Source organism: Opitutia bacterium ISCC 52 (assembly GCA_014529675.2).
GTDB lineage: Bacteria > Verrucomicrobiota > Verrucomicrobiia > Opitutales > UBA2995 > UBA2995.
This window is the reverse complement of sequence record CP076040.1, coordinates 2,133,844-2,191,514: the sequence shown is the minus strand read 5'-3', so window position 1 is coordinate 2,191,514 and position 57,671 is coordinate 2,133,844. Positions and strand designations below refer to the sequence as shown.

General features: G+C 47.3%; 39 protein-coding genes (1 of these 39 running past the window's edge). 34 read left to right on the top strand and 5 right to left on the bottom strand.

What is annotated here, in order from left to right; translation table 11 throughout:
- From GA003_09305 to GA003_09195, 23 genes are all read left to right on the top strand, one after another.
- A protein-coding gene (locus GA003_09305) for an arylsulfatase (protein ID QXD30126.1) crosses the window boundary here: on the top strand, positions 1-479 show its end. The gene continues 919 nt to the left of window position 1, outside the view; only the last 479 of its 1,398 coding nucleotides appear in the window; its start codon lies beyond the left edge, outside the window; it ends in the stop codon at positions 477-479.
- Positions 479-1,921, top strand: a complete 1,443-nt coding sequence (locus GA003_09300) for a sulfatase-like hydrolase/transferase (protein ID QXD30125.1) — start codon at positions 479-481, stop codon at positions 1,919-1,921. The genes GA003_09305 and GA003_09300 overlap by 1 nt, the downstream gene beginning before the upstream one ends.
- A gap of 254 nt (positions 1,922-2,175) precedes the next feature.
- Positions 2,176-3,351: a DUF1552 domain-containing protein gene (locus GA003_09295; protein ID QXD30394.1), complete on the top strand. Its 1,176-nt coding sequence runs from the start codon at positions 2,176-2,178 to the stop codon at positions 3,349-3,351.
- A 4-nt stretch (positions 3,352-3,355) separates the two neighbouring features.
- Positions 3,356-5,908 (top strand): DUF1592 domain-containing protein, encoded by a 2,553-nt coding sequence (locus tag GA003_09290; protein ID QXD30124.1) that lies wholly within the window; start codon positions 3,356-3,358, stop codon positions 5,906-5,908.
- Between the two features lie 71 nt (positions 5,909-5,979).
- Positions 5,980-7,434, top strand: coding sequence for a sulfatase (locus GA003_09285; GenBank protein ID QXD30123.1), 1,455 nt, complete (start codon positions 5,980-5,982; stop codon positions 7,432-7,434).
- 46 nt (positions 7,435-7,480) lie between these two features.
- Complete coding sequence (locus GA003_09280; protein ID QXD30393.1) at positions 7,481-8,890, top strand: sulfatase-like hydrolase/transferase; 1,410 nt, start codon at positions 7,481-7,483, stop codon at positions 8,888-8,890.
- A gap of 29 nt (positions 8,891-8,919) precedes the next feature.
- On the top strand, positions 8,920-10,431 hold the full coding sequence (locus tag GA003_09275; GenBank protein ID QXD30122.1) for an arylsulfatase: 1,512 nt from the start codon (positions 8,920-8,922) through the stop codon (positions 10,429-10,431).
- A gap of 66 nt (positions 10,432-10,497) precedes the next feature.
- Entirely contained in the window at positions 10,498-10,668 is a 171-nt protein-coding gene (locus GA003_09270; GenBank protein ID QXD30121.1) for a hypothetical protein, read from the top strand.
- 243 nt (positions 10,669-10,911) lie between these two features.
- The gene (locus tag GA003_09265) at positions 10,912-11,196 is read left to right on the top strand and encodes a hypothetical protein (GenBank protein ID QXD30120.1); all 285 of its coding nucleotides are present in this window, start codon (positions 10,912-10,914) and stop codon (positions 11,194-11,196) included.
- Positions 11,197-11,476: 280 nt separating this feature from the next.
- Positions 11,477-14,497: a hypothetical protein gene (locus GA003_09260; protein ID QXD30119.1), complete on the top strand. Its 3,021-nt coding sequence runs from the start codon at positions 11,477-11,479 to the stop codon at positions 14,495-14,497.
- Positions 14,490-16,019 (top strand): arylsulfatase, encoded by a 1,530-nt coding sequence (locus GA003_09255; protein ID QXD30118.1) that lies wholly within the window; start codon positions 14,490-14,492, stop codon positions 16,017-16,019. Before GA003_09260 ends, GA003_09255 begins: the two co-directional genes overlap by 8 nt.
- A 20-nt stretch (positions 16,020-16,039) precedes the next feature.
- Complete coding sequence (locus GA003_09250; protein QXD30117.1) at positions 16,040-16,342, top strand: GNAT family N-acetyltransferase; 303 nt, start codon at positions 16,040-16,042, stop codon at positions 16,340-16,342.
- 168 nt (positions 16,343-16,510) lie between these two features.
- A complete protein-coding gene (locus GA003_09245; GenBank protein ID QXD30116.1) occupies positions 16,511-17,047 on the top strand; it encodes a sigma-70 family RNA polymerase sigma factor in 537 nt (178 codons plus the stop codon).
- Entirely contained in the window at positions 17,044-18,618 is a 1,575-nt protein-coding gene (locus tag GA003_09240; GenBank protein QXD30115.1) for a FecR domain-containing protein, read from the top strand. Before GA003_09245 ends, GA003_09240 begins: the two co-directional genes overlap by 4 nt.
- A 30-nt stretch (positions 18,619-18,648) precedes the next feature.
- Positions 18,649-21,507 (top strand): PSD1 and planctomycete cytochrome C domain-containing protein, encoded by a 2,859-nt coding sequence (locus tag GA003_09235; GenBank protein QXD30114.1) that lies wholly within the window; start codon positions 18,649-18,651, stop codon positions 21,505-21,507.
- A 21-nt stretch (positions 21,508-21,528) separates the two neighbouring features.
- Complete coding sequence (locus GA003_09230) at positions 21,529-22,950, top strand: DUF1501 domain-containing protein (protein QXD30113.1); 1,422 nt, start codon at positions 21,529-21,531, stop codon at positions 22,948-22,950.
- A gap of 152 nt (positions 22,951-23,102) precedes the next feature.
- Positions 23,103-24,041, top strand: a complete 939-nt coding sequence (locus GA003_09225; GenBank protein ID QXD30112.1) for a hypothetical protein — start codon at positions 23,103-23,105, stop codon at positions 24,039-24,041.
- Between the two features lie 20 nt (positions 24,042-24,061).
- Complete coding sequence (gene dgoD, locus GA003_09220; GenBank protein QXD30111.1) at positions 24,062-25,321, top strand: galactonate dehydratase; 1,260 nt, start codon at positions 24,062-24,064, stop codon at positions 25,319-25,321.
- 73 nt (positions 25,322-25,394) lie between these two features.
- On the top strand, positions 25,395-26,363 hold the full coding sequence (locus GA003_09215; protein QXD30110.1) for a ThuA domain-containing protein: 969 nt from the start codon (positions 25,395-25,397) through the stop codon (positions 26,361-26,363).
- Between the two features lie 128 nt (positions 26,364-26,491).
- A complete protein-coding gene (locus GA003_09210) occupies positions 26,492-28,255 on the top strand; it encodes an arylsulfatase (GenBank protein QXD30109.1) in 1,764 nt (587 codons plus the stop codon).
- A gap of 417 nt (positions 28,256-28,672) precedes the next feature.
- The gene (locus GA003_09205) at positions 28,673-30,439 is read left to right on the top strand and encodes an arylsulfatase (GenBank protein ID QXD30108.1); all 1,767 of its coding nucleotides are present in this window, start codon (positions 28,673-28,675) and stop codon (positions 30,437-30,439) included.
- 106 nt (positions 30,440-30,545) lie between these two features.
- Complete coding sequence (locus tag GA003_09200) at positions 30,546-31,328, top strand: hypothetical protein (GenBank protein ID QXD30107.1); 783 nt, start codon at positions 30,546-30,548, stop codon at positions 31,326-31,328.
- A 57-nt stretch (positions 31,329-31,385) separates the two neighbouring features.
- On the top strand, positions 31,386-33,572 hold the full coding sequence (locus GA003_09195; protein QXD30106.1) for a sulfatase-like hydrolase/transferase: 2,187 nt from the start codon (positions 31,386-31,388) through the stop codon (positions 33,570-33,572).
- Positions 33,573-33,588: 16 nt separating this feature from the next.
- On the opposite strand, the gene GA003_09190 is transcribed toward GA003_09195, so the two are convergent.
- Positions 33,589-33,813 carry a hypothetical protein gene (locus tag GA003_09190; GenBank protein QXD30105.1) on the bottom strand — a complete coding sequence of 75 codons (225 nt, stop codon included), beginning with the start codon at positions 33,811-33,813 and terminating at the stop codon, positions 33,589-33,591.
- Positions 33,814-33,837: 24 nt separating this feature from the next.
- Positions 33,838-34,134: a hypothetical protein gene (locus GA003_09185; GenBank protein ID QXD30104.1), complete on the bottom strand. Its 297-nt coding sequence runs from the start codon at positions 34,132-34,134 to the stop codon at positions 33,838-33,840.
- A gap of 264 nt (positions 34,135-34,398) precedes the next feature.
- Here GA003_09185 and GA003_09180 point away from each other — a divergent pair, with 264 nt between their 5' ends.
- From GA003_09180 to GA003_09170, 3 genes are read left to right on the top strand one after another with little or no spacing between them, the layout of a single operon-like run.
- A complete protein-coding gene (locus GA003_09180; GenBank protein QXD30103.1) occupies positions 34,399-35,274 on the top strand; it encodes a ThuA domain-containing protein in 876 nt (291 codons plus the stop codon).
- Positions 35,271-36,527, top strand: coding sequence for an SGNH/GDSL hydrolase family protein (locus GA003_09175; protein ID QXD30102.1), 1,257 nt, complete (start codon positions 35,271-35,273; stop codon positions 36,525-36,527). The genes GA003_09180 and GA003_09175 overlap by 4 nt, the downstream gene beginning before the upstream one ends.
- 11 nt (positions 36,528-36,538) lie before the next feature.
- Entirely contained in the window at positions 36,539-39,928 is a 3,390-nt protein-coding gene (locus GA003_09170) for a HEAT repeat domain-containing protein (GenBank protein ID QXD30101.1), read from the top strand.
- 74 nt (positions 39,929-40,002) lie between these two features.
- Here GA003_09170 and GA003_09165 read toward each other — a convergent pair whose 3' ends face one another.
- The gene (locus tag GA003_09165) at positions 40,003-40,635 is read right to left on the bottom strand and encodes a sulfatase-like hydrolase/transferase (protein QXD30392.1); all 633 of its coding nucleotides are present in this window, start codon (positions 40,633-40,635) and stop codon (positions 40,003-40,005) included.
- Between the two features lie 48 nt (positions 40,636-40,683).
- The gene (locus GA003_09160) at positions 40,684-41,430 is read right to left on the bottom strand and encodes a sulfatase-like hydrolase/transferase (protein QXD30100.1); all 747 of its coding nucleotides are present in this window, start codon (positions 41,428-41,430) and stop codon (positions 40,684-40,686) included.
- An 84-nt stretch (positions 41,431-41,514) separates the two neighbouring features.
- On the opposite strand from GA003_09160, the gene GA003_09155 reads away from it, so the two are divergent.
- The gene (locus tag GA003_09155) at positions 41,515-42,933 is read left to right on the top strand and encodes a sulfatase-like hydrolase/transferase (protein QXD30099.1); all 1,419 of its coding nucleotides are present in this window, start codon (positions 41,515-41,517) and stop codon (positions 42,931-42,933) included.
- Between the two features lie 36 nt (positions 42,934-42,969).
- On the opposite strand, the gene GA003_09150 is transcribed toward GA003_09155, so the two are convergent.
- Positions 42,970-43,689, bottom strand: a complete 720-nt coding sequence (locus GA003_09150) for an AraC family transcriptional regulator (protein QXD30391.1) — start codon at positions 43,687-43,689, stop codon at positions 42,970-42,972.
- A gap of 108 nt (positions 43,690-43,797) precedes the next feature.
- Here GA003_09150 and GA003_09145 point away from each other — a divergent pair, with 108 nt between their 5' ends.
- The 7 genes from GA003_09145 to GA003_09115 all read left to right on the top strand — a co-directional run bounded on the left by GA003_09145 (position 43,798) and on the right by GA003_09115 (position 57,559).
- The gene (locus GA003_09145) at positions 43,798-47,124 is read left to right on the top strand and encodes a ThuA domain-containing protein (protein ID QXD30098.1); all 3,327 of its coding nucleotides are present in this window, start codon (positions 43,798-43,800) and stop codon (positions 47,122-47,124) included.
- A gap of 153 nt (positions 47,125-47,277) precedes the next feature.
- A complete protein-coding gene (locus GA003_09140; GenBank protein ID QXD30097.1) occupies positions 47,278-48,414 on the top strand; it encodes a Gfo/Idh/MocA family oxidoreductase in 1,137 nt (378 codons plus the stop codon).
- Between the two features lie 82 nt (positions 48,415-48,496).
- A complete protein-coding gene (locus tag GA003_09135; protein ID QXD30096.1) occupies positions 48,497-50,041 on the top strand; it encodes a sulfatase in 1,545 nt (514 codons plus the stop codon).
- 102 nt (positions 50,042-50,143) lie between these two features.
- Positions 50,144-51,817, top strand: coding sequence for an arylsulfatase (locus GA003_09130; protein QXD30095.1), 1,674 nt, complete (start codon positions 50,144-50,146; stop codon positions 51,815-51,817).
- 189 nt (positions 51,818-52,006) lie between these two features.
- Positions 52,007-53,536, top strand: coding sequence for a PQQ-like beta-propeller repeat protein (locus tag GA003_09125; protein QXD30094.1), 1,530 nt, complete (start codon positions 52,007-52,009; stop codon positions 53,534-53,536).
- Between the two features lie 2 nt (positions 53,537-53,538).
- Entirely contained in the window at positions 53,539-55,581 is a 2,043-nt protein-coding gene (locus GA003_09120; protein ID QXD30093.1) for an arylsulfatase, read from the top strand.
- A gap of 490 nt (positions 55,582-56,071) precedes the next feature.
- Entirely contained in the window at positions 56,072-57,559 is a 1,488-nt protein-coding gene (locus GA003_09115; protein QXD30092.1) for a sulfatase-like hydrolase/transferase, read from the top strand.
- The last annotated feature ends 112 nt before the right edge of the window (positions 57,560-57,671 follow it).

The window sequence follows — 57,671 nt, the reverse complement described above, 5'->3', positions numbered from 1 at the left end:
TTTACGAAGGAGGAATCCGCATCCCCTTTATTGCGCGCTGGAAAGGCACCATTTCTGAAAATACTAAAAGTGATCAAATCATTACGTTTTGGGATATGTTACCGACTTTGGCAGAGGTAGCAGGGTATCCTGTTTTCGCTGGTGTGGATGGGCATTCAGTCTGGCCTGCTTTTCTAGGGAATCCTCCTTCTGAAACTCATGAGTATCTGTATTGGGATTACGGGCACAGCAGGAAGCAGTACGATCAGGCTGTTCGGCTGGGAGATTGGAAGGCTGTCAGGCATGGCGAAACTGGCTCCGTTCAGCTTTTTAATTTAAAGGACGACCTTGGAGAAAAAAACGATGTAGCTGCTGAGCATCCTGAGGTCGTTTCTGAGATTACAACCATAATGGATACGGCTGCTAATCCTAGTGATCGTTATGAAATCGGTGAGCTTTACACCGGCAAGCCGATTTGGAAACCTACATGGGCCGAATAATGCATTTAAAGTACGTCATACTCTTTTGTTCTTTGTTGGGCTCCTTGGCTGCAGCCGACAAACCAAACGTTATATTCCTGATGGCCGATGATCTCGGCTACGGTGATGTAGGGTTTAATGGCAATTCATTGGTCAAGACACCTAATCTGGATCGTATGGCCGGAGATGGTCTTCGCTTCACGCGCTTCTATTCTGTGGGTCCGGTTTGTTCGCCTACACGGGCCTGTGTGCAAACGGGTCGTCATAGCATGCGTTTTGGAATGATCGGCGTAAATATAGGAAAGCTTCCCACTGGAGAAATTAACATGGCTCAAATCGCCAAGTCCCAGGCTTACAGAACAGGTCATTTCGGAAAGTGGCATCTGGGAACCCTGACGAAAGATCCTGAACTGTCAGGACCTGTTCCAGCGACAACCGCGGAACGATACGGCCCTCCTTGGGAGCGACATTACGATGTCACCTTTGCAACCGAAACGAACATTGCTACCTGGGATCCATTGGATGAAACGGGATTGCGAATGCCAAAACATCGGGTTCATTTCTGGTCGAATGGTACGGAGGTTAAAGAAGATTGGAAAGGCTCCTCCGAAAAGATGATCATGGATCGCGCGTTGGAGTTTGTAGAAGACTCGGCTCAAGATGAGAACGCGTTTCTTGCCACTATCTGGTTTTATGGTCCCCATTCTCCCACGAGAGCGGGTGAAGAGTTGAGGGCGCTTTACCCGAATGAGAAACTAGGTCGCCAGCATTACTTGGGGTCGATCACCTCGATTGATAACGAAGTAGGACGGCTTCGCCAGACCTTGGAAGAGCTGGGAATCGAACAGAATACGCTGATCTTTTTCTGCTCTGACAATGGTCCTGAGGGAACGGGAACCCCAGAACCTGAATACAACACTTACGGTGGCGTGTACTACGGAGAAGCAGGCGAGTTCAAAGGAAGAAAGCGTTACCTTTACAATGGAGGTGTCTGTGTTCCCGCATTTGCTTACTGGCCAGGAGTGATAGATGTCGGACAAAGCTCAGATGAACCCGTGTGTAGTTTGGATTACCTCCCGACCCTATGTGCCGTATTAGGAATAGAACCTCCAAACGATAGGCCTATGGATGGCACCAATGTGTTGGATCTATTGAAAGGAGAAGATTGGAGACGTAACAAGTTTATTCCCTTTGCTTCGAATATGCAGAAGAAATCCCCCACCGCTTCAATTATTAGCCAGGGCCACAAACTCTTGCTTTGGTTTGATGAGAGCAAAAAAGACGAACTCTATAACCTGAAAGAGGATCCAAAAGAGGAAACCAATCTCTACCAGAAAAATCCCATTTTAGCAGGTGAGTTACGCTTGGAACTAATGACTTGGCTCAAATCTGCCCGGCACAGTTACGATCATGGAGATTACCCAGGCTATCAGGTACAGGGGCAATTTATTAAGGTGGAGTAGACAGGCTTCAAGTCACTCAAAACCATTGATTGGTAGCGTATGAGTATTCATGCTCTGGAGTTCTACTGGTAGTCTTTCCTGATAATAACAAAGATTGCTTTGTCTAAAACGATTTCCCAGCATTATTTTACCCTATGAATTTTCAATCTACCCGGATGGATCGACGTGCATTTCTGCGTGGTATGGGCGGAGCTATGATGGCCCTGCCTCACCTCGATATTATGGCTGGAGCGACCATGTCTGCAGAAGTGCCTATGCGTATGGTCTGTGTCGGCACCAATTTTGGCTTCGTTCCCAAACTGTTTTTTCCTACCGAAACAGGTGTGAATTACTCATTGCCTGAACTGCTGCAACCCTTAGCTCATCATCGCGATCATTTTTCGATCTTTTCTCAGCTTGATCATGGATCAGAAGCCGTGGGAGGTCATGGGGGAGTGCATGCCTATCTGTCCGGTATTTTAGGGAAGAACTCCGAGGGCTATGAGGAAAGTAACATAACGGTTGATCAGAAAGCTGCCGAATATGTAGAGACCGATACACGGTATTCGTCCATGCAGTTTACTTCTGGAAGTTCTGCGGGCAATTTACTGTCCTGGACCAATTCCGGGGTCCCAATACCTCCGGTCCAAGATCTTCGCGTGCTCTATTCCTTGTTGTTTCAGAAAACGGATCCTAATGAATTGAATCTCCTCAAGCGTGTGCACGCCGAGGAGAAAAGTATCCTGGATCTTGTCCGCTTGGATGCTGACCGTTTAACGAATCGCGTTGGCAAGAATGATCAGGAGAAACTCGATCAGTATTTTACATCGGTCAGAGAACTTGAAAAGCGACTTACTCAGTCAGAAGCCTGGCTGGATAAGCCGAAACCCAAGGTGAGCTACGAGATGCCCAATGGAGCGGACGATATGGACTTTGTAAAACGGGTCCCTCTTTACTATGATTTAATTGCCTTGGCGCTTCAGACTGATTCAACCCGAGTGATTACTTTCGAGCTTTCAGACATTGGAGCCAATTCCGGAGGATTCCCTATTACCAAAGGCTATCATCAACTGACGCACCACGGTAAGGTGGAGAGTTACATCGAAGAACTTTCGATTATCGAAAATTTTCACACCGGCCAGTTTGCCCGATTCCTCGATAAGTTGTCGGCTGTTCAAGAGCCCAACGGAAAAACGTTATTAGATAACACCATGGCTTTACTAGGTAGTGGTATGGGCAACGCCAGCTCTCACAGCAATAAAGACTTACCCTTACTGTTAGCCGGTGGTGGATTCAATCACGGTCAGCATCTTCGATACGAAAAAGACAAGAGTCGTGGCACCTATACCCCAGCCTGTAATCTTTTTGTATCCATGCTTCAGCGATTTGGAGCCGAAGTGGATCAGTTCAATTTATCTTCCGGTACACTGACGGGATTGGATGTCGTTTAAGCAAATGAAGATTAAATATCTGAGCATTCTCAGTTGCTTCATCGGTTTATCCACAAGCGCTGCCGACAACCCAAACCTAGGCCCTGATGTTGTTCCTTTCGTGAAACAATACTGCCTCGATTGTCACAATGATGATAAGGAAAAGGGTGACCGGTCTTTCGAAGCATTTCTACAGAATCCAGAAGACCCAAATGAATTGTTCACCTTGGAGGAAATCGTAGATCTACTGAATTTGGGCGATATGCCACCTGATGAAGATGATGTTTTGCAACCGCCTTCGGAGGAGCGTCGCAAGGCTGTAGATTCAATCACGGAATACTTGCTTGCAGTTGAAGAGAACCGAGCTCCTTCAGAAACTGTTCTTCGGCGACTTACTCGCTACGAATACAATAACAGCATGCGCGATTTGTTGGGAGTGAATCCTGACATCGCAGATGCGACCACTCAGTTTCCTATTGATCAGGAAAAACACGGATTTACCAATATTGGTGAAGCTCAGGTGTTATCTCAACATCAGTTGGCTTTGTATCTCAAGGCAGCACGCATTTACTTAGATCAGGCATTGGTATTTGGGAAAGAAAGACCGGAAAAGAAAACCTGGATATTTAAGCCTGAAGATTTCACTAAACAGACCAGAGGAAATGCTCAGGTTAAATACAGCGTGTTGGATGAATCAGGAAACTTTTTTGACATTGCGCACGGTGAACCAGCAGATCGAAGAACCAATCCTCCGTTGGATTTTGTGAAGACTGGAGTGCCTGCAGATGGAACATATCAAATCAGTGTAACAGCAGAGGCTGTTGGACGTATAAATCCCTATGATCCAAATGTGCTCCAACTGGACCTAACCGATCCCATAAAGCTTGGCATCTGGCATGCGACTGAAAAACGTTTCTTGGATAAAGGGAATTTGTCGGGGCGTAAGCTGGAAGGGGTTTTTGATCTACTCGATAATAAGCCAGCTACCTTTGAGGTTTCTTCATGGATGTCGGAAGGATCGATTCCATTCATTAACTACATCAACGGTCCAGGTGCGGCTAAGGGTATCTTGAATCGAGTCATCAATGCCTATCATCCCTATGCAAAGATCCCTGGGAATGCCGATATTGATAGAATGACGGAACAGGGCATTCCATTGCCTGAAAGTCAGATCAATCCTGAGACTCGCTTATACATATCGCAGTTTTACGTGGGCCCGCGAGTCCGAGTCTACGAAATGAAATTGGAAGGACCTATAGAGCGTGAATGGCCAACTCGAGGACACCGCAACATTATCGGCAAAGAAACGAATCCCAGCAAGGTGAACATTCCACAGATGATGACTGCGTTTGCGAAAAAGGCGTTTCGCCGTCCGGTCAAGCGTTCAGAGATACAGCATTACATCGACTATGCTCTGGGACGTATCAAAGCGGGAATTGATCATGAAGAAGCGATCAAGCTGGGGCTTTCGGCTATACTTACTTCTCCAAGGTTTCTCTTTCTGGATGAGGGCAACTCAGAAAATGGAACTACGCTCGATGCTTACGAATTGGCATCTCGGCTGTCTTATACCTTATGGTCATCCATGCCAGATGAGGAATTACTTAAACTGGCAGCGTCCAAAAAACTGACTCAGAAGAAAACACTCATTCAGCAGGTTAAACGCCTCCTCAATGATCCACGATCCAAGGCCTTCATCGAACAGTTTCCAAGAGCTTGGCTCCGACTGGACAAGATAGGCACCATGCCGCCGAGTAATGCTCAGTATCCTAATTACTATAAAAAGCGGATGGAGGTGGCCATGAAAACGGAGACCCAACTCTTCTTTGATTACGTGCTGCGGGAAAATCGTCCTATCACTGACTTTATAAATGGATCTTACACCTTTGTGAACGGTGCTTTGGCTAAGCACTATGGCTTGGAAGGTGATTTTGGCGAAACCTTCCGGAAGACATCCTTGCCTGCCTCGGCTCGACGACAAGGATTGCTGGGTCACGCAAGTGTGCTGACCGCTTCGGCCAATGGAGTAGAAACTTCACCCGTAGTAAGGGGCGTGTGGGTTCTTGAGAATATTCTTGGTACGCCACCGTCTCCACCGCCACCTGACGTTCCACCTATTGAGCCGGATACCCGAGGCGCAACGACTATTCGTGAACAGCTGGCTAAACACCGTGAGGTTGAGTCTTGTAGAGACTGTCATGCGCGCATCGATCCCTGGGGGTTCGGTCTGGAGCACTACGATCCTATTGGCGGTTTTCGTGAGCATTACACCATTTTTTCTGGTAGCGGTAAGATTGCCAGACAGGCGCAAGGTAGAAAAGTCGACGGATCCAGCGAGTTGCCATCCGGTGAATATTTAATCAATGAACTAGACTTGATTGGAGCATTAGCAGAGCGAAAAGAACTATTTGCGAAAAACCTGATAACCAAGCTGCTTACTTACTCCACGGGGCGAGAGCTTACATTTAAAGATAAAGTTGAAGTGGATGAGATCGTTAGCCGCGTATCACAATCCGGATACGGCATGGAAGATCTGCTGGTTGAAGTATTACTTAGCTCAATCTTCCGAAGCAGGTAGCTTCTCTCGGAAAACAGACTGGTGCCTGTATGCATCTATGAAATATCTTAAGAGCCTTTTAAAAATACCCTATGAAACAAGCACTTGTTTTTCTATCTCTATTATTGGGATTCAATCTCTTCTGCATTGCCCGTCCTAACATCGTTGTTGTCTTCGTCGATGACCACGCCTTTGAAGCCATTTCGGCTTACGGCACCTACTTGAAGGGCTACGCCAAAACTCCTACCATCGATCGCTTGGCGGATGAAGGGATGCGCTTCGATAATTTCGTATGCGCCAACTCGATTTGTTCTCCGAGTCGTGCGTCCATTTTGACGGGGCAGTATAGTCATAGAAATGGAGTGTTGGGCCTGAATGGATACATCAACGACAATTCTCCCCAATACCCGGAACAGCTCAAAGAAGTGGGTTATGAAACCTTCCTGGTTGGGAAGTGGCACCTCAAAAGCCTGCCCAAGGGCTATGATAAATACATGGTCGTAAAGGGGCAGGGGAGGTATTTCGATCCTACCTTTACCGGCTCGGAAGGTACCTGGAAGCGCAAAGGCTATTCCACGGATGTCTATACAGATATCGCGATGGATTGGCTCAAGGAAAGGGACAAGGAAAAACCATTTTTATTGAGCCTTCAGTTCAAGGCACCTCACCATGAGTATGGACATGCTGCTAGGTATGACGATCTTCTGGCCGATGTGGAGATTTCGGAACCACCCAACCTTTACGTAGATCCTCGCGAAAGTAATTCTAATTTGAAGAAGGAGTTTATGAAGCGGACAAAGTTTCATATGGCTCATACCATATTTAAGCCAAGGAGCGGTGCGAATTACTATGAACGCCACCTTGAGGACGAAGCCCCCAACGAGATGTGGCCGCATGATCCCAACGATGAAAACGACAAGATCCGGGTCGCCTACCAGCACATGATCCATAAATACATTCGCTGCATCAGCGGAAACGATGACAATTTGAAACGTGTGCTAGATTATCTCGATGAGGAAGGGTTGGCGGAAGACACGATTGTTATCTACACCTCGGATCAGGGGTACTGGTTGGGGCAAAATGGTTTCTATGATAAACGTCTCATTCTGGAAACCTCCATTCGTATGCCTTTCTTGATTCGCTACCCAAAGCTAATAAAGCCTGGTTCAATAAACGATGACCTGTGCATCAATGTAGATCTTGCACCGACCTTGCTGGAATTGGCTGGAGCAAAGACACCATCGACAATGCAAGGTCGTAGCATGGTCCCATTTCTGAAAGGCAACAGAGTCGACGATTGGCGAACCTCTCAATTTTACACCTACTGGGGAGCCACCAAACACTATGGTGTTCGAACAGATCGCTATACCTATGTCAAAGTGGCCGGTCACGATCCTGAGCTTTTTGATCGGCAGTTGGATCCCTATCAAATGAACAATGTAATAGGCCAGCCACACAACCGCGAAGTCATTAGGAGTCTTGAGGCAGAATTACAGAAACAGATTCGCGAAACCGAAATCACCATTGATGAACTACCAGGCGCTTAATTTTCACTGTCGTCTTCAATACAAATTAAATAATGCTACTCACATGATAAGGTCTCTTCTTCTGTTTCTGTCTCTTGTTGTTTTGACCGGATTAAGTGCTTCCGCTCCCAACATCGTCCTCATGCTTGCCGATGACCTGGGCTGGGGCGATGTGAGCTATCATTCGCCGCATAGAATTGAGACACCCCATATCGATAGCCTGGCTCGTGAAGGAATCGAATTGGATCGTTTTTATGTAGCCCCCATGTGTTCACCCACACGTGCTGGATTGATGACGGGCCGTTATCCGATTCGTTTTGGGTTGGCGCGCGCGGTGGTTCCTCCGCAAAGGAATTATGGATTATCCACAGAAGAACGCACGCTTCCGGAAGCGTTAGCCGAAGCTGGTTACAAGCATCGTGGCATTTTTGGTAAATGGCACCTTGGGCATCATCAGGCAAAGTGGCATCCATTAGCCCGTGGCTTTACTCAATTTGAAGGCCACTATAACGGAGCTATTGATTACTTCACGCATGAACGGGAGGGGGAACTCGATTGGCACGTGAATTATGAGCCAACCAAAAGGGAAGGCTATGCCACCGATTTAATAGCTGAGTCGGCTTCAAGATTTATACTCGAGAAATCCAAGGAAGACGCTCCTTACTTTTGCTACGTGCCATTCAATGCCCCTCATTCGCCTTTTCAGGCAAAGCAGGAAGATCTGGATCTTTTCGGCGTCACTTCAAAAAATCCCTCGAAGGAAGAATGGCTCAAGGCCATGGTCTGGAGCTTGGACGAAGGTGTAGGGCAAGTCTTACAAGCCATTGAAAAGAGTGGCGAGGCCGAGAACACCCAGGTTTGGTTTATGAGCGACAACGGTGGTGTAAGCGGTGTTCCCGAGCACAATGCGCCATTGAACGGTAGTAAGTTAACCACCTTTGAGGGTGGAGTGCGCGTGGTGGCTTGCGTTCGTTGGCCTGCAGACTGGGCAGGGAAGCGCAAAATCGAAAATACGATGGGTTACATTGATATTTTCCCAACTTTGCTGGAGACCGCCGGATTGGATCCAGAAGAAGGCGTTGTTCCGGGTCGTGAACTGGATGGCGTCAGCCTGCATTCGCTTCTGAAGGGAGAAGCAAGGAATTTTTCTGAAAGAAACTGGTATTCCTACCACGGGCAACCCGGTCAGGATCGCGAGCAATATGGGCTAAAAACTGCTCAATGGAAATTGGTGGTGCAAGGCTTTGACCTACGGCGAGACGGGATTACTGAGGATCACGAAGTCTTTCTTTACAAGATGCCAGGTGACCTGAACGAAACGACCAATCTTGCTCATAAACATCCTGAAGTAGTAAAGCGACTGGGACAGAAGTTAGTTGCCCATCGTCGACTTCAACCGGACGATGCTATTACGCATTTCTGGATCGGCCGCGATGGCTTCGTGCCGCCCAAAGATTGGCGAATAGAAAAACCCTAATTCATTTACCTAAAAGAAACACTACCGCTATGAAGAAATCCCTTCGAATCATTCTTGGGCTTATTGCCTTTTTATTGTTATTGGCCGGTTGTGGCACCAATTCTCAAGAGCAAGCTGGTTTGGCTGGTAGCCGTCCCAATATTATTCTGGTTATGACAGACGACCAGGGCATGGGAGATATCAATGCCTTGGGAAATCCCTTGATTAAGACACCCAACCTCGATCGATTCTACGGCCTCTCTACCCGATTCACTGAATTTCATGTCAGCCCGACCTGCGCACCAACGCGGTCGGCCATCATGAGTGGTCGTCATGAATTCCGCAATGGAGTCACTCACACGATTCGTGAACGGGAACGTATGGCACTTTCAACTACAACGATTGCGGAGGTATTACGGGATGCCGGCTATGAAACCGGGATTTTTGGAAAATGGCATCTGGGAGATGAGGATGAATACCAACCCTACAGTCGCGGATTTACCGAAACCTTCATTCATGGAGCTGGTGGCATCGGCCAATCCTACGAAGGTAGCTGTGCCGACTTTCCTCCAAACCAAGAAAAAGAAGGCCGTTACTTCGATAACGCCATATTGCACAATGACACTATTGTGAAGACACCGGGCTTTTGTACGGATGTGTTCTTTCAAGGCGCACTGGGTTGGATAAAAGAAAACCATGACTCGGGAACCCCTTATTTCGCATACATCACACCCAACGCTCCGCACGGTCCCATGATTGCTCCGGATGCTTTTAAAAATCGATTCCTGGAAATGGGATATGATGAGAATACGGCAGGTCGCTATGGCATGATCGAGAACATCGACCACAATTTTGGCATACTCATGGACAAGCTTGATGTCTGGAACGCCTGGGATAATACCCTCGTTATTTTCATGACTGATAATGGTCAGGCCGGACGTGGCGGAAAGTTAAATGGGAAAAGCGTTCAGCACTACACAGCCGGTTTCAAAACAGGTAAAGGTTCTCCTTTCGAAGGCGGAACCCACGTGCCAGCATTCTGGCGTTGGAAAGGTGTCTTGGGAGAAGGTGTGGATATCAACGGACTCTCGGCCCACATTGACTTCTTTGATACCTTCTCGGATTTGGCTGGAGCTAAAATCCCGGACGGAATTCAAGCCATCGATGGAAAATCTCTGTTACCTCTGCTTGAAGATCCTAAGGCCGTGTGGGAAGACCGCTATTTGTTTATTCACAAGGGTCGTTGGAACAAAGGGGAAGATCCCAATAAAAGTAAATTCAAAGACTTTGCTGTCCGAACCCAGCGTTGGCGTTTTGTAAACAACCAGGAGCTTTACGATATCATCGCTGATCCTTTTGAGAAGGTGGATGTCGCGGCCGATCATCCCAAAGTGATCGCCGATCTGCGAAAGGCTTATGACACATGGTGGGAGGAGACACTGCCATTCATGGTCAATGAAGATGCTCCTTATTCTCCGACCCATCCACAGGTCGAACGCTATAATAAGCAGTTGGCCGAGCAAGGGATTCCTGAATGGAAGCCGGATCCGGATGTTTTGTAGAAGATTACCCTAGCTAGAAGGTGATTTCACGTGTTTAGGTTTTTCAGAGCAATTCGGATGGACGCAATGAAGGAGAGTAAATCCTTTAAGTATACACTCTATGCAGTGGGCGAAATATTTCTCATTATCGTCGGGATATTGATCGCCGTTCAGATCAACGACTGGAATGAAAATAGGAAGGAAAAGAAGGCTGAGTTAAAGTTGTTCGAGCGTATTCTCGTCGCTTGTGAGACATAGCGAGTGATCATTGGCTACCATATCAGAACGCGCGGTGAGGCTATTGAGAGTTTTAGTAGGATCAATGATGAATCTCTAGAAGGAATTCAGCTAGAAGATTCAAATTCAAATTACACTCAAATCGTTCATAAAAGCACCGCTCCAAGTTCATTGGCTGCTGAATTTGCCGATGAAATTTCATCTATTTCTGATTCAGAGGTTAAGAACGGGTTGAGGTGATGTATCACTAGATTTGAAGGAATCATGGCGTTCGCGCAAAGCACCGGTTGGCTATTGATCGAAGATACTAAAGTCGCGATAGGCCCCTTTTTGGTTAAGGACTATTTGGAAGCCGATGCGGAATTTGGTGTGGTGGATCTCCATGTTCCAGAGTTTCAACAACACTATCGCGAAAACTCCGAGTTTCGCGATCCGCTCTACCGTCTTTATTTGGAAAGACGAAGCTCCAAAAGGGGTTTTGAATATCTGTTGGAAAGTGTGGATATTCTGAGTGACCTGCTTGAACGGAAAATCGAAGAAGCGAACTGAATTGTTGTGGCATAATAGTGGATTTTGGAGTGGAAAGCATCGCCTGAACCGAAAGAACAGATTGTTGGAAATTAAGTCAGAAATATAAGGAATTAACCACCAATGGACACGAATAGACAAGAATTCCAATTGTGGTGATGGTCCTATTATGAGTTGTATTTATTCGTGTACATTTGTGTCCATTCGTGGTTACCTTTTTCTTTTGTATCAATCTAGGCGTTGACTTTCTTGAAACCTTAGACAGACCAGTCTGTCTGCCTTTCTAAGAGATACCATGTTTATGCGCTTTTTTCTACCAGCCCTGGCCACGCTTACGCTCGCTTCTATTGCTCATGCTGCTCCCGACGGCTTCAAAGTCCGGGAATTCGCCATGCCACCCAATATCGATTACCCTGCCGCAATTACCGTGGCCGCCAATGGCGATGTGTATGTTTCATCCGATCAGAATGGTTCGCTGGGCAAAGATCCTGGAATGGGACGCGTGATCCGGGCAACGGATACCAATGGCGATGGTGTGGCTGATGATTTTCAGCATTTTGTTCCTGACGTGGACAGTCCTCGCGGTGGCGATTGGGTCGGAGACACGCTTTATCTAATTCATCCGCCGTATCTTAGCTCTTTTCGCGATACGGATGGGGACGGTGTGGCTGATGAAAAGAAACTCCTGATTCAGGGCTTGGGAGGTGGTATTGAGCATCCACGTGGTGCGGACCATACGACCAATGGGGTAACCATGGGGATCGATGGTTGGCTCTACATTGCAGTAGGTGACTTCGGTATGACTGAGGCACGTGCCGCCGATGGAAGCACTTACACGCTGCATGGTGGCGGAGTCGTGAGGGTACGTCCTGATGGGTCCGAATTGGAGCCTTACTCGATCATGGTTCGCAATATCTACAATCTGGGGATCTCACCCTACATGGATATTTTCAGCCGCGATAATACCAACGATGGCAAGGGATGGAATACCCACCTTCATCATTTCACTTCTTTGGGGGATCATGGATACCCGCGTTTGTATAAGAATTTTGAGGACGAAGCGATTGCTCCCTTGAAGGATTATGGAGGAGGATCAGGAACGGGCGGTGCTTACATTCACGAACCGGGTTTTCCCGGGAATTTTGGAGACATGCTTTACACCACTGATTGGACGACCGGGCATGTTTACTATCATGACTTACCCGCTGATGGGGAAAGCTTCGAACCTCACCAGGAAATCTTTGAAGTATTACCTCGTGCTACAGGTGTAGACGTCGATGGTTTCTCCCGGCTTTATATGGCTGACTGGCGGAACGGAAAATTCAAGTTCGCGGGAGAAGGGGTCGAAGTTGGAGCTGTGGTCGTTGCGACTGCACCTGGAGAAACACCAGCCAGCTATCAGGATGTCACGAAAGTAGGTGATTCGGAATTAGTTCGATTATTGACTTCGCAAAGCGGTGTTCAACGATTAGAGGCCCAACAGGAAATACTCAAAAGGGGATTAAGTGGTCAGGCACTTCAGGAATTACGTGCAAACACGGTCAATAAAGCCGTTCCTCTTTATAATCGAGTGGCTGCCATCTTTACCTACAAACAATTACTTGGCGAGGAGAGTACCCCTAAATTGGTTCAACTGGCAAAATATGATGACTCATTGCGTGAATTTGCATTGCGAGCCATGACGGATCGTAAGGGAGAATTGAATAATGTGCCCGTGGAATTATTTGTAGATGCTCTTAGCGATAATAATCCCAGAGTCGTCCTTCAGGCACTTATTGGTCTGGAAAGGTTGGGAGCTAGTCACGTGGCGAAGGACATCATTGCAGCTTCTTCATCATGGGTTAAAGCCAGTGTATCTCCTCGTGTAACCCACACTGCCATTCGAGCTTTGGTATCCTTGGGAAATGTCGAGGACTGCTTGTCTGCAGTATCCAATCCAGAAACACGGCAAATTGCCTTATCCGCACTGAAACGTATGTATCGTGTGGAATCGGTCACGGGTCTCATCGATATCGCGAATAGCAAAGAGGATGATGATCTGCGTCTAGATTCTTTGTTGGCATTGGCGCGTTTGCATTTCAAAGAAAAGCCTTGGGATATGGTTAGTTGGTGGGGAACCCGTCCGGATGACCGTGGGCCTTATTTTGAATTGATTGAATGGTTTCTAAGTAAGCGCATTCGGTCCGTCCTTGAAAACGGATTCGCTGACATTCCAAAAGAAAAGCAGGGGACCTATTTGGAAGGATTGGCCAAGAACCGAATCCCAGTAAGTGAGCTCAAGCTCGAAGGCTTAGATCCCGTATTAGCTGCCTTAGGTTCTCTCTCTCCCAATGATGCTGAAATTCGCTTATTGTCGGATGCAGCAAAAGATACATCACGTGGCTGGAATCAGCGCCTTGAGTGCTACCGTGCCCTTCAGCGTGAGAGTGACAAACTCCGCATTGATGCCCGTATCGAAGTGCTCGCTTCCTGGATGGATCAATCAGAACCCCCAGAGGGAACGGATCAGAATGTAAGTGATTTCGTGAATGGTACTCAACGTGGGTTAGAACTGAAAGCACTCCGCAAGATCGCTGCCAGTGCGAGCGATACAGAAAGTCGTATTGCCTGGCGTGCTCTGTTAACCATGCTCGTTTCTCCACTGGCCAAGGAACAATGGATTGAAGCAATTCAAAAAATGATAGCGGAAAATCCACGTGAAATTGGTTTCTTTCTAGCGCTCGCAGATCTTAAACTCTCCGGCTTTGATGAGCAAATCGAAGTGGGGCTCAACTCCGATAACGATGACCTGATTCACGCGGCTGAGAAAGCGCAGTCCGAAGTCGCTACCAGTTTTAGTGGAGCAAAGAAGGTCATGGAGATGAGCAACGCAGATACATTCACGGTCGCTATGGAAGAGCGGGGTGATCCTGTATTTGGACAGCAAATGTTTTCGCGTGTGGGCTGTATTGCTTGTCACGCTGTCGATATGGATGCGGAGCAAAAAGGACCTTACTTAGGATCTGCCGGCGGTAAGTTTACCCGGGACTATCTGATCGATTCCATTTTGGAACCAAACAAAGTGGTCGCTCAAGGATTTCAAACCTCACTCTTCACCATGAACGACGGTTCAGCCAAGATGGGATTCGTCACAGCTGAAGCTGACGGTATCGTAACGGTGCGGGACATTGCCGGACAAGCCTCTCAAATAAAAAGAACGGATGTTGCAAAAGAGGATCATTTGCCCAATTCGCTCATGCCTCCTGGTTTGGCGGGAAGTCTTACCATCGGTGAATTTACTTCGCTCATCGACTACCTTGTGTCATTAAAGGGGGATGAATAAGAATCTATCCCTTTGGTTTTTTGCTGCATTCACAGTCTTAAGTTTTTCCCAGACACTTTCTGCCAGGTTACCCAATATTGTTTTTATCATCGCTGATGATCTGGGTTATGGTGACTTAGGCTGCTACGGTCAGGAAAAGATTCGAACACCTTATGTCGATCGCTTAGCCGCCGAGGGAATGAAGTTTACCTCTCATTATTCCGGCAATGCGGTGTGCGCTCCTTCTCGTTGCGTGCTGATGACTGGGAAAAATCCAGGGAATACCTTTATACGGAATAACCGAGGTATGGCGAGAGGCCCTGTTATTGGACGGGGAGAAATTGAAGGTCAGTTTCCCATTCCAGATGAAGAGGTTACCATTGCTGAAGTATTGAAAGAGGCAGGTTACGTGACTGGTGGTTTTGGTAAGTGGGGGCTCGGCGGACCTGGGTCAACCGGAGATTCTTTAAACCAAGGGTTTGATCGTTGGTTTGGTTATAATTGCCAATCGGTCGCTCATAATTTTTACCCGACCTACTTGTGGGATAACGACAAAGTCATCGAACTCGATAATCATGCTTTCTCCGCACACGACACATTTCGAGAGGATGAAGATCCAAATGATCCGGCCAGCTACAAACGCTTCGAAGGCAATGAATACTCAGCTGACCTTATTTCTGAACAGGCCCTGGAATTCATTCGTGATAACAAAGACGATCCTTTCTTTCTCTACTGGCCGACGACCGTACCCCATGTAGCACTACAGGTGCCGGATGATTCTTTGGAAGAATATTTAGGTGAGTGGAGCGATCCGCCATATAAAGGGGGCAAAGGTTACATCCCGCATTACAAACCACGAGCAGCCTACGCAGCTATGATCACACGTATGGATCGAGACATTGGTCGCGCCATGGATCTGATTGAGGAGCTTGGACTTGATGAGGACACCTTATTCATTTTCACCAGTGACAATGGACCCACTCAAGGCACCCATGAAGGGTTAGCCGGCACCGATTGTCTTTTCTTTAATTCGAACCGAGGATTACGCGATGGAAAAGGATCGCTCTATGAAGGTGGAATTCGAGTGCCGCTTGTGGTTCGGTGGAAAGGGAAAGTTCCAGCTGGCAGCGAGTCCGATTTTATTACGGGATTTGAAGATTGGCTTCCGACCTTAGTTGAAATCGTCGGAGAGGAAGCCGGTAGAGTTCCAAGCGATGTCGATGGCATCAGTTTCGCGCCTACCTTAATGGGGAAGACGCAAGCTGAACGTCCCTACTTGTATCGAGAATTTCCTGCGTATCAGGGGCAACAATCCATACGGGTGGGCGATTGGAAAGCCATCCGACAAAAGCTTATGCCGCGAGGCAATGTCGAACCGGTTATGAAAACCGAACTGTATAATCTGAAGAACGACCGCGCGGAAACACGTGATGTCTCAGGCCTACATCCGGAGATCTTGACCCGATTGGAATCACTTATGAAGAGTAGCCGGACTGTGAGTGATGAGTTTCCATTCCCGGTATTGGATGCTTCTACGAACTGACTGTCACCGCTGTTCTATCAATGAACGTCGCCTACCAATTGAATGACTCCATTGAAAGCACGGCGGTCATAGAACTATATGAGGCCAATAACTGGTCTTCAGTCGAGAAATCCGAGCGGCTGATGAAAGCTCTCCGAGGTTCGCACTCATTGGTGACGGCTCGAGTCGATGGAATGCTGGTCGGTCTGGGAAACGCGATCTCGGATGGACATCTGTTGGTTTACTATCCGCATATGGTCGTTCATCCCGACTATCACCGCCAAGGTATCGGGTCGGGCATCATGATTCGGATGCAGGATACGGATTTCACGGAATTTGGGTGAATTTAGAACCCTGGATCCGAAAACTGGATCTGGAAGCGATTGCCAATCGAGCGGGGTTATAGCTTCGTCAGACCTGATTTTGGTTGGGATTTGGATTTTTTTGCATAAATTAAAACAACTTTGTTAACCTTTTCCCGCAATTAGGGATATCCGAATAGTTTTCTCCCAATGTCTTCTGCCAATCACGACTCAGAGATTGTCACTCTGTTGACCCAACATCAGCAGGCTATTCGCCTGTATGTGGAGTCCCTGATGCCCGGAGATATCTCCTCTGACGATGTCGTTCAGGAGACCAACACGATTATTTGGGATAAACGGGCGGATTTCGAACTGGGCACCCATTTCAAGGCCTGGAGCTTCAGTATCGCCCGTTTTCAGGTGCGCAAATACCGCTATAAGCAATCTAAAAATGCCCGTCTGGTTTTCTGTGACGAGCTGGAAGAAACCATTTCCGAGGAAATTCCTTCGCAACTCGATAATCTTTCCGATCACCAGCACGCACTCCGCAAGTGTGTAAGCAAGCTGCGTCCCAACCACCGCGAGCTCCTTCATCAACGCTATTTTGAAAAAACGACTCTCGAGGGTTATTCCTCAGTGGTCGGCCGCAGTGTGGGAGTCCTGAAGGTTACCTTGCACCGTATTCGCAACAATCTGCAACGCTGCATAAAAAAGCAGCTTAGCATGGAAGGAGAGTCTGGAGCATGAATCAGGACGAACAATTGCAATTGATCGACGAGCTACTGGATGGATCCATCACGGAAGCGGACTTCCTGCGCATAGAAGCAGAGATGCGGGTCAACGCTGATACCCGCCAACTTTACTATGATCGCCTCAAGCTGCATAGCGCTTTGGTAGATGAGTCCGAACGCCTAGGAAGCCAGAACGAAGTAGTTAAGGTATCTTTTTGGAGACAGCATTCTCAATGGTTGGGTGCCGTTGCTGCAATTATTCTCTTGGTAGCTGTTGCTTACACGAGCTGGCAATTTGGGCAGAAAGAATCTGTGACTGAGGTCGCGGTTTCAGAACCGATCGCCCGTGGGTTTGCCATTTTGGCTGATTATTCAGATGCAAATTGGTCGGGCGAAGAGAATTGGCAACGGGGAGACTTGATTCCTGAAGGCCCTATGAAACTGCAGTCCGGAATCGCTCAGTTGGAATTCTTTAGTGGCGTTATGGTTTTGGTAGAAGGCGAGACTGAATTTGAAGTGCTATCGCCCATGGAAATGACCGTTTCAAAAGGACGGGTAAGAGCGCTAGTTCCCGAAGCTGCCAAAGGGTTTAAAGTATCCACTTCTTCCGGAAAAGTCATTGATCTCGGTACCGAGTTTGCCTTGGAGGTAAATGACGACCAAGCGGAAATGCACGTTCTGCAAGGGGAGATCGAATGGCATACAAACTCTAAAGAAGTCCACACATTGACGGATGGTCAGTCGATGCGCTGGGATGATTCGGGCGGGTCAAATCAGGTTGAGATCAGCCCCAGTCGTTATCCGGATATGGAAGATTTCGACCAGCACTTTCTCCATCAAAAACAAATTAGAGAACAGGCGTGGCGCGAAAAGAGTGATCACATAGCTCAGGATCTACGTTCGTTGGCTTTTTATCCTGTGAATAGTTCGAATGCCTCTGGCCGGATGCTGACAGATGATGCTCAGTCAGGATTAAACGGAACAGTCGTTCGTGCTCGTCGCGTATCCGACCGCTGGGGACAAGCGGGCAGTGCACTCAATTTCAGTCCAGCTGGTAGTCGTGTGCGAGTATCCATTCCAGGAGAGCATAACTCCTTAACGTTTTATTGCTGGGCACGTATCGACAGTTTGGATCGTTGGTATAACTCACTCTTTCTTACTGACGGACACGAACTCAATGAGCCACACTGGCAAATCATGAACGATGGGCGTTTGTTCTTTTCTGTAAAACGCCGTGAGAGGGATGAGGTTTTTGAGGACAAGCATATCGCTTACTCGCCTTCATTCTGGGATCCCTCCAAAAGCGGACAGTGGTTTCAGATCGCCACCGTCTACGATATCGAAAACTGGACAACCACCCACTATGTGAACGGGGTGGCTATCAGCCAGGATCACATCGATGAAGAATACCGGGTCGACACGGTGAAGATTGGTGCCGCATCGATCGGTAATTGGAATGAACCCACACGAGATGATTCCTACTTCGCTCTCCGCAATCTGAACGGTGCAATCGATGAATTTGCCATCTTCACCCAAGCTTTGAGTGCTCAGGAAATTGCTGAGCTGTATGAAAAAGGGCGCCCTTAAATTCATCTTATTATCACTTTAAATATTACCATGTCTTCCATTTTTAAATGTCCTACCCGTATTGCTGCACTCCTGGCAGCGCTCTCTTCGACCGTTGTAGTTGGTCAAAACAACGAAGCTGATGACATCGATCGCTTGTTTACCTTAAAAGTATTGCCGGTGATGTCTCAAAAGTGCTTTGGCTGTCATGGCGACGATCCTGATGAGATTGAAGGTGGCTTGATCATGCACACTTTAGATGACCTGCTTCTAGGCGGTGATGGCTTTGGCGATGTACTTGTTCCCGGTGATGCAGACGCCAGCTTCATGATGGCGGCTATGAGATGGGAGGATCCTGATTATGAAATGCCTCCGAAGGAAAACGACCGTTTAACCGCAGAGCAACTGGAGGACTTTGAAACCTGGATCAATGCAGGTGCTCCTTGGACGAGTGAAGAGCGTCAGGCTGAAATTCGTCAGGCTGAAAAGCTGGTATTGGAAAACGAAGATGGTATCATTATGCCAACCTCGGGTGGTTTAGGTGATGAATGGACCTACCGTCGTTACAACAAAGAAGAGATGTGGGCATTCATGCCGGTTGAAACACCGGAGCTGATAGATGAACGAGATGCCATTGATGAATTCGTAGTAGCTAAACTGAATGCTGCCGGTTTTAAACCCGCGAGGAAGGCGGATGCTTTGACGCGCATTCGCCGTGCCACATTTGATCTGACTGGATTGCCGCCGACCCCGGAAGAGGTTCGCGCATTTGTATCGGCTGACAGAAAAAATTCTAAGAAGGCCTGGGAAGAATTGATCGATCGTTTATTAGAGAGTCCTCGCTATGGTGAGCGTTGGGGCCAGCACTGGTTGGACGTTGCACGTTATTCCGACACCGGGGGCATGTCTAATGATTATGAGAAATCGAATGCCTGGAGATACCGTGACTATGTCATTCGTGCTTTCAATGAAGACAAACCTTATGACCAATTTATACTTGAGCAATTAGCCGGGGATGAAATGGCCAATGAATCGGTAGCCAAGCGTCTGGCAGGAGACAAGGAAGCTATTGCGAAGGTACATCAGGCAGGAACTTACACAGACGAGGAAATAGAATGGATGGTCGCCACGGGGTTTCTTCGTATGGGAGCTTTCGATACAGCTATGGTTCCCAACAATGAGCGCAGGCAGATTTATCTAGATGATGTGGTAAATTCTGTAGGCCAGACCTTTCTTGCAACCACCATGCGGTGCTTAAAATGCCACGATCACAAATTTGATCCTATACCGACCAAAGACTATTACCGGATGTATGCGACCTTTGCTGCTACACAGCTTGCAGAACGTCCAGTCGAATTCAGTGAAAAAGAGAATATGGCGGGCATGGAAGAAGGCAAAGAGATGGTTGAGCGCCTGCATACTTACGCTGCCGACCGCATGAATGCACTGCACACAAAACGTGAAACTGCAGCTAAAGCATGGTTCGCTGAACGAGGCTTGGAATACATAAATCATGCCGATCGCAAAGAGTTGGATGACGATGTGAAGCCTCCGCGGGACATTGGTTTGGATTATGTCGATGAGGGTCGTTTGAAAGTCCGCGAACAAGATGATTGGATCTGGAATCGCCGCAAGGAACGTTATGAGCCGATGATTCAAGGGGTCTACAATGGCACTGACTTCCTGGCTATGAATGCACGTAAGCTGCGCATGCGTGAAGATAATCCCAAGGTCAGTATGGATACGCACATCCTTATGGGGGGTTCCGTGGCTGCGCCCGGAGACAAAGTTGTTCCTGGTGTCTTGAGTGCATTGGGCTTGCCGGTTAATGAATCTGCTGAAGACCCCTATGTAATGCCAGAAAACTTCGACGGTCGTCGTCTGACTTTTGCCAAGTGGGTAGCTAACCCCAGTAATCAACTGACTACCCGAGCCATCGTTAATCGTATTTGGCAAGGACACTTTGGAAAACCCATTGCGGGCAATCCCAATAACTTTGGCGCCAAAGGCGGCAAACCGACTCACCCACAAATACTCGATTACTTGGCATCAGAATTGGTTGAAGGGGGTTGGAAGATCAAACGGCTTCATAAACTGATAATGATGTCCGATACCTATCAACAGGGTACTGGACATTTAAAACTCGAGAAGTTACGTGAAGTTGATCCTAATAATCACCTGCTGGCTATCTATGAGCCTCGTCGTTTGACTGCTGAAGAATTACGGGATGGTATGCTAGCCATTACCGGTGAGCTCAATACAGAGATGGGCGGTCTACCGATCGCCCCGGAAATCAATATGGAGGTGGCGTTGCAACCTCGTATGATACAGTTCTCCATTGCTCCAGCCTACCAACCATCGAAATCACCTGAACAACGCAATCGTCGCAGCATTTACGCGTATCGAGTTCGTGGTCAGGCTGACCCATTCCTTGAGTTGTTTAATCAGCCGAACCCGAATGACTCTTGTGAAATGCGAGATTCGGTTTCTGTTTCTCCTCAAGCATTTACCTTGATGAATAGTGATGTCGTAACGGATCGTTCAATCGCATTGGCTGTTCGTCTTGAAAATGAGAGTAAGCGCTTAAATACACAAATCACCAAGGCCTTTGAATATGCGCTTGGGCGAAAGCCAAACCGCAAGGAAATGAACCGCATGGTGGATTACATTGAAGACATGCGTGTCTACCATCAAAAGTTTGAGCCGGATCCAATGGATTATCCACCTGAGATCACACGATCCTTGGTAGAAGAGTTTTCTGGAAAACCATTTGAGTATAACGAAATCCTGCCCGCCTTTGAAGATTACACACCTGACACGAAAGCGGCGGATGTGAGTCCTGAAACCCGAGCACTCGCCGACCTCTGCCTGGTCTTGTTTAACAGTCACGAATTTGTTTACGTTTATTAATCTCCTTCTCCTTTTGTTGCCATGAAATCACCCATTTGTTCACGTCCTACTTCCACGCCGATGTCGCGGCGCAACTTCCTTTGTGGCCTTGGTGCCTCCATTGGATCGCTAGCTATGACCGATATGTTTGCGGCTGATAACATCCTGCCAAAAGCTGGACCCCTTGCCCCAAAGTCACAGATGTTTCCTGCCAAGGCTAAGCGTGTTATCATGCTCTTTATGGAAGGTGGTCCTGGTCATATGGATACCTTCGATCCCAAACCGGAGTTGCAGCGATTGCACAAATCCGAGTCTACGTTGGCAAAAGAGGGCGATCCATTTAAGTTTTTTGTCGGGAGCCCATTCCAATCACGTAAAGTCGGCCAATCCGGTATCGAAATGAGTGATCAATGGAAATACATGGCTGACCCTGAGGTGGCAGATGAGCTCTGTAACTATCGGGGTTGTCAGGCCGAATCCGTCAATCACCCGGAAGCGCTCTTCCACATGAATACGGGCAGTCGCCTTGGCGCTGACCCCTCACTGGGTGCTTGGACTACCTATGGTCTTGGCTCGGTGAACCAGAACCTTCCTGGTTATGTGGTTATGACCGAATTGGCCATGCCGCAGGGTGGTGCTGGCAACTGGTCCAATGGTTTTCTACCGGCGCATTACCAAGGTACTCGTTTACGTCCAGAAGGTTCACCCATCCTGGACTTGAAGTCTCAGTCCAATAAAAACCGTGCTCACCAACGTCGCACAATTGACGAGCTTTCATTTCTCAATGACCTACATGCTAAAAACCATCCCGAGCACGCCGCTCTGGATGCACGCATGGAAAGTTATGAGTTGGCTTATCGGATGCAGATGGAAGTTCCAGAAATCATGGACCTGTCGAAGGAGCCACAGCATATCCGCGACATGTATGGCATGGGAGAGAAGGAGACTGAAGTGTTCGGTCGCCAGTGTCTGATGGCACGTAAATTAGTTGAGCAAGGTGTGCGCTTTGTGCAAATTTTTTCTGGCGGTTGGGACAGTCACGACTACTTGGAAGAAGGTCATAGTTCTCGTATCCGTAGTGTTGATAAAGGGATGGCTGGTTTAATCAAGGATCTCAAACAACGGGGTATGCTCGAAGACACCTTGGTGATTTGGACCGGTGAGTTTGGTAGAACGGTCGATAATAACAAACGGGGAGGTGTTTATTCTCTCGGACGCGATCACAACCCGAATGCCATGACCATGCTTCTAGCAGGTGGAGGTGTGAAAAAAGGTGCCATCGTTGGCGCTACCGATGAACTGGGTAATTCAGCTGTGGATGTGGTTCACCCCATTCGTGATTTGCATGTTACCTTGCTACATTTACTAGGCTTAGAAGATAATAAGCTGACTTATTTCCATGGAGGTCGATATAAACAGCTTTCCCAGTTTGGCGGACAAGTAATTCCTGAGTTACTAGCCTGAAGCATTGATTCCTTCCTCAAGTTATCAGTAATCCGTAACCAGTAATTGGTGGAAAAAACTTGTAGGAGAGGAGCTTGCTCCCGGTCAGGGAGTTTGTTTGAGTGTGAATGATGTCAACGCACTCGAAGTTAGAACGAACAAAACAAATTGCGTTGTATTCCTGGCTAATTGTTTTGCCCGTATTCTCCGGGTGTAGGAATCCTTCTCATGAGGATCCGTATGATTTATTAAATAGCCGTGAGGTTATTGCAGTCGCTGAAAAAACCAATGCCGTGTTTCCAGTAAACATGGTGGCATGGCAGGGGAGTTCTCCCAACTTTGATGGTCGCGTTGAGGCCGAAGAATATGCCGATGCATCTCACTTCACCTGGACTCAAGATTGGATAGAGTCTATGCCACAGGAGATAGAATCTAAAGAGGATCTCTACTTTGAGGGTTGGGTGAAACACGATGGTGAATATCTCTATCTGGCCTTCGATATCATAGATGACTTATTCTACGGAATCCAAACGGATCGCTGGTTGCCACCCCAGGATCCGAATGCCCATGTGATTGGAGAGCGGGAACGTGGTCGACCCTGGTTTGGAGATATGATTGAAATACTACTCTACACCCAACTGATGGATTTACAGGTACCGGTTAACGATGTGACGGGTGATGGTCGTGGAATACAGATCATTTACAACCTGACCAAATCACTCGAAGGCGGAGTAGGGGTGCCTGGCATGTTGCCACATGGTCCAGGACGAACGGTAGAAAATTTTGAAAACAACAAACGTTGGATCCTTGAAGATATTATTGAAACGCGAACACAACGATTGGACAGTGAAAACCGTTATACCGTTGAAGTTCTTATCCGACTGGAAGGTGGTATGGAAATCCAAGACGGCGTCTTTTGGTCAGCAGACCAACCCGACGCAGTGATTGGATTCAACCTTTCCATCGGCGATGTAGATGGTCAGGATAAATCTCCCGACGGTCGACTTCATCATGAAACCTGGTGGGCTGGAAAGTGGACCCAAGGAGATCCCAACAACCGCGTGAAGTATTGGGGACTTCTCATACTTACGTCTCAGGCCAAAGCAGACTAACAGAACAGTTCTTTTCGATCATGAACAAAAATACCTCTAACCCCTATTCAAGACGAAGATTTCTTGAAAAATCAGCGCTCATTTCAGGAGCCATGGCATTGGCGCCTGCGCTTCATACCAATAGTCACGCTGCTCCTGCGAATAACAGTGGTATGAAGATCACCGGTCTGGAAATGGTAAGGTCAGCGCCTCCGCGTGACGGCGGATGGAATTGGATTTTTTTAAAGATTACCACGGATTCCGGTATCTACGGATGGGGCGAAGCCAGTCTCCAGGAAAAAGACCACGGCGTCATGGCAGAGATCGAATCCTTTAAGAAATATCTGATTGGCCAGGATCCATTTCAGATCGAGCAGATTTGGACCTCGCTTCATCGCCGAGTAACTTGGACTGGTGGAGCGGTCACGATGAGTGCCATCAGCGCTATCGACTTAGCCTTATGCGATATTAAGGGAAAAGCATTGGGTGTACCGGTTTATGATTTGATGGGAGGCAAAGTTCGAGATAAGGTAAAACTCTATGCCAATGGCTGGTTCAATGGAAGCCGACCTGTGGAGCTAGCTCGGGATGCCAAAGCAACGGTCGCTAAAGGTTATAAAGCGTTGAAATTGTATCCTTTCGGTGGACCACAAGCGATTACCCCTGAGCGAATGCAATTGGGCGTAGATCGTGTGGCTGCGGTAAGAGAGGCTGTGGGACCCAATATTGAAATTGGAGTGGATATTCGGAATGCTCTGAACATCTGGGGTGCTCGCCGAGTAGCGCAAAAACTTGAGCCCTTGGACATCATGTTCATGGAGGAGCCCATATTGTATGATAATTCAACGACCCTGGTTGAATTAGCACGAGAAGCACGGGTTCCCATTGCCGTGGGTGAACGTCTCTACACACGATGGGAATTCAGGGAAGTTTTAGAGAAAAATGCAGTTGATATTATTCAACCTGATATTTGCCACGCTGGAGGCCTTTCTGACCTCAAGAAAATTGCCGCGATGGCTGAGACTTATTACGTGACCATGGCACCTCACAATTCGAATGGCCCCATATCAACCGTGGCGAGCCTTCATCTGGATATGGTAATCAATAACTGTTTTATGCAGGAATTGATTCTTCGATTCTTTGATCGTTATAATGAAGTGCTGACAAATCCGATCGTTGTTGAAGATGGTTATGGAATAACTCCAGCTGGACCCGGGTGGGGGACGGATCTAGATATCGAGGAATTGGCAAAATATCCGCCCAAGGAATACAATCCTGTTAGTTCAGGTGATGTGTTCTAAAATTAAGACGTTGGGTTTTTATTGATATGAATTAGTACTCAAACAAATATTAAATTTTACCTCCACCAATCCTATGAAACTAAAAGTCCTTTTCATTCTAATCCTTTCACTTATTGTTCTTGCTGCGAATGCCGAGGCTAAGATCAAGGCCTTGATCATAGACGGTCAAAATAATCATGCTGTCTGGCCAAGATCGACCATCATGATGAAGCAATACTTGGAGGAGACAGGCCTGTTTGAAGTCGACATTGAACGCTCTCGCTACACTTGGAAGGCTGAACGAGAAAAGGAGTGGCTGCCCCTTGCAAAGGTAGGCATGACCGAAGACTTGAAGGAGCCTAAAGCGGATCCGGACTTTGATCCTTCGTTTGCAGACTACGATGTTGTTATTTCTAACTTCGGATGGAAAGCAGCTGATTGGCCGGATAAAACGCAGCGCGCCTTCGAAGACTACGTAGAGAACGGTGGAGGCTTTGTTGCGGTGCACGCAGCAAATAATTCATTCGCTCAATGGACTGAATACAATCAGATGATTGGCATTGGTGGATGGGGAGGAAGAAATCGGGAAAGTGGGATTCATATTTATTACGATAATGACGGTAAATTAGTAAGAGATAAAGCTTCTACGGGCAAATCCGGAAGCCATGGACCGCGACATGAGTTTCATATTACTCTTCGCGACTCAACTCATCCAATCAGCCGAGGCCTACCCAAAAAATGGCTTACGTCTGAAGATGAATGTTACGCCACTCTTCGTGGACCCGCTGAAAATATGACCGTGCTTGCAACAGGTAAAGATGTATCCGGGAAAGCGCCAACGGATCGTCACGAGCCGATGCTAATGGTTTTGGATTACGGCAAAGGAAAAGTATTTCACACAACGCTGGGGCACGATATCGCTGCAGTGGAAGGGGTAAGTTTTATAACCACCTTTCTTCGTGGCACTGAGTGGGCTGCAACCGGTAAAGTCACTCAAGCGATACCTTCGGATTTTCCTTCAGTCACTAAAGCCAATAATCGTCTCTTCGAGTATAAGGAGTAAATTAAAAGAATCATATACTCCTGTAAGTAGCTTGGTTATTCGGAAGAGGAAATTGAGAATATGGTTGCGAAGGGTGTCTTGGAGAGAGCTCGTAGGTGGTAGGCTGTAAAAGAGGAATTGATACGATCATGAACCGAAACAAACTTTTAGATATATTAACTCCCCTGGTAGCTTTTACAGCTTTAATTATGGTAAGTGTGAGCTGTTCAGCATCAGAGAAAGTTCAAGCCAATCAGGATTCCCCTCCCAATGTAATTCTGATCATGTCGGACGATCAGGGAATTGGAGATTTCGGGATCAACGGAAATCCCATTGTTCAAACGCCCTTTATCGACAAGATGGCAAGGAACTCTGCCAGCATGAGTCGGTTTTATGTGAATGCAGTTTGTTCACCTACTCGTGCAAGTCTCATGACGGGACGTTGGAGTTACCGAACAGGTGTGACGGATACGTTTAAGGGCCGTTCGATTATGAGCTCGGAGGAAACCACGATAGCTGAAGTGTTAAATGAGGCTGGTTACTCAACGGGACTGTTTGGGAAATGGCACTTGGGCGACAACTATCCTTACCGGCCTATGGATCAGGGCTACGAAACGGCGGTGTATCATCGAGGTGGCGGTCTTGGTCAACCTTCTGAGCCTGTGGGAGCAGATCAACGCTATACCAATCCAGTTTTATTTCGAAATGGAGAGCAATACACGGCTGAAGGTTATTGCGCTGATATTTACTTCTCGGAAGCCATCGATTTTATCGAGGACTCGAAGGCTAAAGAGAAACCTTTCTTCGCTTACATCGCGAGTAACACACCGCATAGCCCTTACCATGATGTGCCGGAGAAATGGTTGAGCTACTATAAAGGATTAAATCTTGAGAATAGCCAGTTTCCGCAAGAACCGGGTCACTCGATCAGTGGTAAGGATGATATGGATACGAGGGCGCGCATCTATGCCATGGTTTCCAATCTGGATGAAAACGTAGGTCGGTTGTTTAGCGAATTAGACATGATGGAGCTCACCGAAAACACAGTGGTGATCTATATGTGCGATAATGGTCCTAACGGTTACCGTTACGTAAAAGGATTCAAGGGACGTAAAAGCAACGCTTGGGAGGGGGGAGTGCGTTCCCCGTTCTGGGCGCATTGGCCCAAGGGGTTTCCTGCAGGCACTGTTTCGGACGCCTTATCTGCCCACGTAGATATATTCCCCACTATACTTGAGTTATGTAAGATCGATAAACCGGACGGTTTCCAAATTGATGGACATTCAATGCTCAGTTACCTGAAAGGTGAGAAGAGTGAGCCCAAGGATCGAACGGTGATTCTGCAATCCCATCGAGGTGAGCAACCAGAGCCCTGGGAGAATGCCACGGTGGTTACCCAGCAATGGAAGTTGGTAAGTAATGGTAATTCAGGAAACCGGGAATTATTTAATTTAGCCAATGATCCTTTTGCTTTGGAGAATGTAAGTAGTTCCAATCCTGATGTTCTCAAGGATTTGCACTCACGGTATCAGAACTGGCTTGAGGAAATGCGAGATGTCACGCCCATGGATCTACCCATATACGTGGGTACGACCTTTGAGCCTGAGGTGGTGCTTACCAGTCAGGATTTAAAAGAAATTGATGCCAGAAGAAAAGAAGGAGAATGGCGTTTGAAGGTTGTAGAGAGTGGCACCTATCAAATCGCATTCACGATCAAGCAGATGAATAGTCCCACCACAGTGGAGTTGCGGATTGATAATAAGATAATCGCCACTGTGCCTGTTGATACGGCAAAGGTGCGCTACGCTTTCGATCCGGTTGAACTGAGCAAAGGACGTAGCACGTTGAGAGTGATTCCGCAGGGCGTGGATAGTCGTCACCTACATGCTTTTGTAACTAAAGAAGAAAGATGAAGTATTATATTTGGATTCTTTTTGGTTACTTTGGGGTTCTGTTCATGGAGAGTGATTAATTGTATATCTTTTTGATGAATAAAACTCATAGGGTACTAGGAAGTAAGAGGAGTTTAAGAGATCCGCAGAATCCAAACCAGACGTACAAATGGCACTTACTCCAATGGCCGATGAAGGTGTGATTTTATCGTCCCTTTTGAAGGCCGTCGTGATTTAAATCGAAAATTGAATGACGTGCCTCGGTGAGAGTATTGGATATGCAGTCTATCAGGTAATGGAAATCAACACCTAAAGGATTGGCTCAGGAGCCTTAAGCTTTGCACTGCTAGTATTATTTTCTATTAATCACGTTAGGATTGTTAACCTTTGGCAGAGTTTCTGGGTATGCATCTATATCAGATACTTCCTTTCAATCTTATGAATCGTTCATTGCTGCTAGCACTCTTCCTTTTCGGTTTCGCCCATTTATGTTTCGGGCGACCCAACGTTATTCTTATCTTAACGGATGATCAGGGAATTGGAGATCTTGGTGCCCATGGCAATCCCTGGCTTAAAACTCCGAATCTAGATACATTCTACCAAGACTCTATTCGTATGACGGATTTCCATGTGAGCCCGGTTTGCACACCCACCCGAGGCGCCTTGATGACAGGCCGTTACCCGATCAACAACGGTGCCTGGGCTACCTACAAGGGGCGTGATGCTCTATCGGAAGAGAATCTGACCTTAGCCGAAATTTTTCAGAAAAATGGATATACGACCGGATTATTCGGGAAGTGGCACCTGGGTGACAATTATCCAGTCAGGCCGACCGATTGTGGGTTTGATGTTTCCATTAATCACAAGGCTGGGGGAGTGGGGGAACTGTCCGATTATTGGGGTAACACCTACTTTGATGATACTTACTTTGTGAATAATGAGCCTCAGCAATTCGAAGGTTATTGCACTGACATTTGGTTCGAGGAAGCAATCAAGTTTATCGATGACAATAAGGATAAGCCGTTCTTTGCTTACATTCCCACCAATGCTCCTCATGGACCTTTGTATGTGGAAGAGAAATACGCCGCACCTTATAAGCAATTGGCGAAGGACGGGAAAATAGTCAGTGCCGAGTTCTTTGGAATGATCGTCAACATCGACGAAAACTTTGGAAAGCTGGAAGCTTACTTGAAGAAGTCTGGACTGGCCGACAATACCATCTTGATCTTCATGACGGACAACGGATCGGGGAACGGTTTCAATCCCACGATGAAGGTGGGCTACAATCAGGGACTTAGTGGCAAGAAAGGAAGCCGTTATGATGGAGGCCATCGTGTTCCATTCTTCATCCGCTGGAAAGATGGAAAGGTTGATGGTGGCTGGGACATTAATGAAGTGACCTCGCATGTAGATCTTATTCCTACACTGGCCGGTCTCTGTGACTTGAAAGTCCCACGCAAAACACAATTCGATGGGGTCGATTTTTCCCCATTGCTCTTGAAGGAAAAGAAAGCGTTAAAGGAAAGAACGGTTTTCGTCCATAGTCGCCAGGACTGGCGTCCGCCCATGGATGAAAGCGAGACTTGTATCATACGCGGCAAATGGCGCCTGGTGAACGGCACTGAGTTATACGATAGCGAGCAAGACCGAGCCCAGGAAAACGATATCGCCCAGAAGCATCCCGAAATCGTGAAGGCACTATTAGCGGACAACGCCAAGTTTCTCAAAGCCTCGAAGTCGAATCCTGAATACAAAGAATTTCCCGTAAGTGTGATTGGGCACAAGGCGCAAAACGAGGTGAAACTGACCGTCCAGCATGCCATTGGTGAAGACCGCGGTTATTGGAAATGCGAACAGGTATCAGCTGGATTGAAGAGCTTGAATAACAAGCACTCGTTGCGCGTAGCCCGTGCAGGCCGTTACCGGATCGAATGTATGCGTTGGCCCAAAGAATGTTCTGGACCCATACTCGGAATACCCAGCAAAAATCCCAAGAACTGGTTTACTTACGAAACAATCTCACCAGAAAAAGTCCGCATCGAGATCGCCAATCAAGTCATTGAAAGCACCATCGGTCCCGACGACCACGCAGCTGTATTCGTTGTAAACCTCGAGCCCGGAAAAACGATTCTAACCAACGACTTCATCGATGGAGACGACAAATACGGCGTCTACTACACCTACATTACTTATCTTGGCAAGTAAGCTTGGTTAGCGTTTCAGGTACTCTGCTAGAATTGGAAAGGTCTTGTCCGGTCTACTGGTCATGACCACGATGCTACTATTACGATATAAATATTTATCTGATAAGATGTCCATACATTCAGACGAAGCAATTAGCGCTTTAGCCAAACAAATGCTCTTGGATTACGATGCCCATAATCCGGGAACTCCATTCGCTGATGGACTGAATCTTGAGCTATCTGATGCGTGGCGCTTACAGACAGCAGTAGCAGATTTACGTGAAGCACGAGGCGAAAGCGTTGTGGGTTACAAGATTGGCTGCGTCTGTGAAACGAACCAAAAGAGACTTGGCTTGTCTCATCCGGTATGGGGTCGCCTTTGGTCGTCTGAACAACACTCGAATGGAGTGATCCTTAAGAAAGAAGACTATGCGAACGTAGCCTTTGAAACGGAATTTGCGGTTAGACTTAGTCGAAGTATTGATCCTTCCGATACATCGGCCGAAGCAATCGCTCAGTCCGTGGAAGAGATTTTTCCTGTTATCGAAATCCATAATCTAGTCAGACGAAGCGCCGCTCCCAATGGAGGTGAGCTTATTGCCAATAATTGCATTCACGCCGGTGTGGTTCGCGGAACAGGCGTGAAAGCAGCGACGATGGAATTGAATACGGATCTGGCATTGATTTATGATGGTCAGACGGTGGACTCCTGGGCCTCTCTGAAATGGCCTGATGATATTCTGTCGGCGATGAGGTGGTTGCTTGAACAATTGAGTCAGCAGGATAAACAGCTTAAAGCTGGTGGGCTGATTCTTACCGGAGCCTTTGGGCCGCCTATTCCGTTAGGTGAGAATACGCAGGTGGATGTGACATCCTCAGGATTCGGAAATGTGAGTGCATCCTTTGTTTAGCAGGGAGATTTTTGCCCTTTCCCCGCTGACTTTTTTCCTATTACGTTTCCGCATCATATGAAACGTCTGCTCCTGTTGTTACCCTTATTGCTGCTGTCCTTCCGCCTCATGGCTGAGGAACAGCCAAACATCGTCTTCTTCTTTGCGGATGACCAAACCATTAGCACCTTAGGCTGCTACGGAAATGAGGTTGTCCAGACACCCCATATCGATCGACTGGCAGAGGAGGGGACCTTGTTTCAAAATGCATTTGTCAGCCACTCCATCTGTTGGGTGAGTCGAACGACTATCCTCACCGGTCTGACTGGGCGAGGCTACCGAACGCCTGGAAACCCTGAGTTGGCGCGTCCAGATGCGGTAAACACGCTGTATTCCGATATCCTTCGCGAGCATGGTTATCGCACTGGCTACTTTGGCAAGTGGCACGCCAAAATGCCCAAGGGGTATAAACGGGAAGATCACTTTGACGAATTCGAAGCTATTGGACGAAACCCATTCTACAAAGAGATGCCGGATGGATCGTTGAGGCATGAAACGGAGTTGATCGTCGATCGTGGTATTGAGTTCATTCAAAATCAGCCCAAGGGGCAGCCATTCGCATTGAATATGTGGTTCAATGCCTGTCATGCGGAAGACGGTGATCGTCGACCAGGCATCGGTCATTTCCCCTGGCCGCGAGCGGTGGATGGAATGTATGAGGATATAACGATTGCTCCACCCCGACTCGATGATCCGGACATTTTTGATCGCCTACCTGACTTTTTAAAAACCACCATTAACCGTGAGCGGTTTTTCTGGCGCTGGAATACTCCGGAAAAATACCAAACGAATATCCGAGCTTACTACCGGATGGTCAGTGGCATCGATGGTGCGATTGGGCGGTTCATTGAGGCGCTTGAAGAAACAGGTCTAGCTGAGAATACCATCATTGTTTATTCAGCCGACAATGGCTACTACATGGGCAATCGTGGTTTGGCTGGTAAATGGTCTCACTATGAAGAATCTTTGCGTGTGCCTTTGATTGTATACGATCCACGGGTAGGAGCGAATCAGAGAGGAAAGCGATCAGAGGATATTGCTCTGAACCTGGATTTGCCGTCCACGTTTCTCGAGTGGGCGGGCGCGGATATTCCTAGCCGCTACCAGGGAAGCAGTCTTAAGCCGATTGTTGAAGGAAAGACGCCCAGTGATTGGCGGAAGGAATCCTTTCATGAACATTTTGCAGTACGCCAACGGATTCCTGCTTTTGAAGGGCTACGCAATGAACGTTACAAATATGTGCGTTACATCGATGACAAAAACGAAGAGTTCCTCCATGACCTGGAGAAAGACCCGGATGAATTAGTCAATTTCGCCAGTGATCCCGCTTACGCTAACATTCTGTCTGCCATGCGGGATCGGACGACAACCCGTGTAGCTGAGCTGGGAGGTCCCTTGGGAGCTCCGAAGACGGCGAGAACGCTTTCCTCGGTTCCGCATCCGGAAGCATCTGCGGCAGTTACGGTTAAACCAGGCAAGGATGGTTTTGTGCAGCTTATCTCTAACAATTTGTTCCGTAATTGGACCGGAGATCCAAAGTATTGGTCGGCCAGCAAAGGTATACTGACGGGTACCACGGACGGATCATTGAAGATGAACCGCTTTATCACCTGGAAAGGTTCGACGATTCGAAACTTTGAACTTCGAGCTAAAGTTCGAGTCAGCGCCGGAGGAAACAGCGGTATCCAGTATCGTGGACAATCACGGCCAGATCTTGATTTGGATATCGTTACCGGCTATCAGTGTGATGTGGTGGCCGATCGTCCGGAATACAACGGCATGCTTTATGAGGAAAAAGGTCGTCGCATACTGTCCCATACAGGAGAGAAAGTGATCATTGATACCAAGGGCCAACCGTGGGTCATTGAGAAAATGCCGGTAAAAAAATTCGCTCCTGGTGAGTGGCATGACTTCCGTGTGCTCGTGCGAGGTAATCATCATCAACACTGGATCGATGGTCATAAAACGGCGGACCTGATCGACTTTGATGAAGCGGGCCGCGCATTAGAAGGTGTATTGGCGGTCCAAGTTCATGTAGGTCCTGTCATGACGATTGAATACAAGGACTTTAAGATCAAACACCTGCCGGACAATTTGCCGCTTCTCCAACCCGAAGATCACCCGATCCCGGCGGGCGCTCACGGTGTTCGCCCGCAAGGTCGACTCCCCAAAGGCTGGAAAGCACCGATTTACGGAAATCAGTAATTTGAGCCAGGATTGTCTACTCTGCTTTGCTCTGTTTTAAGATTTCCTGAATGGTTTCAAATTGTTCTCTGGGGCCATTCGACTTGGGGTCATTAATAGCAGTCTCAATCGTTTGGTAAAGTTCTTCGGTAAGATAACCACTTTTACGTAATCCTTCGCTGGTGTATTTCCACCATGCGCGAGCATAGGGGCTCTTGAAAATCCAAGCTGCATCCATCTCTACTTCTTCCTTCCAGTCCATATTCCCCAAAACTCCGGCCTCGCTTTAGCGATAAAGGTTAATCCAACGGAATAACGGGGCAAAGGTGACCGCTTCCAGCGCCCGCATTTCTGCCAGGGTTAGGTTTTCAGGATCGAGCAACGACTTTTCCCAGATGGCAGGTAGATTCTCCCCGGCAAATGACGCCTCATAGGATGAGTATGAATCATAGTATTGATTCATTATCTGAGAACGCATCAGATCTTCGTTTTGATTCATCTGCACCAGAACCAGAAGGATGCCGACTAGGATACCCAAGTCAGCGATGACTCTTAACCAGTCATTTAGCTTATTAAATTTCATACCTATAACGGGATTCGTTGAATGTCTTTATGGAAATGTTAAATTTTGAAGAACCATCACAAGGCCGTGTTTGATCACATTCAATTCAATAGTCTAGTTGAACCTGACATCTACCTTTCAACTTGTGTTGTCAGGCAACTGCGACCAGTTTGGTTATTTGCTTAATTACCCTAGGCCATTGCCTCAAATCTTACCTGCATTGAATATTCCCATCCCGTTTTTACAGGCTACCATTATTGAACGCTTGGTATAAACTTCTACCCTATGAAATTCTTATTGAAGCTGACCCTGTCCGTGGTCGTTTTGACTTGGTTGTCAATTTGTCTACGAGCTGCTGATCATAAACCCCATGTCGTGCTGGTTGCTGGCACGCTCCACTATTCTCCTGAGTTAACCATGCCAGTGTTTGCCGAGGAGCTTGAGCGTTTCGGTTTTAGAACGACCGTTGTCATGGGTGAGGGCGATCCGGAGAAAAAGACAACGAATGTCCTGCCCGGAATTGATGCTTTGTATGATGCAGACGTGGCGATTTTCTTTTGCCGATTCCTGAAACTGCCCGATGAAGAGTGGAAACCCATTGAGGATTACATTACTTCAGGAAAACCGGTCATCGGACTAAGGACAGCCAACCATTCCTTTAAATACCCCAAGGAACATCCGCGATTCGAATGGAATGACGGTTTTGGTCGCCGCGTGCTGGGGACTCCTTATGTTGTGCATCAATCGAGTGTGACGGATATCAGTGTTATTGAGCGTGCCTTGAAGCATCCGATCATGACCCACGTAACCAAGACGAACTGGGTATCCGAAGGAACCCTTTACTTAACTCGTTTGGAAAGTGGAAGTATTCCGCTCGTGACTGGAACAGGTGAAGGTAAGAACCGCTTGCTGCAAAAGGCATATGGACCATTGATCACCAGTACCTTGGAAGCGGACATTGTGGCCTGGGCCTGGGAAAATGAGTGGGGCGGAAAAGTTTTTGGTACCTCTTTCGGCCATCCGGCAGATTTCGCCGAAGTGTCGTTTAACCGAATGCTACTCAACAGTGTTTGCTGGATGACCGATCAGCCTCTTCCGGAAGCGAATGCAAAACTCACTACTTGGAACATCGAGCGAGCGGATAAAAAACCTAAAAAATGAAACACTCTCAATTGGTTCGGATGATCCTGTCCGGCGCATTAATACTATTCATTGGTTTAAATCAGCTCACAGCTGCTATTCGTGGAGGCGATCACATCGCCATCGTTGGCAATACCTTCGCGGATCAATTGCGTAATCACGGTTACCTGGAAACCTTATTACTCAATGAGTTTACCGCAGATCCTATTTCAATGCGTAACCTGGGGTGGGGAGGCGACACCCTAACGACTCGAGATCGACCCACGAATTTCCCGACTGAGGAATCCACGCTGACCGAGCATCAAGCGGATGTGATCATTGCCTGCTTTGGGATGTTCGAATCCTTTGCAGGAGAGGCCGGACTGGAAAATTTTAAATCTGATTTAATCGCCTTTATTCAATCCCATGAAGGAAAGCAGTACAACGACGAATCTGAGGTTCGATTGATTCTAATTTCCCCCATTGCCTACGAAAACCTTGGAACCCTAACACCCAATTGGAAGCAGCGAAACAAGGACTTAAAGCGATATACCGAATCTATGGGTGAGGTAGCTCAAAAACATGGAATTCCCTTTGTCGATTTATACACACCCACACGCACCTTATTTGACGATGAATCTAACTCACAGCTCACCACGAATGGAGTTCATCCAAATGACTTTGGTTACTGGGCCATAAGCAGTCTGGTCTTTAAGGAACTGATGGCCATGGACTCTAAGCGGGCAACCCCGTGGCGTATGCGCATCGATGCTAAATCAGGGAAGACGGAATCAAACGGTGTCGCTCTATCCGATTTCTCTCTGCGTGGAAATCAATTTAGCTTTCAGGTTGAGGAACGAAGTAGTCCCTTTGTGCCTCCGCCACAAGAAGGTGAACTGCCAGCCTTGCTAAAGGACTTTCGTGACACGCTGGTGATTGAAAACCTGGAACCCGGTGAATACTCATTGGTAGTGGATGGAGTGCCGGTGGTTACAGCTACCCATGAACAATGGGCTCAGGGGGTTCCGATTGACTCAACCCCTGCCCACAGAGATACCGAAGAATACCGGGAAGCAGTGGTGGATAAAAACACCCAATTCGTCTACAGCTGGAAAGCGCTTAACCAGGTTCATATTGTGGGGGAGCGGAGAAATTCCAGTAGCGGTCGAGCCCTGCCAGCAGAAGTGAAAGCGTTTAATAAACTGACCAAACAAAAAGATAAAGGCCTGGGTGGTGGCACGGAACGTAAGACAAGAAACTGGCAAGTGTTGCCCAATGAAAAACTCACAAACTAGAGGCTGATTTTATGACACACTTTTTTCCAATCTTGCTGATATTGTCCCTGTCCTCATCGGTGCTCCTAGCCCAGCAAGCTTCAGGCATTAAGACGGCAAACCTAAAAGGCGCGGATCTCGATTTATTGAATAACCATGATCCAGCGTCGGAGCTGGAAAACTTTGAGTTGATGGACGGTTACGAAATCAACCTCTTTGCAGCTGATCCCATGTTAGCGAACCCAATTCATATGGTTTGGGATTCGCGTGGCCGGTTATGGGTCGCTTGTTCCTGGGCGTATCCACAAATCAAACCCGGGGATGTAGCCAATGATAAAATTATCATTCTTGAAGACACTGATAATGATGGGGCGGCTGATAAATCTACGGTCTTTGCCGACGGGCTTTATTTGCCCACTGGGATCGAGCTGGCCAATGGCGGTTGCTATGTAGGTCAGTCACCCGACATTTACTTTCTTAAAGATACGGACGGTGATGATGTCGCTGATGTGAAGGAATTGGCCCTCACCGGTTTTGGCATTGAAGATAATCATCACTCGATCAGTGCCTGGCGACGTGGACCCGGTGGTTGGATCTATTTTCAGGAAGGCATCTTTCTCCATGCTCAGGTTGAAACTCAGCATGGATTGGTTCGTAACTACAATGGTGGGGTCTATCAATTTAACCCAAGGACCGGAGAGCTGAAAGTATTCGTCAAAGGAACTGGAGGAAATCCCTGGGGCCATGTATTCGATAAATGGGGACAATCATTTATGGTTAATAATCCTCGCATCATGTATCTTTCGCCAAGCTCGGGTGCTTTTAAGGAGAATACACGTGTAGCACCCCTTATTAGCACGGAGAAACAATGCGGGGGTGACCTGGTCACAGGAACCCACTTGCCCGACGAATTGCAGGGGCAATTGCTGACCTGTCGATTTAAGAGCCGTTCTATTATCCGTTACGAATTCATCGAAGATGGGGCCGGTTACTCGGCCAATGTCCTGGAACCGTTGGTGACATCGAAACACCCAAATTTTCGTCCAGTGGATTGCAAGATCGGTCCTGATGGAGCCATCTATGTCGCGGATTGGTATAACTCGATCATTAATCATGCTCAGCACGATTTTCGGGATCCTCGTCGGGACCACGAGCATGGACGGATATGGCGAATCACTCACAAGGACCGACCATTAGCAGAAAAGCCAAAGCTATATGGTGCCACGATAGACTCACTCGTTTCCCAGTTGGGAAGTCCTGAGGCCTGGACCAGGCATCAAGCTCGGAAAGAGTTAAGCGAACGCAATCCTGATCAGGTTTTAGCTGCGGTTGAAAACTGGGCCTCATCACTGAATTCAAATTCTCCTGATTACGCTCACGGATTAGTTGAGTCAATGTGGGCCTGTCAAAATGTCGAACGAGCCAGTGAAATGATTCTGACTAAGATTATCCAATCAGATAGTCCTCACGCCCGTTCAGCTGGAGCTCGTGTGATTCGTTATTGGCATGATCAACTCTCTGATCCTGTTGGCATGATTGCTAAACTGGCGGATGATCCTTTTCCACGCACTCGCATGGAGGCCGTTCTCTCCGCTGGCTTTATTCCTGAAGAAGATATCCTCCCGGCCTTATTGAATGTACTAAATCACGAGCGAGACAAATTTATCAATGCAGCCATACCATCCACTATGGCCGCCTTGGAATCGGAATACATACCTGCATTGGAAAATGACTCACTCAACTTTTTTGATCCTAAACACCGTCTCTTCGCCGAACAGTCCGCTGGTCTCGGGTTGGACAAACGCTTGATTTCCTTACTCAGAGAGTCTAATCCTTCGACGTCGGAGATTAATGAAGTCGCAAAGCAATTTTCAGCGAATCCAACCGCAAAGCTTATCCGCATTCTAGTAAATGCAATTGGGAAAGGGGGTCTACCATCAGACGAAGCTGTGATAGGGATGTTGAATGAACTCCAGAAAATCGGTGCCAAGGGTAATTTGAAACCGGGGCGCTATTTCCAAAACTTATTATCGGAGTTAACTCATCCCAATGATGAGGTCGCTGCCGGAGTCGCTGCCAGCCTTGGCAGTTGGCAATATCGAGAAGGAGGTGAGGATTTATTAAATGCACTAAACGATAAAGGTCGCTCCTCCAATGTTCGTTCAGCAGCTGCGGTTTCCTTGGCTCAATTAGGTCAGACCCAATACGTAAATGAATTAAAAGCTTTAGCTGAATCTGGCGATATTGAAACTCGCTACCATGCCGTGACGGGGCTGGCTGTAGCCGACATGGACGATGCAAAAGTTGCGGTTGCCTCTGTCTTGTCTGAAGATCCCGGAAAAGCTGATCCGGTAGCGCTCGTACAGAGTTTTACGAAAATCCGAAGAGGTGACGGCATTCTAGCAGACGCTCTGACAGATGTAGCGATTCATCCCAAGGTCATGTCAGCGGTTGCTACCTTTCATCGTCAAACAGGTCAGCTACCCAATAGGCTTTGGGAATTATTTTTGGAGCCCACTAAGGCTGCATTGAGTGCATTGCTTTTAAAACAAGACAGGGATAAACTCACTTTCGATGTCGATCGTTATGGAGTCGCTGCTCGTGGAGAAATGATTTTCCGTAGACCTGAAGTCGCCTGTATTAGCTGTCATGGTATCGGCTCCGTCGGGCCTACGCTCGGCCCCAATCTCGTGGCGGTTGGTACTGCAGCTTCAACCAGCTATATGATCGAAGCCATCTTGGAGCCCAATGCATCCATTGCAGAGCACTATGAAAACCTCATGTTTGCGATGACGGACGGAACCAACCATATGGGAGTAATCAGTTTTCAAAATGAACAGGAAGTGATCATACAGGATTCGGCTCAAGGAGGAAAAGAAATTGCTCTTCCGGTGGCAAATATTGCTCAGCGCACCCTGATGCCGTCCCTTATGCCAGCAGGTTTGGCAGACCAATTAAATAGCCGACAGGAGTTTCTAGATCTAGCCAAATTTCTGTCCTTGCTTGGACAACCTGGACCGTATGCAAACACTGAACGTCCTTTTATTCGCAAGTGGCATACCGCTCCGGCAACGAGCAATGACTTACCCTCAAATATCTCCAACTGGACAACTGTCTATAGCCAGGTGAATGGCGAACTTCCATTTATTGAACTGGGAGATAAGTCACGGGTATTTGCACAGGGGTTTGTCAATGTTCAGGTAGGCGGCCAACTGATACTGGACTTAAATGACACGAAAGGACTGCAACTTTGGGTAAATGGCGAAAGTAAAGGTATCACCGATACGATATCTCTGCCAAAGGGTAATCACTCAATCACCTTCGCAATTGAGCCTGAAAAGCGAAACGACACGGGTCTTTTGGTAGAACTGAAAGCAGCCGCAGGATCCTCCATCAAATTTCAGCCTGAAGGGGGAATTTAGTTTATTCTCCTCCTCGCTGTTAAGCTCCAGGTTTTTAGAATAGCGGCTGTCTGAATAGATTAAATCATAGAATTCTATTTATCCAGAATTGTCCTAAGTTGCTTCGACATCCTGTCTACTTGCTTTGAACGATTCGCATAATGGTTCTTCTGTTCACTAATGTTGTTCTTCAAGTTATAGAGTTCACCTTCCGAACCTCGTTTACCTTTACGTGGAAGCATCAACTTCCAGTCACCCGTTCGAATGGAATTCGTGTCATGAATGATCGGTGGACGAACGGGTAGTTCTTCTCCGTGCATGGAGGCTAAAAAACTCACACTGTCTCGGGCAGCGTTCTTAGGCACCGCATCCAGTCCGATCAATTCAGTGAAGGTAGCAAACATATCGGCGAATGAAATGGTGTAATCGTTAATTGAGCCTGATTGGATAGTCCCTGGCCAACGCATGATGAAAGGGACTCGATGGGCGCCTTCCCAAAGTGTTCCTTTTCGACCCCGCAAGGGACCTGTCGAGGAATGTCTGAAATGTTCGGTGTTTTCCTCATACCAGACAGGACCGTTATCACTGGAAAAAATAACCAGGGTATCGTTGGCCAAACCGGTGTCATTCAGTGTCTGCATTAACTTACCCACAGTAGCGTCTATTTGCATAACAAAGTCGCCCCACATACCGACTTTACTCTTCTCCTGGAACTCTTTCGTTGGCAACCAAGGCGTGTGAGGTGAGGGGAAGGCGAGGTAAAGAAATAAGGGCTTTTATGAGCCACTAGCGGAGTAGGCCTGGAGGACCTTTTGTGACTCTTGCAAAAATCGTGGCGTAACCTCTTCGTGAACGAAATCAGAGCCAATAGGTCCTTCTCGCCAGAAGGCACCCTGAATACGATTCCAACCATCCGGATCGCCTTCACTGGTCCGTGCTTGAATGGTTTCCGTAGGCTCGGCGGTTGCTTTACGATTTCTAATATAGAAATAAGGTGGAATATCCAGTGAGGCATGCATACCGAAAAAGCTATCAAATCCACGGTCTGCCGGGCCACCTGTGATTGGATTGGAATGATCGAAGATCGCTGGTCCCGCTTTTTGTGGAGGCATGTCAAATCCCTGGTGCCATTTTCCCACCATGGCCGTTTGGTAACCGTTCGCTTGCAGGAGTGAAGCAATTGTCCACTGACTTTTATGCGTGGTTGGCTGCTCCTTCACTTTAAGTTCAGCACGAACGGCGAAAACCCCAGTCATTAGCGCGTAACGGGATGGCACACAGGTAGAACCCCCGGAATGCGCATCGGTAAATCGCATGCCTTCAGCCGCCAATTGGTCCAAGTGGGGCGTATCGATTTTGCCTTCCGGATTATAGGCTCGGATATCTCCGTATCCCAAATCATCGGCCAGGATAAAGACGATGTTTGGCTTTTCCCCGATTCCGATCGAGCAGAAGGCAGTAAATAGAAGGGCAAAGAGTCGTTTTTTCATCTTAAGGTAGAAAACGATGAAAGGGGTGGTCATAGACGACTGCAACTAATTCTCAGTTTTGGCCTTTACCTCCAATTGATCTGGATTCTATGGAAAGGTTCTGCATAAACAAAGACTATGAACTACCTTAGGAAGATTACCCTTACCCTGTTATCATTCTTGTTTGCTGCATCCTTATGGGCTTCTGATCGCCAGCCCAACATCGTTTTGATCATGATCGATGATGCGAGCTGGGAGTGTTTTGGTCCCTACGGAGCTGTAGACTATAAGACTCCTAATATTGATGCCTTGGCTTCTAAGGGGATGAAGTTTGATCAAACCTATTCTACTCCCATTTGTACGCCGTCTCGGGTTAAGTTGATGACCGGCCAATATAATTTCCGAAACTACACTCACTTCGGTTATTTGAACCCGAAAGATAAGACCTTCGGCCATAAGCTGCAAGATGCAGGTTACAGAACCGCCATTGCCGGCAAATGGCAGCTTAATGGGCTGTATCACAATGCGCCTGATTCAATGGATACGAAACGCCCAATAAAAGCCGGCTTCCACGAATCGCTTCTTTGGCAAGTGACTAAAGGAAAGGGATTGGCCAATGGAGGTGGCGAGAGATATTGGAATGCGCCTTTAGAGCACAACGGTGAGCACATTTCCAGAGAGGAAAACTGGGGTAAATATGGCCCCGATATGTTCACTGATTTTATCTGCGACTTCATGGAGAGAAATAAGGAAGACCCATTCTTTGTTTATTACCCCATGGTGCTTGTTCACGATGTGTTTGTGCCGACTCCTGATACACTTGGGGACACGCCGTTGGATGTGGCCAATAAAATGCCTAAGGAACCGCATCTGCGAAAAAAACACTTTGTAGCCATGGTGAATTACATGGATAAGCTGATAGGCAGGATTGTTTCTCAGATCGATAATCTTGGCATCGCCGAAGATACCATTTTTATGCTTACCTGCGACAACGGCACCGACACCAAGATAACGTCGACCTGGAATGGCATAGAGCTTCAAGGAGGTAAGGGCGGAACCACTGACCGAGGAACTCATGTCCCCCTTTTTGCGTATTGGAAAGGTCATACACCCCAAGGAGGCATATCCAATGATCTGATCGAATTCACTGATTTCTATCCGACCTTGGCCGAAGCCGCTGGTGCCGAAATGGGCCCAAGAGACCCCATTGATGGCATTAGCTTCCTTCCCTTGTTAAAAGGAGAAAAGAGGACGGCCGAACGAAATTGGCAATTGAATCATTATCAACCCTACTGGGGGCCGATGCCGGGACAGTATATTCGGAACAAGGATTTCAAACTCTACCGTGATGGACGCCTTATTCATGTCTCTAAAGATCTCTTTGAGGAAAAGGATTTGGCGGGTAGCAATAACAAGCAGGCGCAATCTGCCAAAGAGGAATTAGCTTCCGTCCTACACCAGGTTCCCGATGTGATTCCAGGCAACAGGGATAGGAGAGAAGTGCATCGACCGGTGTATCCAGGAATTCATGACCTGCTTCGGGATCCTGGAGATTGAGGTAAGCATTGGCAGTAAGCTATTCTGCTACTATTTTCATGCCCTGGGCATATTCTTCTTCCGGTAAGCCAAGGGTGTGACGCCTATGTGTTTGCGAAAATGCTGAGTGAATGAACTTTGGTCGTAGAAACCTAAAGACTGTGCCAAATCTGATATGGTGCGTTCGGTGTTTCTAAGCTCTTCACAAGCGGCCTGAATACGAGTCTTAATCAAAAAGGATTGCGGAGTTGTATTAAACGCCTCTTTGAACCGTCGATTAAATTGACGGACCGACATGCCCACCATTTTTGCCAGATCAGAAAACAGAATCTGTTCAGTGAAATGTGAGCGAAGATATTCAACCGCTTTATGAAATTGAAGATTAGGGTAGAGGGTGTTCTCTCCACGAACCAAACTCTTTACGGTTCCCATTACGCCAATGATGTCTCCCTCATGATTGAATACGGGGAATTTATTTGTCAGAAACCAGTCCGGTAACCCTTGTGAGTCGAAGAACAGTTCAAGGATATCCAGTTTTGGTTTTCCCGTATTAAGGATCTCCAAATCGTCTCTGCGAAAGTTCTCGGCCAAGCGTTGTGGGAATAATTCAAAATCGTTCTTCCCAATGAGATCAGCTTCGGAGTCGACTCCTAGTCGCTCCCAAAATCTTTTATTTGCTGCGATTAGTTCCAGTTTATTGTTCTTCGCAAAGAATGAAATTCCTGGAATATGGTTAAACAAGATATCAAAATGACTGTCTGGTGCGATCTCGGCCAGAAACTGGTCTTTCTCTACTAGCGATGATTTTCCTTCAGTCATTGATCGGCCAAGATCTAATAAATATAGACCAAGACTTCCAAGACTTATTTTTCTGTTACATCTAGAATGCCTACCTTGAAAACCCCACGTTTGTATTCTCGTTATATTTTACTCATCCTGGCAGCTCTATTCTCATTCACTGGCTGCAAACAGGCTTCTGGAATATTATTGCCCAGGAATGTGCACGAAGGCCCAATTAGAGTATTGTTTCTTGGTGACGAGGAAGAAAACCATCGCTCCGATTTATACTATCCCATGCTTCAGCAAGCATTGGGACCCAATGCCATTTACTTCGATTACGTGACAACCGTTGAAGAAGCCTTGGGAGATGGGGATTTTTTAAACCGATTCGATTCGCTTCTAATTTATGCGAATCACAAGGAGATCACTCCGCTTCAGTGGGAAAACCTCAATGCGTTTATTGACTCTGGGGGTGGATTCCTGCCCATACATTGTGCCAGCTGGTGTTTCCAGAATGAGCCTGGATTTGACCAATTAGTAGGTGGCCGTTTTGCGGGACATAAAAAGGGCGTATTTAAGGTATCAACGATTGAACCAGAACACCCGGCCATAGCAGGCGTTCCGGAACTGGAAGCCTGGGACGAAACTTATTTTCACAAAAACCATAACGAAAAGGATCGCACCATTCTTCAAGTTCGTGAAGTAGCCGGGCGAGATGATAACATCACTAAACCCGAGCCCTGGACTTGGACCAGGACCCAGGGCAATGGAAGGATCTTCTACACAGCCTCGGGACATGACGAACGTGTCTGGGGACGAAGCGAGTTTCATGAACTTCTCAAGTCCGGAATTCTTTGGTCCGTAGGCGATGAGAGACTTGCTAGTTATCAGAGCTTTATCAATGGACGCACACCGCTCTCCTATGAAAAGCGTGACAACATTCCCAACTACGAAAACCGACCTGAGCCATTGCCTTATCAACTACCTTTGTCTGGTGAGGATAGTATAAGTTACACCCGAGTGCCTGTGGGCTTTCGCCTGGAGCTATTCGCCAGTGAACCAGATATCGTTAACCCGGTTTGCATGGCTTGGGATGAACTTGGGCGGCTGTGGGTAGCAGAGACGATCGATTATCCAAATGAGATAACTTCAAGCCGCCAAGGACGCGACAATATCAAAATATTGGAAGATACAGATGGAGATGGGAAATGCGACAAGGTCACAGTTTTTGCGACGGGACTAAATATTCCTACATCAATCACCTTGGCTAATGGGGGAGTGATCGTTGCCCATGCACCCGATTTCTTATTTCTAAAAGATACCGATGGAGATGACGTAGCCGATGTGCGGGAAGTGCTCAACACCGGTTGGGAGATACGCGATACCCATGCTGGGCCTTCAAACTTGCGATATGGATTTGATAACAAGATATGGGGCACGGTGGGCTACGCTGGATATCGAGGACCACTGGCAGAGGGTGAAGGCTATATTCGGATGGGGATTTATACCATGACACCCGAAGGAAAGGACCTAACCTTTATGCATCAATTCAACAACAACACCTGGGGCATGGGGTTCATGGAATCGGGTGAGGTGTTCGGATCAACTGCCAATAACAATCCGGCATTCTTTGGAGGTTTTCCAGAAACCGGGTATGCCGCTGATCCAGGTATGTCGGCCAAGATGATCGCCGATACGCCGACCTTCCATCCCATTACTCCCAATGTGCGGCAAGTAGATGTATTTGGAGGCTACACTGCGGGCTCGGGCTACGCTTTCGCAACGTCTGGTAATTTTCCTGAATCCTGGCGGAGTAAGGTTTCTTTTCTGGCCGGACCCACAGGCAATCTACTTGGCATGTATAAAAACATTCCAGATGGATCCGGGTATGTGGCAAAAAACAATTTCTCACTTATCGCCAGTGCTGATGAATGGTTCTCACCTATTATGGCCGAGGTAGGTCCGGATGGAAATTTATGGGTGGCTGACTGGTATAACTTTATCATTCAGCACAATCCTACACCCTCTGCTGTCCGAGGAGGTTATGATGCTGAGCGCGGAACTGGTAATGCTCATGTAAATCCCAATCGTGACCGTCAGCACGGTCGTATTTATCGATTGATTTGGGAAGGAGCAAAAGAACCCTCTATTCATTCACTGGCTGGAGCGAGTTTTGACCAATTGGTTGCTGCTTTAAAAGACGACAATATGTTTTGGCGCTTAACCGCTCAACGCCTATTGGTTCAACAACAAGCAACTGGGGTTGAGGAATCCCTAAAGGAACTTCTCATGGCTGGTGGATTTCCTGGCTTACATGCGTTTTGGACCTTACAGGGTCTTGGGGAACTGGATGCGGCGCTTCATCAATCTGCTTTATTGCACAAAGATCCAGTCCTGCGAAAAGCGGCTGCTACGGCTCTTGGGAATAGCGAACAGGATAAAACGCTGCTTATTGATACGGCCATTCTTGCAGACGAAGATCTCGGCGTGAGGCGGACTGCGTTTACTGCCTTGGCGCATCTGCCAAAAGACGGGGCACTGGAAGGCATGATTAAGCGGCTTTATCAGGAAACTATAAATCGCGAAGACCTCTGGCTCTCTGTTGCATTGAAAGCCGCCGCGGCTAACCAGGGAGTGAATTTAGGAGCTTCCATTCTCGGTCCCAATCATTTGCAACACGGTTCATTTGAAAACGTAATTGATGGAATTCCCGAAGGTTGGACGCTGACCGAATCGAATAACTATGGAAATACGAACTTGTATTTTAAACGGGCAGAAAAAGATCGGTATGACCCTAAATCGGGAAGCAATCTGTTCACGATTGTAGCAGACAAGGGCGCTACCTTTACTTGGAGTACGACTGCTGAAGTAAAAGCTAATACTAATTACCGTTTAGCTACTTGGGCAGCCGCACCAGCCTTACGCGAAGGGAATGGATTCTATATTGGGATCGATGAAATCCCGGAAGCGAAAAGTGGTACTCAACGCTGGCAAATGGCCTGGGAGGAGAGAGAGGTTTTCTTTAATTCTGGTGATCATGAAAATTTGACGGTGAATATTAATTACACTGGCGGAAGACCCTTCGATGGGAAAATGATTTTTGATGATTTCACTTTATCTGAGGTGCTAGGAAATGAAGATACCGAACTTCAAGGTGATGCTGCTAAGGGAAGGCAGATTTTTCACGAACACGAAATGGCTACATGCATACGTTGTCATCAGGTCAACGGTGAGGGTGGAGTGGTAGGCCCGCTGTTAGATGGCATAGCTGGAAGAAAAGATGCCAACTATTTACGCGAGAGTTTAGTCGATCCACAGGCAACGATTGCAGAAGGATTTCCCGTAGAAGTATCCCCGATGCCTCCGTTTGGAGTACTTCTTTCTCCGCAGGAACTGGAAGATGTGCTAGCGTATTTGCTGACTTTAAAATAAAAACTTAGAAACGAAAGTTAACCACAGATGAACTCAGATAAACTCAGATTCATGAAATACGTGATTGGGCATTTGCGTACATGTGCGTCTATTGTCAGGCCTTCTCATTTCAGTCGTGAAGTGGTTAATAATTCCATCAAATAGTATACCCATATGAGTGATAAGAAAATCAATATAGCCATCGTCGGTCTCGGATTCGGCGCCGAGTTCATTCCCATCTATCAAAAACATGCTCAAGCGAACATGTATGCCATTTGCCAGCGCACCGAATCTGCGCTCAATGAAGTAGGCGACAAGTATGGAGTGGAAAAACGCTATACCGATTATAATGAGTTGCTTAAAGACCCAGAGGTGGATGCCGTCCACATAAACTCACCTATCCCAAATCATGCAGAACAATCGATTGCCGCACTAAAGGCCGGCAAGCATGTGGCCTGTACCGTGCCTATGGCAACTTCGGTAGAAGACTGCTTGGAGATCATTCGTTTGGTCAATGAAACTGGCTTAAAATACATGATGATGGAAACCGTGGTTTACTCGCGCGAGTTCCTCTACATGAAAAAACTTTTTGAGGATGGTGAGCTAGGCAAATTGCAATTTCTCCAAGCATCCCATCAACAGGACATGGATGGATGGCCTGGTTATTGGCCAGGTCTACCGCCGATGTACTATGCTACACACTGCGTCGGTCCAGTCCTTGGTTTGCCGAAAAAGGATGCAGAATATGTGAGCTGTTTTCCATCAGGAACTATCCGCGAAGAGATGCATCATCACTACAATTCTCCATTCGCAATTGAGACCACTCATATCAAAATGCGGGACAGCGACCTGACGGCACGCATCATCCGGTCACTATTTGATGTTGCTCGTCAGTATCGCGAAAGCATCGATGTCTACGGCGTTGATAAATCAGTCGAATGGCCATTGATCGAAGGCGAACCCCTGGTCGTTCACACGGCAAAGAAACCGGAACCTGAAATCCCTGAGAAGGTGCAATGCCCTGACTTTGGTCATCTGCTACCCGATGAAGTGGCTCCCTTTACGCTTGGCGGTGTTTACGGCGGTGATGAAGGAGACGAGGAGCATTTGTCTTTCACTCAGGGTGCCGGCCACGGCGGTTCCCACCCTCATCTGGCTCATGAGTTTGTGGATGCACTGATCCAAGGCCGTGACCCATGGCCCAACGCCAAGCAATCGGCCAATTGGACCTGCACCGGTATTCTCGCCCATGACTCAGCGCTAAAGGGCGGGGAACTGGTTAGACTACCGGATGAGACGTTCTCTGAGTAAGGTTTCAGTGTTCAGGTGTCGGATGTCAGTAAGTTACTGAACCCTGACACCTGTAGGATAACATATTTAAATCCAGGCTTATATGACCAAGAAATTAACAATCTTTGTTCTGGTCTCATTTCTTTTCCTGACACCTTTGTTCAGCAAACAACCCAATATCTTATTCATCGCGGTCGATGATATGAATGATTGGATTGGGCCACTTGGAGGATTGGATATTGCCAAGACACCTGGGTTGGATCGATTGGCTGCAGAAGGCGTTACTTTTGCCAATGCGCATTGTGCATCACCTGCGTGTGCCTCTTCGCGTTTGGCCAATATGACTGGTGTTCAACCGTCCAAATCCGGTGTTATGCAAAACGTCTGGTTTGACGGACCTAAATGGCGGGAGATTCCGATTCTTAAAGACATAGAAACGGTTGAGCAGTTTTTTAAGAACCGTGGATATGAAACTTTGGCGGGCGGAAAGATCTATCATTCACTCGCTCCACCGTGGCTTACCTCGAATCAAGCGGATCCGGATGGTTGGGATTTTTATTATCCGAGTATTTCTGTTCCCATGGGCCATCAAATCAGTGCCCCTGAGGATGTTATCAATCCAGAGCAGTTTGAAGGAGGTCGGCATAAGTGGTTCACATGGGGGCCGATTCAAGCGGAAGATAAAAAAATGATCGACCACCAGTTGGTTGATTGGGTGCGCTACGAATTAAATCGTCCGCGGGAACATCCACTCTATCTCGCTTGTGGTATTTTTCGACCCCACATGCCTTGGGAGGTGCCGCAAAAGTATTTCGACATGTATCCACTCGAGGATATTCCAGAGCTGGAGATAGCAGAGCATGATCTGGAAGATGCCTTGGTCCACATTCGACGAGGCTGGCATAAGTTTGTCTTGGAGAATAAGCAATGGAAGCATGTGATTCAGGCCTACTTGGCGTCCATCAGTTTTGCGGATGCTCAAATCATGCGACTATTGGATGCGCTTGAGGAATCAGGAAAAGCCGATGAAACTATAGTAGTGCTTTGGTCGGATCATGGCATGCATATTGGAGAAAAAGAAAATTTGGAAAAATTTACTCTCTGGGAAGAGTCAACCCGCGTTCCTTTTTTCGTGAAAGCACCTGGTATTGGAAAAGCCGGTACCGTGATCAGCGAACCTGTCAGCTTGCTGGATGTTTACCCGACGTTGGTAGATTTGGCTGGCTTCGACACGCCTGAACATTGCAATGGAGTAAGCGTAGTGCCGCTACTTGAGAATCCGAATAAGAAACGTGATCACCGGGCTTTAACCAGTTTCACATTTCCCGGGGAGAAGACAGGACATTCACTGAGAGGTGCTCGGTATCGGTATATTTACTACGAATGGAATCACTTGGAAGAGTTGTATGACCATGAGAATGACCCTCATGAGTTTGTGAACCTGGCTTATGATTCAAGATTCGGAAGCCAAATCAAAGACATGCGGAATGAACTGGTGAGCCGAGTTGATGAGGTGAGTTTGAAATCTATTTCCAAGCCTCCTGCCGGTTATACGGTGAGAGCGGGCAGAGTGATGGCTAATGAATATGAATCCATGACGGAAGTTCCATTGCCGAAAGAACGGCCCAAAGTTCAGGGGATACGATGAGTGATGGTCGGCCAATGGTGTCACCACCATTGCTACTTTTTGTTTAGTGTAGCCATGGTCGAGAGACCATGGAGAATGTATTTATAAGTTCTGATATCTTTTATGAAAATATACTTAATCCATCTTCTGCTGATCGTCTTTATTTGTTCACCTTTGAAGTCCGAGCGCCCCAACGTAATTCTCATCCTGGTCGACGATATGGGTTGGTCAAATATCGGGTGTTACGGCGGCATGGTTGAAACACCCAATATCGATCGCTTAGCCTCCGATGGACTACGTTTTGATCAATTCTACAATGCAGCTCGTTGTTGTCCTACCCGGGCTACTTTGATGACAGGGCTTCATCCACATCAGGTAGGCATAGGTCATATGACCTTACCCATGAGTAATAACGAAGATGCTCCTCCGGGAGTATCCAGAGGTTATGTGGCTTTGACCGAGGAAGATATGGCCGACGTGCCTTCTGCGTATCAAGGATATCTCTATTCACATATTCCAACCTTGCCAGAAATGCTGCAAGAAGCGGGATACGGAACTTATATAACGGGAAAATGGCATTTGGCTTCCGGGCAACCAGAAACTTGGCCTACTCAGCGTGGCTTTGATCGCTTCTATGGGCACCTGGCTGGAACGTCCGACTTCTTTGATCCAAGAAATTTGTACCGCGGCAATAATCCTATTCGAGCTCATGTTGAGCGTTACTACATTACGGATGCGATTTCGGAAGAAGCCATCGATTACATTACAGATCATCAGAATGAACGAGTAGGTGAACCGTTCTTTCTCTACCTGGCCTATAATGCGCCTCACTTTCCTCTCCAATGCATGCCCGAGGATTATGAAAAATATCGAGGACGATTTATGGAGGGCTGGGATGTGCTGCGCGCCAAACGACTAGCAAAGCAGAAAGAAATGGGATTAGTCCCCAAAAACACCAAACTGGCTCCTCGTCCTGATGTGGTACCAGCTTGGGATACGTTAACACCCGAAAAGCAAAACGAGATGGATGCGATCATGTCTACCTACGCAGCCATGGTGGATCGGGTGGATCAAAATATCGGCAAACTCATTAAGCACCTGGAGGACACCAATGACCTGGAGAACACCTTGATTTTCTTTTTATCAGACAATGGAGGAGAAGCGGAGACGGGACCGCTTGGTCAATTTAAGTTTGAAGATTTGGGGCAATACGGAAAAGGCGGCAACAAATACGGCCGTGGCTGGGCCACCCTGTCGAATACGCCGTTTCGCGAATACAAACATTATACTCATCAAGGAGGCGTTCAGACTCCCATGGTCGTGCATTGGCCAGACGGGATAAGTGCTGGACCAAAAAACCGTTTTGTTCGCCAGTATGGTTACTTGCCTGATATTGTTGAAACGATCATGGATGTTGCAGACGCGAGTCGTCCTTCTCATTACAAAGGAAAAAAAGTTCCGAGAGGAGAAGGTGTTAGTTTTGTGGAAACGCTAAAAGGCAGCAATATTCCCATTCATCAGGAGCCCATATGTATTGAGCACGAAGGAAATCGAATATCCCGGCTTGGTCGATGGAAGCTGGTATCCTATTACGACAAACCCTGGGAGCTTTTTGATTTGGATGCTGACCGCAGTGAATCCAATGATCTGATTAATAAGTATCCAGACATCGCCAAGAAGCTCATAAAAGCCTACGACGAATGGGCTGAGCGAGCAGGAGTCATTCACTGGGATGAAGCACAACACTTCAGTGTTTACGAGATACGTAAGGCAAAGCGGGCGCGGGAGAATAATTAGGGGCTAATACTACGACGCATCCATTCTTGTCTTGGTAGAAAATAAGATCTGCAAGAGTTGATTGGACCATAGAGGGAGTCTCATATAGTGGTGGTTAATTCATTTCAGATGATCGCTTGCCTCAGCTGGCAGGTCAGTTCTTAGTGATTTTTTCCTCTTTGAAGTATTTTCTTCCTACTACCCATTCGAATGAAATCTATATCTGTCGTTGCTCTTTTTGTGTCTGTAATTTCTGCTGCTGAAGACTGGCCTCAAGGAGGTGGCCCTTCGGGTGATTTTCAGATTGAAGAGAATCATCCAACTGAATGGAGCGTAGCGCTTGATCAAAACATCGCATGGAAAGCAACACTCCCTGAAACCGGACAAAGCACACCCATTGTTTCAAATGGTAAGGTGTTCTTTTCTACTGTGAAGCAGGTTCAAAAGGATACGAAACTAGCTAGCGATATTGTCGCTTGGTGTGTGGATGCAAAATCCGGAAAGGTTCAGTGGAAGCGACCTATCCCAGGACCGTATCCATTAAGAATATCAGGAGCTTTTAGTGACAGTAGCTCTCCACCCGCGGTGTGCGATGGTGAGCGGGTCGTCTTTAGCAATGCCTCGGGGACGATTGTGTGTTTTGACCTTATAGATAAAACCGTCTGGAAGCGTGACTTATTGACCGTGGGGCTGTCCATTCCATTTCTGCATGATGGGAAGCTCATCTATACGTCCCATAGTTATCCTCCTGAGGAAGGAAAATTTCCACACACCCATAAAGATGAGCCTTTTCAGAAGTGGACCAAATTACAGGCTTTGAATATAGAAACGGGGGAAGAAGTGTGGACGACCAGCTGTGGGGTGAACATGGGCTGTGCTATACTTCCTCAAAGACTTAGCGACGGTCGCTCCGTTGCTTTGGTTGGACGCAGGGGAGGGCACTCTCCGCCGGAACGACCAGAAGGCGTGTCACTGGTGAACCTGAATACTGGAACTACCATGTGTACGCTACCGCTTGAGGGTTACATGAGCACACAGACGAATCTTATTCGAAACGATAAGGTTCATATCTTTCACAAGGCTTCACACCTGACCTTGAATGCCGTATCCGGACAAATTGAGAAACAGGTCTCAATTATTGATGATATTTCTACGCGCAAACGTAGTGGAGATGCTTGGACCTCCACTCGAGTAACCTTGGAATCCAAAAAAGGAAGGATGATCACTCAGGGATCGAACTTGTTAGTAGGAAATTATCACTATTATCGCAGTTATACCTCGCCCTATCTAGGTCCAGTAAACGTGGATACAGGCGCTGTAGAGCACTTGGAATTACCTCTACAGCTTTCACGAGTTCCTGGAGATGAAGAGCAATTCAAGTGGTACGTGGCGCCGAGATCTAAGGATGAGCCGGAAATGAGACTCCAAGCCTTTGCAGAGAACGATATGATCAATTCGAGGGGATATGTTGTATTTGATGATGCACGTTCCAAAGGAAATGGCTGGGGACATATCGCTGCACCAACGATGTCTGTGGCGGGGGACTACCTGTGCATTCCCGTTATGAGCGGGACGGTGTATGTCATCAGACACGATGTGAATGTGCTCAACGAAAGTGCTATAGAGGCCGTTAATGATTTAGGCCCCGTGGGCAAATCCTGGACGCGGGCTAGTCTTTCTTTCTCAAACGGAAAGGTATTCGCTCATACAATTCGTGAATTAATCGCCATAGGAAATTAGGGATGATGAAGAATTATAAGTTTATCGCGCTGTTATTATTTGTTTCGTTCCTGAACACCTACTCTCAAACGAAACCAAACATCATCCTCATGATGGCAGACGACATGGGGATGGGAGACACAAGCGCTTACCAGGACTTTACCGGAAATGCAGACGAAGTACAGGTGCACACCCCACAGATGGAACGATTGGCAGAACTAGGTATGCGCTTCACGGATGCGCATACTCCATCTTCGAGGTGCACGCCTACCCGGTATGGCTTACTTACAGGCCGCTATCCGTGGCGTAATCGTTTAAAGCACTGGGTGCTCTTTGGCTCTCAAGGCGACCCCATGATTGAGGCTGATCGACCCACCATTGCCTCCATGCTAAAAGACAACGGTTATAAAACAGCTATGTTTGGCAAGTGGCATGTAGGGCTTCGCTATCGTCAGTCGGATGGGCGTCCAGCAGCAGGTTGGGACGATGCAGATCTTACTAAGCCACTACACACTTCTCCTCTGGATCATGGATTCGATGTAGCACGATACACTTCGCGTTCACACAAGTCATCCGGTCCGGACATTAAGGATGGAAAGACGGTGAATATTCGTGGCCCAGGCCACATTGATGGCAGGACAGTGATTGGGGCAACCGGTATCGGAAAAGAAACTGAAGCAACGGGTCCTAACGCCTACATTTTAACTAAACTTGGGAGCCGTCATTCTGATAACGCAATTAATTTCCTGAATGACCATATCAAAAATACGGATACGAAAGAAAAACCATTTTTTCTTTATTATCCTTCAAACTCCAATCACGGACCTTATACACCTGATGAATCCATCGGTGGTGTTCTTGTTGATGGAGCTGCCAGAACTGTGGCGGGGCAACCCATGGACATGCGCCACAATTATATTTACGAAAACGATGTAGCTCTTGGTCGTCTCATCGATTGGTTGCATGAAAACGAGGACCCACGACATCCAGGGAAGAAGTTGTTCGAAACGACCCTTGTGATTTTTACGAGTGACAATGGTGCTGAAAAGAACAGCGACATAGCATCGGGTCCCTTTCGCAGTCACAAGGGGTCCGCTTATGAAGGTGGGCATCGAGTTCCCTTTATTGTCAGCTGGCCGGGTGGCCATATTCCCATCGGCACCAGTGTCTCACCCATATCCTTGCAGGACCTTTACACCACCTTTGCTGAAGTGTTAGGCGTGAAGCTGCCGAATCTTAGGGTTGGGGATAAAGGCGCGGAAGACAGCTTCAGTGTCCTTTCAGCGTTTCGCGGAGAAGAACTGAAGAACCGTCCCCCTTTATTTTTCAATGATCACAAAGAGGCCAAAGAAGATCCTGCGGCCTCGGCCATTCGTGTAGATTCACCGATGTTAGATGGTCGCGTTTACGAGGGGCAGTGGAAGCTGTTTTTCGACGGCCAGCTTCTGCGGTCTGGAACGGCCAATCCTTACGAGCTGTACAACCTGGCAGAAGATCAATGGGAGCGCAAAAACCTGATCAGTGAAGCGAGGCTAAAGCCTTTGATCAATCACTTATCTGAGTTGGCGCTATATCATAGAAATGCAGGCGGACACCGATACACCGAATTCGCAAACGAAGATCCCATCATCTTTGATTGGCGAGATGGACATTTTTCCTCGAATGAAACCATAGATGACTTGACCTTATCTCTAGTATCCAATGGCGGTTCACTTGAAGGCACAAACATCGGGGTGGGAGTATCAGGTGGAGGCTCCCCATTCGTAGAATCAGGCGAAGCAATACTGCTGAAATTCAACCAAGAGGTAATTGTTGATTCGGTGACATTGGTTTCCGCGACTGAATCCAGCGGAGGTTTTTATCAGGTCGGTGAGAATGCACCTTTGTCGATTTATTGCGTGAATGCCGATATTGATGACAGAGACCAGAGCGGAGTATTGAGTGACATTGGTTTCCTGAAAGCTGGAACAGAACTTCGCTTGGACGGTTCTCCTCACTATGGTGTAGAGACAGCCGGTAACTGGAGATTGCAAAGCTTAAGCGTTCGAAAAGTAAAATCCGATTAGATTTGGTACATCAAGACCCTGTGGTGGGTGTGACATTTTGTAGGACATCCTTTTAAACTGCGTTGGTAGCAGGGCGACGGCACCGGCGTTGTTATCGACCGTTAAGGTGGCAGTCGATAGCTATGAAGAAAAAACCAGGAAGGGTATCAGTAGGAGTAACTTTTTCATAATACTAAGAGAGTAGGTGAATATTTAAACGACCGAGGAGTTTACGTTCGGTCGATAAGAACGAAAATTCATTATAGATTAACCCTGGACAGCTACAAGCGACAAAGGCTTCAGCTTCCCTGTGTATGGTTGTCTAGAAAGCGGAAGATTTTAATCAGGGAATCAATTAGTTACCTATACCTTTTGGATATAATCTTTTCATAAGCAGATAAATCACCGCCGCTCTGCCCCATTGTTGAATCAATTAGAAAGTCAGAACTTTCTATTATTGATTTATGTTATTTTCGTTAGGATGCTGCCGGATAAGTCCTACCTTACATCTATGCTTCAGAAATATCTTCGATCTTACCTGATCCTACTTTCTTTAACTCTTGGAGTTGCGACAAGTGGCACTCTCACGGCAAAAAAGCCTAATGTCCTGTTCATTTTTGCAGATGACCAGAGTTATGAAACGATTAATGCGCACGGCTATGATGAAGTCAGCACGCCAAACCTGGACACGCTGGCTGATACTGGAGTTAGTTTTTATAACGCTTACAACATGGGTGGCTGGAACGGCGCCATTTGTATTGCATCCCGCACAATGATGCAGACCGGCCGTTTCATCTGGCGTGCCCACCAGGTTGATAGCCGAAAAAAGCTAGATGAGCTCAAGGCAAAAGGACAAACCTGGCCGCAGCTCATGGAAGCCGCTGGCTACGAGACCTACATGTCTGGAAAATGGCACGTGAAGATACCTTCTGCTGAAATTTATCAGCACGCTATACACGAACGTCCTGGCATGCCCAATCAGACGCCTGAAGGATATGTTCGTCCTATTGAGGGACAGCTAGACAAGTGGTCGCCCTACGACCAGTCGTTCGAAGGCTTCTGGAAAGGCGGAAAACACTGGAGTGAAGTTCTTGCCGATGACGCGGAAACCTTTCTGGACGATGCCTCGGAAAGTGAAAAACCATTCTTCATGTTTCTAGCATTCAATGCACCGCATGATCCACGCCAAGCCCCCAAAAAGTTTGTCGACATGTATCCGCAGGAGAAGGTCAAGGTGCCCGTTAATTACATGCCATCCTATCCCTATAAGCATGACATCGGACTTTACGGAACGCAAAAGGCGGACGGAAGTTGGGCTATGCAACGGGACGAAAACTTGGCGCCACATCCTAGGACTGAATATTCAGTGCGTGTAAACCGCCAGGAGTACTTCGCCATCATCTCTCATATGGATGAGCAGATTGGCCGTATTTTACAGAAACTCGAAGAAACCGGCCAAAAAGATAACACTTACATTTTCTTCACTGCTGATCACGGGTTGTCTGTGGGACACCATGGATTGATTGGAAAACAGAATATGTATGAACATAGTCTGAAGGTTCCGTTTTTGGTCGTTGGCCCCGATATTCCGAAAGGGGAAAGCCGTGATCAGTTCATCCACTTACAGGATGTGATGGCAACTTCCCTCGAGCTGGCTGGGGTCAAAAAACCTGAGTACGTCGAATTCAGTAGTTTGTTGCCCCTCATTGGGGATGCGAAAAGGGAAAGCCATTTAGGTGACTCTGTTTATTTTGCCTATACGCCAACCTTACAACGCGCCATTCGGGTAGGGGACTACAAATTAATTGTTTATCCACCGGTTAAGACGGTACGTTTGTTCAATATTGCTGAAGATCCTGAGGAAATGCGTGACTTGGCTGGACTCCCCGCACAATGGGGGCGAATTCGGGAAATGTTTCAAGAGCTCCTTGCCCAACAGGAAAAAATGGAGGACCCATTGGACCTGAAATCGACGTTTCCAGATCTTGCGTCCCACTGAGCCAAGCAATTAGCTCCTATAGCATTCACTATTAGCGATTTAGAAAAACGGCAGAAATCGCTTTTTAGGAATCGCATGCAAAAGCCAAAACAACTACTATTATCTCTTAGTT

Excerpts from the sequence above, each read along its gene's own strand:
- GA003_09300 (QXD30125.1), top strand. The coding sequence starts at position 479 with ATGCATTTAAAGTACGTCATACTCTTTTGTTCTTTGTTGGGCTCCTTG.
- GA003_09295 (QXD30394.1), top strand. The coding sequence starts at position 2,176 with ATGCGTATGGTCTGTGTCGGCACCAATTTTGGCTTCGTTCCCAAACTG.
- GA003_09290 (QXD30124.1), top strand. The coding sequence starts at position 3,356 with ATGAAGATTAAATATCTGAGCATTCTCAGTTGCTTCATCGGTTTATCC.
- GA003_09285 (QXD30123.1), top strand. The coding sequence starts at position 5,980 with ATGAAACAAGCACTTGTTTTTCTATCTCTATTATTGGGATTCAATCTC.
- GA003_09275 (QXD30122.1), top strand. The coding sequence starts at position 8,920 with ATGAAGAAATCCCTTCGAATCATTCTTGGGCTTATTGCCTTTTTATTG.
- GA003_09270 (QXD30121.1), top strand. The coding sequence starts at position 10,498 with ATGAAGGAGAGTAAATCCTTTAAGTATACACTCTATGCAGTGGGCGAA.
- GA003_09265 (QXD30120.1), top strand. The coding sequence starts at position 10,912 with ATGGCGTTCGCGCAAAGCACCGGTTGGCTATTGATCGAAGATACTAAA.
- GA003_09260 (QXD30119.1), top strand. The coding sequence starts at position 11,477 with ATGCGCTTTTTTCTACCAGCCCTGGCCACGCTTACGCTCGCTTCTATT.
- GA003_09255 (QXD30118.1), top strand. The coding sequence starts at position 14,490 with ATGAATAAGAATCTATCCCTTTGGTTTTTTGCTGCATTCACAGTCTTA.
- GA003_09250 (QXD30117.1), top strand. The coding sequence starts at position 16,040 with ATGAACGTCGCCTACCAATTGAATGACTCCATTGAAAGCACGGCGGTC.
- GA003_09245 (QXD30116.1), top strand. The coding sequence starts at position 16,511 with ATGTCTTCTGCCAATCACGACTCAGAGATTGTCACTCTGTTGACCCAA.
- GA003_09240 (QXD30115.1), top strand. The coding sequence starts at position 17,044 with ATGAATCAGGACGAACAATTGCAATTGATCGACGAGCTACTGGATGGA.
- GA003_09235 (QXD30114.1), top strand. The coding sequence starts at position 18,649 with ATGTCTTCCATTTTTAAATGTCCTACCCGTATTGCTGCACTCCTGGCA.
- GA003_09230 (QXD30113.1), top strand. The coding sequence starts at position 21,529 with ATGAAATCACCCATTTGTTCACGTCCTACTTCCACGCCGATGTCGCGG.
- dgoD (QXD30111.1), top strand. The coding sequence starts at position 24,062 with ATGAACAAAAATACCTCTAACCCCTATTCAAGACGAAGATTTCTTGAA.
- GA003_09215 (QXD30110.1), top strand. The coding sequence starts at position 25,395 with ATGAAACTAAAAGTCCTTTTCATTCTAATCCTTTCACTTATTGTTCTT.
- GA003_09210 (QXD30109.1), top strand. The coding sequence starts at position 26,492 with ATGAACCGAAACAAACTTTTAGATATATTAACTCCCCTGGTAGCTTTT.
- GA003_09205 (QXD30108.1), top strand. The coding sequence starts at position 28,673 with ATGAATCGTTCATTGCTGCTAGCACTCTTCCTTTTCGGTTTCGCCCAT.
- GA003_09200 (QXD30107.1), top strand. The coding sequence starts at position 30,546 with ATGTCCATACATTCAGACGAAGCAATTAGCGCTTTAGCCAAACAAATG.
- GA003_09195 (QXD30106.1), top strand. The coding sequence starts at position 31,386 with ATGAAACGTCTGCTCCTGTTGTTACCCTTATTGCTGCTGTCCTTCCGC.
- GA003_09190 (QXD30105.1), bottom strand. The coding sequence starts at position 33,813 with ATGGACTGGAAGGAAGAAGTAGAGATGGATGCAGCTTGGATTTTCAAG.
- GA003_09185 (QXD30104.1), bottom strand. The coding sequence starts at position 34,134 with ATGAAATTTAATAAGCTAAATGACTGGTTAAGAGTCATCGCTGACTTG.
- GA003_09180 (QXD30103.1), top strand. The coding sequence starts at position 34,399 with ATGAAATTCTTATTGAAGCTGACCCTGTCCGTGGTCGTTTTGACTTGG.
- GA003_09175 (QXD30102.1), top strand. The coding sequence starts at position 35,271 with ATGAAACACTCTCAATTGGTTCGGATGATCCTGTCCGGCGCATTAATA.
- GA003_09170 (QXD30101.1), top strand. The coding sequence starts at position 36,539 with ATGACACACTTTTTTCCAATCTTGCTGATATTGTCCCTGTCCTCATCG.
- GA003_09160 (QXD30100.1), bottom strand. The coding sequence starts at position 41,430 with ATGACCACCCCTTTCATCGTTTTCTACCTTAAGATGAAAAAACGACTC.
- GA003_09155 (QXD30099.1), top strand. The coding sequence starts at position 41,515 with ATGAACTACCTTAGGAAGATTACCCTTACCCTGTTATCATTCTTGTTT.
- GA003_09145 (QXD30098.1), top strand. The coding sequence starts at position 43,798 with ATGCCTACCTTGAAAACCCCACGTTTGTATTCTCGTTATATTTTACTC.
- GA003_09140 (QXD30097.1), top strand. The coding sequence starts at position 47,278 with ATGAGTGATAAGAAAATCAATATAGCCATCGTCGGTCTCGGATTCGGC.
- GA003_09135 (QXD30096.1), top strand. The coding sequence starts at position 48,497 with ATGACCAAGAAATTAACAATCTTTGTTCTGGTCTCATTTCTTTTCCTG.
- GA003_09130 (QXD30095.1), top strand. The coding sequence starts at position 50,144 with ATGAAAATATACTTAATCCATCTTCTGCTGATCGTCTTTATTTGTTCA.
- GA003_09125 (QXD30094.1), top strand. The coding sequence starts at position 52,007 with ATGAAATCTATATCTGTCGTTGCTCTTTTTGTGTCTGTAATTTCTGCT.
- GA003_09120 (QXD30093.1), top strand. The coding sequence starts at position 53,539 with ATGATGAAGAATTATAAGTTTATCGCGCTGTTATTATTTGTTTCGTTC.
- GA003_09115 (QXD30092.1), top strand. The coding sequence starts at position 56,072 with ATGCTTCAGAAATATCTTCGATCTTACCTGATCCTACTTTCTTTAACT.